The following is a 56,342-nucleotide window of genomic DNA, read 5'->3' on the forward strand; positions in this document are numbered from 1 at the left end:
TAGACCTCTTGCAAAAGTCTTAAGTCGATCCTTGTACAGCAACATTTTTGAAGATTATCAACTACTAATAAATAATTAACTCAAAGTCCCTCCCATTATTGTTTCTATCGTTTGTTTTCGGATTTATGCAAGAGGTCTATTACCATTTTTCTTTATTTGTGGCAGGTATCTTACTTCCCTATCCCTTTCTGGCAGAGTAGTTGCGGGTAAAGGCAATTAACCATCTTTGCCATTACTTTTGAAAAATGGTATTGTATTCCCCAAAAAAAATCCCCTAACTAAATCTCAGTTAGGGGGAAGTAATTAGGTTGGCTTTGGTAACGTTAGAAAACCCGATCTAGAACAACCATTCTAGAACCGCCTCATCTTTAGTGTTGGTATTGCGAGAGGGGGTTTCCCTGGTGAATTTCATGTGGATAGAACGATTTTGTTCACCATCGGCGGCTACGGCCATAATCGGATAATCGATTAAACCATCTTGAAAGGACATCTGATAGCGGAAAGTGCCATCGGGATTGAGTTTAATCGGACGACCACCGATAGTTACGGTGGCATCCGGTTCGGTGGCACCATAGACGATTAATTCTGCATCGGCAACTAACCAGAATTTGCGCGGACGTTGTAGGGTTTCCGAAGCACCCATACCGATACCAGAAGCAGTCATCCCGATACCGGAAGCGGTTAGTCCCGATACCGTGGGAACTGCCCACATACCAACCCCGGAGGGGAATACATAAGAACTGATCACTTCCGACATCGGTACGGAACCAGCGACGTGCTGCATGGAACCAAACAAGGAACCGGCCACCCGTAGGGCTTCCATATCGCCGACACTCTCGAAAATTTGGTCGTAGATGGGGCTAGTTCCCGTGCTTCCGGCGCTGCTGCCGTAGCGTTTGCTGGGGGGAACGAGTTCGTAAACAGTTTTACCCACCAGTTCTTCTTCCCAGTTAACGGTGACAAAAATATCTTCAATCCAGTCGGAAGGATAGACGGGAGGAATCCGCACTAAAGGAGAACGGGCCAAAACTAACCAACGACCATCGGCACAACGATAACCGATATCGATAACATAATCTCGATCGCTGACTGGAATCGGTAAATACCATTCCCGGGCTAATTCATCACAGAGATATTCTTGGACACTGTGGGCGCCTTGGCTATTGAGATCGATATCGGTGACATCATAAAGACGCAGGGCTAATTGTTGTCCCCCTTGACGACGCAAATCTTCTTTCGATTCGTTGGGGATATCCCAGTAAGCATAGGCCCACTGGGGATCGCGAGGTAACAGGGTAATGCGATTTTCCCCGTAGCCCCCGGGCAGATCTCCTAAACCATCATCCACCGAACCTAGGATATCTTCGATCGGGTTAGCTTGACCTAATTCAAATTTTGCTGCTTCCACTGGTTTTTCCTCTTTAATAATAGATTTAAAATTGCCGCTTACTCCCATAGCTTGGGTAATTGCCTCGATTAACTGCGTTTTCCGCATCCGACTGTAACGAGAGATGCTGTATTGACTGGCAACTCGTCGCAGTTGCCGCAAGGTCATCTCATCTAAGGGGGGGTATTCTGGAACCATGAGTTGACGCTCTCCGATTAGTTACGACGGCAAATGTTTTTGAGCATTTGCAAAAGCAGTGATCTGGGTAATCCTTCCAACTACTCATCGATTGCTTTGTGAACGAGAGATCCACTCGATGGGGATCAAGGGAATCGCTTGTTATAAATACCTATTAAACAGTAAGATTCCGATTTTGACCAAGTACATTGTCATGATTTCTTGATAAAAACGCCAAACCCTTGATCCCAAAGAGATTTTCATGTCAGGAAGTTTTGATACGCTGTGCTGCCTTGAAACTGCATAAGGAAATTTTAGTACAAATGCTCGCCGATCTCCACTGATTACTGATTACCGATTACTGATTTGTACTCCGATCCCGATCGCCTGTAATCTGATATTGAGACTTTTAGTTAAGGAGACTGAACCGCTTGGCTACCCGTGTGATTATTGTTCGTCATGGACAAAGCAGTTATAACGCACAGCAGAAAATACAAGGTCGCAGTGATGGCTCGGTTTTGACGGAAAAAGGGCATCTGGACGCGGAAAAAGTGGGAAATGCCCTCAGTCAAATCGATATCGCCGCTTTTTACTGTAGTCCTCTCCAAAGAGCCAAATCTACTGCTGAGGTGATTCAGTCTCGTTTAAATAACTCTCCCGTCATTCAACCCACTTCGCAGTTACTAGAAATCGATTTGCCTATCTGGGAAAATATGGTCAAAGAGGAGGTAAAAGCTCAATACCCGCAAGAATATCGGGATTGGCACCAAAAACCTCACGAATTTAAGATGATACTGCCCGATGGTCAAGAACATTATCCCGTTCTCTCTCTCTATCAACAAGCGCAGGATTTTTGGCGAGAAATTATTCCCCAACACGAGGGCCAAACTATCCTCATTGTTGCCCATAACGGCATTAATCGCTGTTTAATCCTCAGTGCCATCGGTATTCCGGTTTCCTTATACCATTCCCTGCAACAATCTAACTGTTGCGTTAATGTTCTCAATTTTACGGGTGATTTTGGTGATCCTGTTCAGGTGGAATCCCTCAATCAAACGGCACACCTAGGGATAGCTTTACCCCCACCACGTCCTCCTTTCCAAGGATCGAGGCTGCTGCTGGTGCGTCACGGAGAAACCCAATGGAATCGGGATAAACGTTTTCAAGGTGTGCGCGATATTCCTCTCAATGATAATGGCAAAGCTCAAGCTGAGAAAGCCGCCGAATTTCTGCGAGAAACGGCGATAAATCACGCTGTCACCAGTCCTTTGTCCCGTCCCAAGGAAACTGCCCAAATTATCCTGCAATATCACCCCGATGTCACCTTAGATACCCAAGGGGATCTGACAGAAATCTGTCACGGACTTTGGGAAGGTAAATTAGAGGAGGAAATTGAAGCGAGTTTCCCCGGGATGTTAGAAGACTGGAAAAATGCCCCGGAAACCGTGCAAATGCCGGAAGGGGAGAATTTACAGGAAGTTTGGGATCGAGCGATCGCTTGTTGGCGGCAAATCGTTAAAACCTATAGTAATAGTGATAGTCCTAAGACAATTATGGTAGTAGCTCACGATGCCATTAATAAGGTGATTCTTTGTTATTTATTGGGTTTAAAACCCGCTAATTTCTGGAATATTAAACAGGGAAATGGCGCGGTTAGTGTTATCGATTATCCCAAAGGGGTTGACTCTCAACCGGTCCTGCAAGCAATTAATATTACCTCTCATCTAGGATCGGGAATACTCGATCGCACGGCAGCTGGCGCTTTATAACAGTTATCAGTTATCAGTTATCAGTTATCAGTTATCAGTGGGTAAGTTAACAGTTATCAGATTTGAGTTTTAAGTGAGCAGTATGTGGTAAGTGTGCAGTATTAAATAGCAGTTTCTTGCCATCTTTTCACTGATTACTGATTATCAGCCAGTCAGCTGCCCTTGGCTTTCTTAATTAAGAACAGACTACCCCCAAGTATGGCGAAAGCAGTAACCATATTGGGTTCAGGAACTTTGGTAGCAAAAGAAGCATTGTCAATACTAAAACTATCGACAGCTGTTGTATTATTGGCAAAGATAACAGAACTAAATTCTGCTGTCCCGATAATACCGAGAAACCCATTCTCTCCACCAATTGTAGGATTGATAGAAATAGTTTGGTCTCCTGTGCCATCGAAATTGCCAGTAAGAGTTAACTCATCAATGCGGGAAAACTCAGCACCAAAAGCCAACACGGTAGCAGGAAACTGCCAGGTTATGGTATCAGAAGCACCCGGAAGTGTACCGGAAGCATTATCGTAAACACCAGAATTGACACTGTTGTTATTAAACGGAGGATTAGGCAGTGTGGGAGGAGCGGAATTAGTGGAAACAATCCCTGAATCTAGGGTAATTGACTGTGCCGAAGAAATAGTATTGCTAAAGGTATCGGTGGTAATCTTGTACGAGGGGTTAGCGGTAATCGCCGCTTCCCAGGCAGTCCGATTTGTATAAATGGTATAAGCACTCACAGAAGACACGCCAACCAGCAGTAGGGTTGCTGTCCCTGTGGCGAAAGCTAAAGAATTAAGGGCATTGAGCTTCACTAGGTTATTTCCTCTCATTAAAGGTGAATAAAAACCAGAGTATCAGAGCAGGTACGAAAAATCCTCTCATCTTTGTAAGGAATAATTACAACCCACCTTCCACACTTCTTAACATTCAATTGATAATTTTTACTAATACATTGCTTACAACCCTTTGCCAGTAAAGATTGTAGCTACAAGGATCGATTTTCATCAAGGTGAAGAATTGTAATTTGTTTTCTCAGAAAAAATCAATTATTGAAAATGTTCTCAATAGTAGTTTCTACAATGAAGCTTTTTCGTCAAAACATCTTGGGGAATGTAAAAATATATAAAGGCATATGAAGATGTGCGGAATGTCGGATTTAATTCCACCCACCCACTTAACTAGAAGCTAATAATTGATTCTCAATCTGTCTAACTACCGTTAGTGCTGAATAGCTGACTCCGGCAGTGCCTTCTCCCGGATGGGTGGAATCTCCCACTAACCAAAGATGGGGGATCGGAGTGCGCGTCGCTACTCCAAAAGGGCCAAAAGTGGACAATCTTTGACCAATACCGCCGACAATGCCCTGATTTCGCCCCGTAAACCGCTCAAAAGTGCGAGGTGTAGCTGATTCGATGTGAACGATGTGATCAGGACTAAGATGGAAATAATTACCGAGACGCTCGATCGCCTCTTGGGTGTATGCTGCTTTTAATTGCTGATAATTATCTTCTCCTTTTTGCCACCAAAGACTGGTATCAGTGAAGGAAGAAGCAATAATCGTCGCTTTTCCCACTGGAGCGCGGCCATCCCCTTCTTTACTCACGGAAACAAACAAAGAGTTATTTTCGCCGATTATGCCATCGTAATCGTAGAGAAATTGCAAATGGGGGGGACAATCGGGGGGAATAGCAGCGCGATCGACTCCTAAGTAAACCACAAAAGCAGCGGATGCGGGGGGAAGTTTTTCGATTCTCCGGTGATAAAGACTGGGAATGGCTTCGCGATCGATTAATTGTGGTAAATTTTGGATCGGGATATTAGCCACAATCTCATCGGCCATTTCTGAATGTATTTGGTCATTTTTTTGATTTCTGACGATAATTCCAGTGGCTTTCCCCTTTTCTGTCAGTATTTTTTCCACTGTGTGGCGCATTTGCAATTTACCGCCGTATTTTTCCAAAGCTGCTACTAGGCGATCGCTTAATACTTGCATACTACCCTGAAGGTGGGATAAACCTTGGGGAGACTGAGAAACTGCTAAAGCGGTGGCGGCATAAAGTAAAGCGGTTTCATCGGCAGTAACTTGGGAATAAAGCTTTAACTGGAGATCAAGAAAGGTTTTTAGGCGTTTATCCCTCTCTAAGCCGTATAATCGCAGAGCATCGCCCACAGTCATCAAAGTAAAGGGGAAGGTAATGGCAGTATCTACACGCAAAGCGGCGATTAATTGCCCTAAATCCCACCAGTTGCGCGGGGGTAAAACTGGATCGCGACTTTGAAAACGCCAACTTGCTTGAAAGAGTTTTTGTAATAATTGCCAAAAAGGTTCGCTGCCCGGAAATTGTTTTTGTCTTTCCTCTTGCCACTTTTGCGGATCGCGCCAGACATTAATCGGAGTGGTTTCCCCCGGCAGAAAAACGGCACAGGCAGGATCGCAGGGGACAGAATCGGGTAAATCTATCCCTAATTCGGCAAAAATGCGCTGATGAATGCCCCCTACTTCTAATCCTGCCACTTGAGTTGCCCCCACGTCAAAAGTAAAACCCCGACGGGAAAAAGTCGAGGCACAACCCCCAGGTACAAGCGCCTGATCATATACTGTGACTTGATAACCTCGACGCGCCAATAATGCCGCCGCCGTTAGTCCGCCAATCCCTGCACCAATAACGGTAATTTGCGTCATTTTCTTAATAATTAGGGTTTGCTGAAAAAGTTTGTTGGTGGGGTTAGGAGTCAGGAGACAGGAGACAGGAGACAGGAGACAGCTTTTTTCTCCCCACTTCCCCACACCCCACACCCTACACCCCACACCCTACACCCTACACCCCACACCCCACACCCCACACCCTACACCCATCTGCCAGGGACTCTTAACAGTTTACTTGCGCCCCTAGGGTGTCTAAAGCCAAAATTTTGGCACTAGAGTTAATCCCCACTTCCTCCCAAGCATTGGTCATCTCTGTGGCTGTTTTTTGGGCATTGTCGGGGTTAGTTAAAGCCAATAGGCTCGGACCTGCGCCACTAATTACCATCCCGTAAGCACCCGCGTTAATGGCGGCTTTTTTCACCTTTTCGTAACCCGGGATCAAAGATTGGCGATAGGGTTGATGCAGTTTATCCTCTAGGGCAATTCTCAGCCAATCGCCGTTACCCGTCTCCAATCCCCGCAATAATAAACCCAAGCGGGAAATATTGAAAATGGCCTCCTGACGGCTAATTTTTTCAGGTAAAACCGCCCTAGCTTTTTCCGTAGCCAGTTCAAAATCGGGAATCGCCAAGACGGGAATGAGATTTTTTTGCCAAAATACTTGACAAATAGCCCAATTTGTGCTATCCCCTGCCGATAGCTGACAGTTGCCCCGCAAAGCTGGCACCACATTATCCGGATGACCCTCCAAGGCGATCGCTAATGCTTCGATTTCCCCCATAGATAAAGGATTTCCCGCGCATTGATTGGCAGCCACTAACCCACCGACAATAGCAGTGGCAGAACTACCTAAACCTCTAGCCAGAGGAACCCCTAAACCGATCTCGATGGCGATAGGGGGCGGATTCTGTCCTATTTTTTGATAAACTTGCAAAAAAGAAGTGTAGATTAAATTATCAGCACCTTGGCTAACTTTAGCTGATTCATTTCCCTTGACACTAATGCTGACAGGGTTAGCTGTTGTTGCCGGCAGCAGGGTAAAAGTAAACTGATTATATAGGGTTAAGGCCGCTCCGAGACAATCGAAGCCGGGCCCAATATTAGCAGTGGTAGCGGGAACTGTTACCGTAAAAGTTGACATGGTTAAGCTTTTGCCTGAAGATAGCGGCGATTTACCTCCTCCCAGTTAACCACATTCCACCACTGTTTTAAATATTCAGCCCGTTGATTACGATATTTTAAGTAATAGGCGTGTTCCCAGACATCATTGCCCATAATTGGCTGTAATCCCATCATTAGGGGGCTATCTTGGTTAGCGGTGCTGATAATTTCTAGTTGTCCTGACTTATTTAAAACCAACCATGTCCAACCACTACCAAAAAGTTTAGTACCTGCTTGGTTGAAAGCATTTTTAAATTCCTCGAAACTGCCAAATTTAGCGATTATTGCCGCTCCTATTTCTCCTGTTGGTTCGCCACCGCCATCGGGGGACATAATCTGCCAAAACATCGTATGATTAAGATCGCCGCCGCCATTATTGCGGATAGTGATGCGAAGATCGGCGGGTAAAGAGTCAAGATTTTTAATTAATTCTACTACTGTTTTTTTCTGCAATTCTGGATATTTTGCCACTGCCGCGTTGAGATTATTAACGTAGGCTGCATGGTGTTTATCGTGATGAAATTGCATCGTTTCCTTATCGATATAAGGTTCTAGGGCATCATAGCTATAGGGTAGGGCAATAAGACCATAGGGACCAGTAGCAGCAAAAGCGGCACGGTTAAAACCGGCAAGAGTGGCTGTGCCAAGGGTAGCACCTAAAAGATAGATAAATTGACGGCGATCAAGAGACATATTCTCAGAGCAGATGTTCCGATTATTAATTATCCTATCGATCGGTGCCTTGGCAGAGAAAAGTTTTAATTTTTACCTGTCCGCTATAAGATGTCAAATTTTTTGAGTAATTGCTGGGGAATTTTAAAAAAATTGTTTAGTCAAATTAAGAGTTAAATTTGGAAGGTTTCTAGAGCGCGTTTTTCCTCAAGTTGGAATGGTAAACATCCCATCCCCACACTTGTCAATTTATCGTTTTTGTTTGAATTGAGAACCGATGCCCAAAAGTCCTAAACCCAATAATCCTAAAATTGCCGAAGGTTCGGGAACCGGAGTGACATTGATGTTATCAAACTGATGAAACGGAGATGCCTGAATCCATCGAACAGATACTAAATTAGTGAAGCTAGAATTAAAGGTAAAAGTTTCTAGGGTACTAAGAATTGCATCGGTAGTAAAAGCTTGGCTAACGGTACTAGAATCGGCCTTTGTTCCTGTAAAATTGACAGTCACACTATAACTACCATTGAGGCTAGTTAGTTGAATAGAATTTAAGTCAAATAAGCCTCCGCCATTTTGGGTTAATCTGGTGATTCCATTTTCCGTACCATTGAATAATGCGGTAGAACCAGCGTAACGAGGTTCCTGAGTGCCAAAAACTCCAAAGGGATTAGGAGTAGACAGGTTATCTAGGGTAAAACCGTCTTCGGTATAGGTAAAACCGACACCATTAACTATTGGGTTATTTTGTTCTAAGCTTTGAAAATCGATAATTACAGCTTGGGCGGCTTGGGAGGGAGCTAGGATGGCTAGAGTTGCCCCCGCTACCAATAAGCAATGCTTACCCCCCCCGCACTTTTGATTATTTTTGTTAATGTTTGCGACATGGAAACCTCTTCCTTAGTAAGTCTTCTCGGATTATATAATTGTATTTTTCAAAAGACTGGCAGTGCCTGCTACAAATAAGTAATGCTTACCCCCCCCCGCATTTTTGATAATTTTTGTTAATGTTTTGGCCATGGAAACCTCTTCTTTGGTAGGGTTTCTTCAATTGTATAATTGTGTTTGCCTCTCTTGGATATTGGCTGAAAAATGTTCACAATGTCACATTTTGGGCGCAAGCAGTTCGATAAACTCACTGACCACGTTGCGCCCCTACATTGCACAATAACCTCAAATACTTTTTCAGCAAGCCTTTATTACCATAAACGATAAAAACTTTTCAACAAATGCGGCGGAATTTTTAGATAATAACCAATAATAACTAATTGATTAACTAAGGTGGTTTTGCCAACTCCTAATTTTTGCCAACGTCTTGCCGAGGTAATCACCGCAGCAGAAACTATGGCTATTTTACCCCTTTTTTTTAATCTTTGTATTAATTCAAAATCTTCCATAATTGGCAACTCAGGAAAACCGCCTAAATCGGCAAAGATTGAGGCTTTTAAAAATATTCCTTGATCTCCATAGGGAAGAGAAAAGCAGCGAGAACGCCAATTAACTAATTTTTCCACTAAACGCAGAGTTTTTTCCTCTCCATCAATTTTTAATTCAAAGGCCCCCGCTACTATCCCAGATTGGGATAAAGTATTGATAATTTGTTTTTGAAATTCATGGGGAAGTAAAGTATCTCCGTGCAGAAATAACAAAATATCTCCTTTCGTTATTTTTGCTCCTAAATTCATCTGAAATGCACGACCTTTACTATAAGAAATAATTACTTTCGCTCCCAATTGTTCGGCTATTTCTCTAGTTTTATCGGTACTTCCCCCATCGACAACAATAATTTCTACTCCCGCACCTATCTGTTTTAACGTTGCTGCAATTCTTAACTCCTCATTAAGAGTCGGAATGATAACACTAAGATAATTCATCAGGTTTTGTACTAACTAAAGTCAGAGGATTTAGGGGCGACCATCGGGTAAATTTTCCTACAGATACCGAGGGATTGATTGGGATGTGTAATAACTGTTTTTCCGGTAAAAAAGTTAAACATTGCTGCCAGTTCTCCAGAGTGGCTAAAGCTGCCGTCAAAAGTCGATGCCAAATTAGGTTAAACTTCATCTTTATCAGAAACGAAACTCTGTTCTAAGATAGGTGGGACAATGCCGAATATTAAAGGAGACGATGGTGCGCTCAAAACCATCTTCAGCAATAGTAAAATTATCGCAGTGGTCGGGCATTCTGAGAAATCGAGCCGCGCCAGCTATCAGGTGGCCAAATTCCTGCAAGCGGTGGGTTATCGAGTCTATCCGGTCAATCCGATGGTCAAGCAAATTGACGGTCAAAGCTGCTATCCTTCTCTAGAGGCTATCCCCGAACCTGTGGATATTGTTAACGTTTTTCGTCATCCTGATTATTTACCTGAAATTGTCGAGTCAGCTATTGCTATTCGGGCTGCTACTCTTTGGACACAATTGAAAATTTATCACCCAGTTGCGGAAAAAAAAGCGATCGAGGCAGGTTTAAATGTGATTATGGATGCTTGTATCCAGATAGAATATCAGCGTTTATTTCCCTAAAACAAAACCCCACCATGGGTGGGGTTTCGGGTTTAATTTAGGAAATCCTAGAAGGTAAAGGTGCCGCGAAGGGTGCCAATCCACTCGTTACCAGTGCCTTTGAACTGTTCAGGTGCAGAAATCCAGATGACACCGGGGGTGATAGAAATATTGTCGGTGACTTGGTACTTGTAGAACAATTCAACGTGGTAGGGAACGATGTTAGATACTTTTAGCCCCATGTCTCGGAAGCTTAAGTGACCAATGTAGGGCTGGGCACCAGCAAACAGACCTAAGATATTTCCTTCTTTACCTAAGTCGGGGAAGGCAATACCAGCACCGTAGGTCCACACTTCCGCATCACCGAGACCGAGTAAACGCACGGTGGAGTAGGAACCGAAGGCACTCAAGCTGGCGAAACCAATATCCACTGCACCGGTTAAACCGTAGCTATTGGATACTTTGGCTCCGAAGTTGAAGAAACCGACTTCATCCTGTAGGGTTACATCTCCAGGAGGGTTGCCGTTGACGTTGAGCAGGGTGTTTAACTGAGTTTGGGAAAGGTTAGCCGCGGAAGTCCCCGTTACACCACGAGTACCACCGTTACCGAAGATGGCGGTGTCAGCACTTTGGTAAGCGTTAACGTAGGTGAAGCCGACGTTGAGGAAGTTAAAGAGGTTAGCGTTAATCTGTGCTAAAGCTGCGTAGTCCCCGTTAAAAAGACCGTTGCCTGGATTGGGGTCAGCAGGGGAAGTAGCACCACCGGCTAAGTAACCTAAAGATAGGGAAGTTGGACCGACAATGCTTTGGAGGAAGCCTAACTGTAGGCTAACACCAGCCCCAGAACCACCACCGATACGATAGATGGGGTTTTCGGAAGCGAAGGTAGATAGCGCACCATTACCACCGTCGAAGTCTTCAAAGAAGGGATTAGTGGTGGGAACGAAGTCATTCCAAATACCACCCCAAGCGGCGACGTAGGTGTTGAAGCGACCAAAATAACCTAAGTCAATCGGGGTATAGTAGGCCAACCAGTCGAGAACCACATCGCTACCGTTACCCGCAGCGGTCCAAGTTTGGAATAGGGAAGGGCTTTGCAGATTATCGAATCTGACGGAAGCGGGATCACCATTTTGCAGTGTGGTGGTGGATTTGTAATCAAATCCAAAGGGAGTGGCACTACCCGCCGCTAAACGGGTTTTCAACACGTCCTGACCGGTGAAGCTCGTGTTTAACAGCAAACGAGCGCGGTATTGCATGGCGGCCTGGGAGGCGGGGCTACCAGCACCGACCGTATCGGTGACAGCGAAGATAACTTCCCCAGCTAATTTGGTGGTGGTGGAGAATTGGTTATTTTCGAGGAAAGACACCCGACCTTCTAAGTTGTCAACTCTAGCTCCTAAAGCTGCTAACTCGGCTTGGAACTCATCCATCAAGCGCTTGAGAGCGTCTAAGTCTTCCTTGAGGACGTTGACACCATCTTGAATTAAACGTTCCATCACGTTTAAACAAGCGTTTAAACCAGCCGCAAACTCCCAACGGGTTAAAGCTCGGTCGCCCCGGAAGGTGCGATCGGGATAACCAACAATACAACCATAGCGCTCCACAAGGCTTCTTAGGGCTTCATAAGCCCAGGCAGTGGGGGAAACATCCCGCAGTTGGTTAACGCTGGTGACTTGATCGATGGTGTTGCCCTGTACGGGTGCAACTTGACCTTCGTTACCGTACTGTTCGATCTGATTGAGTAGTTCGCCAGTTCCTGCACCGTTGTCCTGAACTTGAGCGATTTCTAGATTGTTAAATTCGGTAGAAACACTGGTAGATTTGACGGGATCGAAGCTACTAGCATTAGCGGAAGCTACCAGAGTAGCCCCTAAAATCGCTGGGCTAACCAGCAATGATTTCCAGAACATTCTTAACATGATGGTTTTTTCCTCACACCTTATAGGTTGACTACACAGTTTGATGACGCATATAGCCTTACTATTCTTTTGCCATTATACACGATTTAATTGCTTAGGGAAAGATGCGATCTCATTTTTTTCCCTTGACCGGTTGACAAAGTGGCCACCCTGTCGCTCCTAACGGCACTTAAACAAAAACTAAAGTAGGTTAAAATCCTTACAGAGAGAAGACTTAAGCTCAAATAACAGCCTCATTTAGACGAGTCGGGCAAGGTTCTGTAATTTTGATAACGACGACTGAACTGAGTTGTCGTCAGGTTAATTGATGATTTCTGTAGTGGGACTCTTATAAGGAGTGATGTCTAATGGGCAAAACTTAACGCCGATAAAAACAGAGACAAGACCATGAAACAAAAAAAGATAGCCAATACACTGCGTAAAGCCTTGCTAGAAGATGGCAAGATGGAACGCGCTCTCTATGAATACGAATTAGAAGAACACATAGACTACTGGTACAAAGGCCTCAAGTCCGACCGTGATCAGTTTGTCTTTGCCATCACGGAAAACTCCGGTCACGTGGCAATGGTATTGATTACGCCAGATAAAACTATCTACGTCAATGAGGAGGCGCGAGAGAAACTCTCCGAATTCTGGACAAAAGCTTATAGGAATAATATAAATCGATTAATTCCCATGATGGCGGACAATTTGGCCAATGATATTATCTCGGTGACAGGCGTTAAAATGGTGTCCCCCAACCAGAAGCGGCGCTGGGTTAGTTTGCGCCCGTAGAGTTAAAGTGAAGAGATGACGGGAAACCCTGAAAAACTATCCGCCCTTACCAATTACTCGGCAAGGGCGGTGTAGCGGGTCATCAGAATCGACACCAGACTGCCGGAAGGAACTCCAGCTAGTCTAAATCTTGTTTAGACGTGGGGGTCTAGAGAACAGCCCCGGCGCACAGCCGGCTATTGTCGATTAGGAGACCCATGCTTTTACTACTTTCTACCATCGACATCACCTCCTGTATCCCTTAACGGATTGATTATCAAATTTGTCTGCAACTAGCTTAACGCAGCTGTTCGGAAAAAATCAAGGCCGGCAGCTAAGAATTTTTTCGGCAGGCTGAGGTTAGCCCCAAAATGTAGGTGGAGATAGGAAGCGTGCAGATTCTTACCTTGCCACCCTTCGGCATTGATAGCACCCCTGGGGAATGGTTGCAGTTGATAAATCGGTGCGTCGCTCACCCCGCTTAATTGGGAGCGATGGAATTCATGGCCGCGCACTGGTTGACCCGGTTTGAGCAGGATCGTCTCCTGTTGGGTGATGGCTTGCCGATAACCTAGGGTTAACTTCGGGGACATTATAGCAGATTGGGGGATTATTTGCAACATAGAATGGTTTTTTTGCTCAAAATCAATTATTTTGTCACATAAATACATTAATCCGCCACATTCGGCGTAGGTGGGCATTCCATCGGCGATCGCTTTTCTCACCTGGGTTAAGATAGGGGTGTTAGCCGCTAATTCTGGGGCAAAAATTTCGGGAAAACCGCCACCAAAGTACAACCCTTGCAGGTTTTCGGGCAAATTTGCCCCTTGCAAGGGACTCCAAAAGATTAATTCCGCGCCTAAATTGGCTAAAATATCGAGATTATCGGGATAATAAAAGTTAAAAGCCTTATCTCTGGCAATACCGATACGGATAGGGGGAAAAAGCTTATTTGCTCCTGGGGAATTTTTCGGGGTCTCTTGGGGAGAAATAGTGAGTAAAGGCAAGAGAATGTCCCAATTAAAGCAGTTTTGGGCAATAGAAGCCAGTTGATCTTGCAGTTCCCTGATTTCTCCTAGTTCATCCCTGGGAACTAATCCTAGATGGCGATCGGGAATTGTCAGGGAATCTTGACGACGCAGAACCCCGACAATCGGCATATTGATGGATTCTAGGGCGGTTTGCAGTAATTGCAGGTGGCGATCGCTACCAACCCGATTGAGGATAACTCCAGCTAGATGGAGATTTTTGTCTAAAGATTGATAACCGCGGACAATAGCGGCGACAGAGGTAGATAAACGACTGCAATCGATAACTAACAGCAGAGGAAGCCCTAAAATACGGGCAATATGGGCGGTACTGGCATAATCGGGAAATTGAGTATCGCTTAATTGAATACCATCAAATAGCCCCATTACCCCTTCAATCAGAGCATAATCGACATTTTGACAATGTTGGGCAAAACAGGTTTTTACATAGTCTTCGGAAGTTAAAACCGGATCTAGATTGCGACAGGGGCGACCGGTAAAATGAGTATGGAACATGGGATCGATATAATCGGGCCCGACTTTAAAAGATTGCACTCGATCACCACGACTGATTAAATAGGCCAAGATTGCCAGAGTAATCGTAGTTTTACCGACTCCGCTTCTTTCTCCTGCGATGATCATTATTAGTTGTTTTTTTTCGAGATCGAGCTAGACTTAATTAACCTGTTACACAATCAATTCTAGAGCTTGCCAACGGCTAATAGAGTCAATTTTGGCCGCTAACTGGTCCCTGTGTCAATCGACTTTTTTGATTAGCGGCGAAATCGATTTGACCACGTTTAGGATCATTGTCATCATCTCTAGACAACCAGCTATTGTTCTGACGTTCCCCAAAACCAGAGACTTCCTACCTGACAATTAAGATAACTTCTAGATTAGCGGACCAATTTTGTGTAGCTGTTAACTTTTGTAAAAAAAACATCGTCTGCATCCTATTGTACAGATAGACTAAAAATATCTAGAAAAAGCAGTTAGATCGGCAAGAGGGAAAAGGTAAAAACCCTGACTGGGAGATGAGGGGTAAATACGCAAATAATCCTGAATTACCGCTCTAGGATTGGCTTTACCGACAGCGAAAGACCAGATTAATCAGGCAAATATCGTCAAATAAACTAATCAATATAGCTTCTTAGGTGTCTGGGAGTGAAAAAAGACAGAGAACGGAGTTTTTCTAGTTTCTATAACTGCACTATCAGAGACCTAGAACTTAGCTCTAAACCGACAACTAAATTATCAGGAGAATTGGGGTTATGCCGACTCTACACACGCTGACCAATGATAGTATCTCTTGTCCCTTGTCCGATCGCATGGAGAATGTCAATTTCCACTACGAATTAGAAAATCAAATTCATCCCACCTACGGCCTCGAAAACCTAGGCATGAAAAATCTCGGTCGCGTTTATCGCAATCTTTCCGTACCGCAATTAGTCGAACAGGCGATCGAACATCATGAGGGCGTTTTAGCCGATAATGGGGCTTTAGTGGTGGAAACGGGTAAATATACCGGTCGTTCCCCCAAAGATAAATTCATTGTCAAAGAAGCCACTAGCGAAAAGGAAATCGACTGGAATCAGCATAACGCCCCGATTAGCGAGGAAAAATTCCAGCAGTTATACCGAAAAGTCCTCGCCTATGTGCAGGGAAAAGACCTATATATCTTCGATGGTTACGTCGGGTCCGATCCTAATTGTCGTTTTGGCGTGCGCGTCGTCACCGAAATCGCCTATCATAACCTCTTTGCCCATCAGTTATTCCTCCGGCCCAGTGCGGTCGAACTAGCTGCCCATGAAACTGATTTTACCGTGATTGCCCTGCCGGGGTTACAGGGAGATCCCGAGGATGACGACCTGAACAGCGAAGCCTTTATCGTCCTCAACCTGGCCAAAAAAATCGTTCTCATCGGTGGCACTCGCTACGCTGGCGAAATCAAAAAATCCGTCTTCTCGATGATGAACTACCTGATGACCAAACAAGGGGTTTTACCGATGCACGGTGCCGCTAACATGGATAAACACGGTCATACGGCCCTCTTTTTCGGTCTCTCCGGTACGGGTAAAACCACCCTTTCCGCCGATCCTAAACGCAGCCTCATCGGTGATGATGAACACGGTTGGTCAGAAGACGGCATTTTTAACTTTGAAGGCGGTTGTTATGCTAAAACCATCCGTTTAAGTGCCGAATACGAACCCCAAATCTGGGCAGCGATTCAATTTGGCACTATTCTCGAAAACGTGATCCTTTCCCCCGATAATCGCCTTCCCGACTACGATGATGGACGTTTGACCGAAAACACCCGCGCCGCCTATCCCCTGCGTTATATCCCTAATTGTGCCGTATCTGGCATGGGAACCCACCCAAAAACTATTATCTTCTTAACTGCCGATGCTTTTGGGGTACTGCCACCAATCGCCAAATTAACCACGAACCAGGCGATGTATCATTTCCTCTCCGGTTATACTAGCAAATTAGCGGGAACGGAACGGGGAATCACCGCCCCACAGGTGACTTTTTCCAGTTGTTTCGGTCAATGTTTCTTCCCTCTGTCACCCCTCGTCTATGCCCAAATGTTAGGGCAACGTTTAGAACAACACCCCGAAACCTCGGTTTATCTGATTAATACTGGTTGGTCCGGCGGTCCCTACGGAGTCGGCGATCGCATTTCGATCAAACACACCCGCGCTATGGTTTCCGCCGCTTTAAATGGCGATTTAGAGGAAGTAGTTTTCCATCCTCATCCCATCTTTCAAGTTCTCGTCCCCGAAATTGTCCCCGGAGTTCCCAAAAAAATCCTCGACCCGCGACAAGCATGGCAAGATGGCGAATCCTACGACCTACAGGCGCGAGAATTGGCCCATCGTTTCGTGGAAAATTTCCGTCAATTTACCACTGCCTCCCAAGAAATAATTGCAGCCGGTCCAATTTGGGAATAACAGCATCAAGGAATCGGTTTTAACGAAGGCAGTATTCAGTATTCAGGAGTCAGTTATCAGCTTCTGAAGGCAAGAGGCAACAGGCAAGAGGCAAAAGACAGAATCTGACAATTCTCCTACCTAAAAAGAAGGTTAGAAACTAAGCACATCAAAGCTTTTAGCTTAACCAATTAGGTCTTAGATTCGGCCCTTGTTGTCAGATGTGAGTTTTCAGTTCACTGTTTACTGTTTACTGAAAAAAGGTTCCCCACTTCCCCACTTCCCCCTCTCCAGCGCTCTCTACACCCTTCTATTGCCCATAGCTTGTCCGGCGAGATAACCAGTGGTCCAAGCGCTTTGAAAATTAAATCCCCCCGTAACTGCATCGATATCTAGTACCTCCCCGGCAAAATATAACCCCGGACAGATTTTACTTTCCATAGTTTTAAAATCCACTTCCTGAAGATTCACTCCCCCAGCGGTGACAAATTCCTCCTTAAACACCCCTTTTCCTTTGATTTGATATTCCCCTTGCTGTAATTCAATCATCAATCGATTGAGAGTATTTTTAGACAATTCGGCCCAGGGAGTTTCCGAGTTAACAGTCAAGTAACTTAATAAACTCTGCCAAAGACGCTTAGGTAACTGCTCAAAGGGACAATAATTAAAAAGTTTTCTTTTGGGATATTCACTTTTAGTTTGTAAGATAATTTCTCGCAATTTTTCAGGATGATAATCCCCCAACCAATTAATGATTAAAGGCATTCGGTAATGATGCTCGTGAAGTACCCGCGCTCCCCAAGCAGAGAGTTTTAGGATAGCAGGTCCACTGACTCCCCAATGGGTAATTAACAAAGGTCCGATTTGTTCTAATTTACTTCCCCCAAGACGAACTCGCACTTTATCCACAGTAACCCCTAACAAATCTTGCAGACGAGGATCGGCAATTTGAAAGGTAAATAAAGAAGGGACAGGAGAGACTAGAGAATGACCCAAATCTTGAGCGGTGCGATAACCAAAAGGACTACTTCCCGTAGCAATTAAAAGCTTATCTGCCCTAATTTGCTCATCTCTTTTTAATTCAATTAAAAAACTTTCCTCCTGTTTTTTTACCGATTTAACTGGTGAATTTAGCCTTAAATCAACCCCAGCAAAAGTCGCACTTTCCCGCAGACAATTAACAATAGTTTCAGAATTATCGGTGCTGGGAAACATTCGTCCATCCGCTTCTGTTTTGAGTTTTACCCCTCGCAATTCAAACCATTTAATAGTATCTTGGGGTTGAAACCGACTAAAAGCTCCCCGTAGTGCTTTGCCACCGTGAGGATAATAATTAACCAATTGGGAAACATCAAAACAATGATGGGTGACATTACAGCGTCCCCCTCCCGAAATCCGCACTTTCGCCAGAGGTTCTTTTGCCGCTTCTAGGATAGTAACGCCAGCTTTGGGGTTAGATTCTGCCGCTTTAATTGCGCCAAAAAATCCCGCTGCCCCGCCACCAATTACGACTATTTGAGTCATATAAGTAAGTGGTTATAATTAAATTGAAGATAGATTTTGTCTTTGATCCCCCCTTAATCCCCCCTTGATAAGGGGGGTGCCGATAGGCGGGGGGATATCCCTTGATAAGGGGGGTGCCGATCCCCCCTTAATCCCCCCTTGATAAGGGGGGTGCCGATAGGCGGGGGGATATCCCTTGATAAGGGGGGTGCCGATCCCCCCTTAATCCCCCCTTGATAAGGGGGGTGTCTGATAATTTTTAACGCCTACCTACTTATCAAGGAAAAAGTTAAGTTTAAACCGACAAAAATCGCTGAATGACTTCTTGACTTAATTCACTTGTGAAACCGGAAGCAACAATTCCCCCTTTCTGCATGGCGTAATATCGATCAGCTTGGCGGACAAAATGCAGGTGTTGTTCTACTAATAAAACGGCGATTCCTTTGCTGGCAACAATACGCCGCACTGCCGCTTCAATTTCGAGAATAATTGACGGTTGAATTCCCTCCGTGGGTTCATCTAAAATTAATAATTTTGGTTCCCCCACTAAGGCGCGAGCGATGGCTAATTGCTGTTGTTGTCCACCGCTTAAATCTCCTCCCATCCGCGATAACATGGTTTTTAAAACGGGAAATAAATCAAAGATTTCTTCGGGAATTGTGGCATTTTTTCTCCTTGTGGGTAAAGCTTCCAAACCGAGAATTAAATTCTCTTTTACCGTTAAACGGGGAATAATATCCCTACCCTGCGGCACATAACCCAGTCCTAATCTGGCTCTTTGATCTGAGGTTTTATTAATCAGGTTTTCTTGCTCATAATTAATTACTCCCGCTCGCGGTTTTAAGATACCCATCAAGGTTTTTAATAGGGTAGTTTTACCCACGCCATTACGTCCGATTAAACAGACCATTTCTCCCGCATTAATGTTAAGATCAACATCTCTTAAAATATGACTTTCTCCGTAGTAAACATTGAGATCAGATATGTGTAACATTGTCAACCCTTTTTAACTAATTTTAATCCTTTGACTTTTTATTCTTCCGAGGAACCTAGATAAACTTCAATAACTTTCGGATCATTTTGAATTTGCTCCATATTCCCCTCACATAGAACAGTTCCTTGGTGTAAAACCGTGACTTTGCGGGCAATTTGCCGGACAAATTCCATATCGTGTTCGATGACAATAATTGAATGACTTTCCGCTAGATTTAACAACAAATTACCCACGTTTTCCGTTTCCTCATCGGTTAATCCTGCTACGGGTTCATCTACTAGCAGTAAATCTGGTGACTGGGCCACTAATTGGCCAATTTCTAAGCGTTGTTTTTCGCCGTGGGAAAGTAAAGAAGCGGGTAAATCAGCTTTAGCAGTTAACCCGATAGTTTCCAATAAACCAATAACTTTTCTGCTATCTTCTAGCGGAGGACGACCGAAAAGAGTTGAGAAAACATTTTTATTGCGATTACTAACTAAATCGAGATTTTCTCGGACAGTTAGATTTAAATATACTCTGGGAGTTTGAAATTTGCGACCAATACCTAAACGAGCGATCGCAAATTCGGGAATTTTGCGGAGATCTCGACCTTTAAATAATACCCGTCCGATGGTGGGTTGCACTTTCCCCGTAATCACATCTAAAAAAGTGGTTTTTCCCGCACCATTGGGACCGATAATCACCCGCAATTCTCCCGTATCCATACTGAAATTAAGATTATTGAGAGCTTTAAAACCCCCAAAACTAACGGTAAGATTCTCGATTTCTAAGATTTTTCCAGTCATAATTTCTAAGAGGGAATTGGGAAGTATTTTCAGTGAACAGTCAGCAGTAATCAGTGAACTGAAAACTCACATCTGATAACTGATAACTGATAACTGATAACTGATAGCTAAGATCACTTATGCTCTAATTCTTCTCTTTCCAGTTGCACTTCTGGAGCTTCCTCAATACTAGGATAGGTAATTAAAGTTTTGCGGAAACCAAAATGAGTCAGCAAACGTTTAATTCCACCGAGAAGACCATCGGGAAGCACTGTCACCACAATTAGGAATAGGGCCCCTTGGAAAAATACCCAGACTTCCGGAAATTGTTCGCTTAAAAAAGTTTGGGCCATGCGTACTAATAAAGTACCGACAACTGCCCCCACGAGGGTAGCACGTCCCCCCACAGCCACCCAAATCACCATTTCAATGGAAAAAGCCACATCCATAGAGTTAGGGGTGATAATTCCCGTTTGCACGGTATAAAGAGCGCCGGCAACACCAGCAATCGCCCCAGAAATGGCAAAAACTAACACCTTAAACCAAGTAGGATCATAACCAGAAAAACGAACCCGCACCTCATCATCGCGAATGGCGACTAACAAGCGCCCAAATCTGCCTGTAGTTAACCAACGACAGAGGAGATAAATAGCAAGTAAACAGACAATTGTGAGTAAATAAAAGGCCACTTGAACGGCATCGGAACCCACCAGCAACCCGAAAATTGTTTGGGTATCGGTTTTTAAGCCATTAGTGCCGTTAATTAACTTTTGTTGACCGTTAAAAAAGTTAAAAAATACCAGTAAAGCCGCTTGGGTCAAAATCGAGAAATAAACCCCTTTAATGCGATTGCGGAAGATTAAATAACCCAATAATGCCGACACGATCGCTGGTACGATAATTAGGGCTAGAATTGTCAAAGGTAGGGAATAAAAAGGTTGCCAAATAAAAGGTAATTCTGTCACCCCGTAGAGAGTAAAAAATTCGGGCATTTGTCCGGGGGGTAACTGAAGATTTAGGTACATGGCCAAAGCGTAACCACCGAGGGCGAAAAAGATGCCATGACCGAGACTTAATAAACCCGTATAACCCCAGATTAAATCTATCCCCAAAGCGACAATAGCGAGGGAAAGAAATCGCCCCAATAAACGCAAGCGGAAAGCCGACAAAGCTAAGGGCAGCAACACCGCAAAGATGACCACTAAACCAACAATAACAGCGATTTCCGTGATTAACTTTTTCTTTTCCCGTTGTCGGGATTCGTTTCTAGTGATGGTTTCGGTAATCATAATCTATAACTCGGCAGTACGTCCTTTAGGAGGAAAAATTCCCGCAGGTTTGAATTGCAAGAAAGCAATAATTAAAGCAAAAATCATCACTTTTGCCATGCTAGTGGTGGAGAAAAAGGTGAAGAAATCTGTTAGGGGTTTTAGTGCTTCTACGGAACCAAAAATCAGGGCAAAAGTTCCCGAACCAATTAAATAATTAGCCACACCGATGGCCATGGCTGCGATAATAGTTCCCAGGAGATTACCCACTCCCCCCACCACCACCACCATGAAGGTATCAACAATATAATTTTGTCCCACATTTGGACCGACGGAACCCAAGAAACTAATCGCACAACCGGCAACTCCAGCTAATCCCGAACCGAGGGCAAAAGTCAAAGCATCCACTTGATTTGTCGGAATGCCTAAACAGGCACTCATCTGGCGATTTTGGGTGACGGCACGAATGCGTAAACCCCAAGAAGATTTATTTAAAAACCAATAGGTTCCTAACAAACAAAGGGCAGTTAAAATGATAATAAATAGACGGGTGTAGGGCATTTGAAACCCGGGTAAAGGTAAACCTCCCCGTAACCAAGCAGGAGCCGTGACATCGACGTTTCTGGCACTAAACCAGGGTCTAGCGAGAACCGGATTAAAAGATAAAAGATAGCCTAATAATCCAGCGATAGCTAGGGATAAAGGCAGGGTGACACCGATAGCTAAATTGCGAATTCTCTCCCAATCTAGGCGACGACTTAACAGCGTCATCGCCCCAAAAAATAACAGACAGAAAACTATTAAACTAATTACTAATAAGCCGTTGACACTTCTGACAAATTGCTGCAGAATTAAGCTGACTCCCCAAGTGGCCAGCAGCGTTTCTAGGGGTCTGCCGTAGAGGAACCTAATCACCCCCCTTTCTAATAATAATCCCGCCAATCCCGACACTAAAAAAGCGATCGGTAGGGCGAATAAAACATAAGTATCAAAGAGAGAAATACGGAAAGCTTGAAAGACATTTAAAATATAAATATCTTCAAAACCTTTAAAGATATTCTGCACCACAAAAGTAGTATAAGCCCCTAACATCATTAACTCACCGTGAGCGAGATTAATTACCCCCATCAGTCCAAAGACAATCGCTAGTCCTAAAGCGGCCAGCAATAGCACAGAACCGATGCTAATACCATTAAACAATCCTTCCAATAATGCTGACACTTTTCTTTATTCCTGTGCATTTTTAAGCTTTAAAAAGTGGGGTGAACAGTAATGCCCACCTCACTCTCGTTACTGTCCGGAAAAACTCCTAAAACTAGGATTTTTCCATTTTGAATTTACCGCCCTTGGCCGGATCCGTCCAGTCACAGGCAAAGCCCTTAGTTTCGGGGACAAATTGGTTCCAAGGTTGCGGATCCACCACTCCCGGAGTTGACCAAACGATGTCAAATAGACCATCATCTCTCACCTGACCAATGCGGACGGTTTTGGAGATATGATGATTGGGGAACATTTCCACCGGTCCTTCGGGAGCATCGAATTTTTGTCCTACGGCCGCGGCGCGAACTTTGTCGAGATCATCGGCGGTTGCCGCTTGTTCCACCGCTTGCTTCCAGAGATAGACCATGATGTAGGCCGCCTCCATCGGGTCGTTAGTGACGCGCTCCTGACCGAATTTAGCTCGAAAAGCCTCAACAAATTTTTTGTTAGCGGGGGTATCTACGGTTTGGAAATAGTTCCAACAAGCGTATTGGCCGAGGAGATATTCCTTACCAATTTGTTTAACTTCTTCCTCGGCAACACTCACCGACATGACCGGATATTTATCGGGAGTTAAACCGGCCGCTTGCAGTTGTTTAAAGAAAGCCACGTTACTGTCACCGTTGAGGGTGTTGAAAATAACGCCGCCATCGGGTAAAGCTTGCTTAATTTTGGTGATAATCGGGGTAACTTCCGTGTTACCTAGGGGTAGGTAGTCTTCGCCCACGGTTTCTCCGCCTTTCGCCTTTAACTGCTCTTTAATAATCGTGTTGGCAGTGCGGGGAAAAACGTAGTCGGAACCGACGAGGAAGAATTTTTTCCCTTTATTTTCCAGCAACCAAGTCACTGCCGGCTCGATCTGCTGGTTGGGGGCAGCACCAGTGTAGAAGATATTTCTAGAACACTCTTGACCCTCGTACTGGACGGGATACCAGAGCATATGGTTTTTGGCTTCAAACACGGGTAAAACTGCCTGACGACTGGCGGAAGTCCAACAACCGAAGACGGTCACAACTTTGTCCTGATCGATCAGTTTGGTGGCTTTTTCGGTAAAAGTTGGCCAATCGGAAGCGCCATCTTCCACCACTGCCTCGATCTGTTTACCAAGAACACCGCCGGCGGCATTGATTTCCTCGATCGCCAGTTTTTCCGCATCAACCACGCTGGTCTCACTGATGGCCATGGTGCCACTGAGGGAGTGCAGAATACCCACCTTAATCGTCTCTCCAGAAGCCGGGGCGGGACTAGCAGCTGGGCTAGGACTAGCCGTGGGGGTTTGGTTTTGGCCACCGCAAGCTTTTAACAGAATACTGGTTCCCAAAGTGGCAGAACCGTACAGGAGAAATTTACGTCGTCCTAAATTTGACATGATGATCTTGAACTAACCTCGCTGACAATATTAGCTACTTCACACGGATGTTTTTGCTGAGGAGATTTTCGGGAATCTTTCTACGAATATCTGTGTGATATTACGGCTAGGTTAGCAGATTTTTTGTAATTTTCGCTACTTTTTAGATATTTTTTGTAGTTTTCGCTACTTTTTTCCCAAAAATTAATTATTTTTCTGGAATTTACCTCAGTTTTTTAGCTATCAGGAGTCGGGAGACAGAAGACAGGAGTCGGGAGACAGGAGGCAGGAGACAGGAGATAGGGTGATAGGGTTTTGGGGTGATAGGGTGATGAGACAGCTTTCCCACTTCCCCACCTCCCCACCTCCCCACACCCCACACCCCACACCCCACACCCCACACCCCACACCCTACACCCCACACCCTGCCCCCACCGAAAAGCTTTTTGCCGCAAACCCTAATTATCAATCCGAATCTGGCCAAAGCAGCCGGACAGCAAGCAGCGCAAAACCAATGGCCGCTATCGCTTTTAATATCTTAGCGGGAAATAACTGCGCCATACTGCCGCCCGCAAGGACTCCTAAGAAACTGGTGCAGATTAAGGCGGTAATTGAGCCAAAAAAGACAGCTTTGGGTGATTTGGAACTGCCACCGAGAGCTATCGCTACTAATTGACTTTTATCGCCGATTTCTGCCAAAAAAACCGTGATAAATGTCAGTCCGAATAATTGCCAATTCATAAATTTTAGGGAGATGGGTGATGGGGAAGTGGGGAAGTGGGGTGTGGGGTGTGGGGTGTCGGAAGAATAAATAGAAATAATCTCCTGTCTCCTGTCTCCTATCTCCTGACTCCTGACTCTTGATCACTGATTGCTTAGAGAATATCGCCGATGAGTAAACCAGTGATCAAAAGGAGAAGGATAGCGACACCGATATCTAAGGTTTTCGGGGAAAGACGACGCGCAATCCAATAACCGATCAGGACACCGAGGAGACTGGTAGCGATTAAAGCGCTGGCTGCCCCGGCAAAAACCACCCAGGGGGATTGGGATTCGGCGCTGATGAGAAGGGTGGCTAATTGGGTTTTATCGCCGATTTCAGCAAAAAATATGGTTAGGAAGGTGGAACTAAACACCGTCCAAAAACTCCAAGAAGGTGGCTGATCTGGCTTTTTTTCGGTTGAGGCGATCGATTGGCTATCACTCATCGGCTAAGGAAATAATTTTCATACTTTTTTCATTTTAGCCCGACCGGTTTTCTGGCGATAGTTTCTGCTGTTGATTACGCTGTCTCCTTCCCCCAATAGTTAAAAAACCCTAGTCGATCGAGGTGGAGTTTCCATCCTAGAGTTTAATAATTATTAGACTAGGACGAGCGCAAATTGCTTGGAGGTATAGCCCCTATGGTAGAAAACAGAGATTATACTCTGATTATTGACAAAAGTGGCAGTATGTCCACTGCTGATAAACCCAGCGAGAAAACCCGTTGGCAAATTGCCCAAGAATCCACCCTCGCCTTGGCTAGAAAGTGCGAGGAATTCGATCCCGACGGCATCACTATCTATCTTTTTTCCGGACGTTTCCGACGCTATGATAATGTTACTTCCGATAAGGTGACACAAATTTATCAAGAAAATGAACCCATGGGGAGGACAGACCTGGCAGCTGTGCTTCAAGATGCCCTCAATAATTATTTTCAGCGCAAAACTGCTGGCAAAACTAAACCCAACGGAGAAACTATTCTGGTGATTACCGACGGAGAACCAGATGATCGCAAAGCGGTGATGCGTCAAATTATCGAAGCTTCTCGAAAACTCGATAGGGATGAAGAATTAGCCATTTCTCTGATTCAAGTAGGCCATGATCGACAAGCAACCGAATTTCTTAAAGCTTTAGACGATCAACTAGAATCGGCGGGGGCCAAATTCGATATCGTTGACACAATTACTATCGATGATATGGAAGATATGACCCTAGCGGAAGTTCTTCTCAATGCCGTTACCGATTAATTTCTAGCCAGTAGGGGTGATAGATCTTCACCCCTAATCAAGGAGGATTTAACTGCTAGTCAGGGCGACAAATTTATCTTTTTCTTCATCGGATAATTGATCGGATTGTCCGGTGATTTGTTTGTAGATTTTGAGATATTCCAAAGCGGATTTATACCAACTAAAATCTTGAGTCATTGCCCGTTGCTGTAGTTTTTGCCAATCCTGTTTATAACGGAAACTTTCCCAAGTCCGGATCATACAGGTAAACAGGTCTAAAGGTTCATAGCGATCAAAACTAAATCCTGTTCCTCTTTCCTGAATCGGGTCGTGGAAAGATACCGTATCGACTAAACCACCGGTGCGGCGTACCATGGGAATGCAACCGTAACGCATGGCCATTAATTGGGAAATGCCACAGGGTTCAAAACGGGAAGGCATTAACAAAGCATCGGCCCCCCCATAGATGCGACGGGAAAGGGCATCACTATAGAGAAGATGCAGGGACATTCGCCCCCGGAAACGGGAAGTCATCTCCCATAGTTGGGTTTCATAATAGCGATCGCCTGTACCTAAAATAATCAATTGTGCATCAGTATAGGTGAGAAAGCGATCTAAAATTTGCATCACTAGATCAATACCTTTTTGTTCCACCAAACGCGTCACCATCCCCATGACAAAGGCATTTCTGCTGACCTGTAGCCCCACTTCTTCTTGCAGGGCAATTTTATTAGCCAGACGTTTTTCGATGGTTTCTGGGGTAAAATTCTGCTTAAGATAAACATCTTTAGCCGGGTTATACACTTCCGTATCGATGCCATTGACAATCCCCACCAGATTGCCGGAAATATAGGACAATAATCCCTCTAAATTTTCGCCATAAATGGGGGTTTGTATTTGACGGGCATAGGTGGGAGAAACAGTCGTGACGCGATTAGCAAATTGAAGCGCCGCGGCCATGGTATTATCGCCCTGCATATACCAAGGACACCAAGTCATTTTTTCTAATGCTTCGCGCCAAGGACCCTGGTAGGCGAGATTATGGATAGTAAAAACGGTGCTAATATCGGGGTCTTGGTGCATCCAGACGGGAATCATGCCCGTATGCCAATCATGACAGTGAATAACTTGCGGTTTCCAGTAATTCCAGGCGAATTCCGCCGCACCATTGGCAAATAGGGTAAATCGCCAGGCCTCATCTTCGCCTCCGTAGATACTGCGTCCAGAGAAAGCTAGATGACCAAAGAGGTAGAGAGGAATATCCGTATCGGGTAAAACCGTTTCATAGACTGAAAAATCCTGAAACATGGCGAATCCTGACCAAATGGGTTCGGAAGGGATGTCCATTTTTTCCTGAAGAAAACCGTAGTAGGGTAGAAAAATCCGCACATCATGACCTAGCTGACGCAAGACTTTCGGTAATGCCCCAATTACGTCCCCCATTCCCCCAACTTTGGCAATTGGAGCGGCCTCGGCACCCACAAATAGAATTCGCATATTCTTCCCGCTTCACTTCACGACGACAAGAAATTTTAACAGATAAAACCCCCCTAGCAGGATTTGCAAGTAGGTTATTATCGGATTAGCCTAGATTTTTCTTTAACGAACCAGAGAGCCAACGAGGGACATAATTAGGGTTTGCGGCAAAAAGTTTTTCGGTGGGGGCAGGGTGTAGGGTGTAGGGTGTAGGGTTTTAGCGATTTTCATCTGGTCAATTACCTAATTTTCAGGGAAAAAGTACCTGAATTTTCCACCCGATCACTCCCAGAGCTGGTACTTTTTGGTTTCCAAAAAGTCTAAAAGTCTTACCCAACAAGGTTTTTAGATTTATTGAGCAAGCCCCAATTAGCTGTTTTGGGCATTATTAAGTTTTTTAGGCTTTTTTTACCGCCTTTTTATCAAATTTTAGCTGATCGGCACTGTTTCTGTCTCTGTCAAAGTTAAATCCACTCTTCCTCATCCCCTTTGTTTACTTCCCGTTCTTCGTTTTGATCCTCGGCGGGGGGCGTAATAATCCGATAATTGACATCGTACACTTGATCGGCTTTTTCCCCGCGAGTCTGCTTGGCTGTGCGGTAACTATAGGAATAAACCGAGCCGGTTTGAGAACTGTCACTTGGTGGCTTGACAAAATCAACTCTTTCCCCATCAGCTACCCTAGGCGAGAATTCTTCCCGATCCTGAATGGTGGTCGGTTTTTCGGCTTGCCCTGAGCTACGTCGAAGGGGGGGTGTATCAAAGTTCCAATCATCACCGCTATCTCTTTCCCAATCGTTACTCGGTGGAGACGGAGCAGAATCTTGAATATAGGTAGGTCGGGGAGATGGCGGTGGGACTGTAGGATTATTTCCTATACGAGGGGAGGCTTTTGGGGCAGCCAAAGGACGACCAAAACCATAGAGAAATTGCAGGGTTAAACCACTGATAATTCCCGCTAGGGTAAAAAGCAACACCCAGACCGCTAGGGGCAGTTTTACCGTCATCATACCGCCAAAAAAGACCAAAGTGATCACCCCCAGATTCTGCCAGATCAGTAATCCGCCTACAGCGATCGCAAATAAGACCATAATCCAGCCCATTTTTACCTCCCTTGACTCAGTGATCAGTAAACAGTGATCAGTAAACAGTGATCAGTAAACAGTAAACAGGTATAAAGATAAAGATAACTAACTAACTAATTAACTTAAAACTTACATCTGATAACTGATAACTGATAACTGATAACTGTTAATGTCCTTGCCAGCGATTAATGGCCACACAATCGATATCTAACTGATCGAGAGTACGAGCGATGACAAAATCGACCAAATCCTCGATCGATTGGGGATGGTGATACCATGCCGGTATTGCTGGCACAATTCTAACGCCCGCCTCGGCTAAAGTGGTTAAATTACGCAGATGAATTAAACTAAAAGGGGTTTCTCGCGGCACTAAAACCAATTTTCTGCCCTCCTTAATCTGCACATCCGCCGCTCTTTCTAGCAAATCGGAACTTAACCCCCCCGCTAATTTAGCCACTGTACTCATGCTACAGGGAATAATTACCATACCAAGGGTGCGATAGGAACCACTGGCGATCGTTGCCCCCACATCCCCCCAACGATGACAGCGTAATTTTCCCCCTTCCATCACCCCGCATTGACTGCGCCAAAATTGTTCTTGCAGCTCCGGTTCTGGCGGCATCCGAATATTATCTTCTGCTTGCCAGACAGTGTAAGCTGATTTGGAAGCCACTAGATCGATCGTGTAGTCGGCTAAAAGTAGATATTTGAGGGTACGCACGGCATAAATCAGCCCTGATGCCCCCGTAACGCCCAAAATTAGCGGTTTAGATAATTCCTTCAAGCTCTAATTCCTCGATCAATTGTAATCCTCTCGGGTCGCCCACTTTTAATAAAGCACCCCTAGCATCTTCCTTGACACCTAAATCCTCATCTTCCACCAAGGCCTCGATCAAAGCATCGATCGCCGTGGCATAAATCACATTGAAGGGCAATTCTCGGCATAATTGACCAATTGACCAGGCGCAATTACTCCGCACCGCTGCAATTAAATCTCGGCGCAATCCTTCAATTAAAGGTGGCAACACGGTGATGATATCTTCATAATTGACCTTGGCAATCTGAGCCAAACTACTGGCAGCCCATAATCGCACCGCCGAAATATCGGTTTTGAGAGCATGAACCAAAGGCTCGATCGCTCTGCGATCGCCACAGTTACCCAGGGCCCAAACTACCCCTTTTCTGACGTAACCATTCCAATCCCTGGCTAGTAAATCGATTAAAGGCTCCACGGCGCTAAGACTGGGATTTCGTCCCAAAGCATAGGCGACACTGACACGCACTAGGGGACAGACATCGTTTAACATCTCTAGTAAAGGTGCGATCGCTCTTTCGTCACGCAATTCACAAAAGGCGCGGGCCGCGATCATCCTCTCGCTGACATGAGCAGAAGTAAGCAATGAAAGCATTTCCTCGGGATCGGGGGGGATTTCCGCTGCTTGATCCGGATCGCTCCCATCGAGAGGATTATTTAAGGAGTTGCTAGAGTCTAGGATTTCATTGTCGTACATACTTGTTAGATTATCTTAATCCGTGACCGCTTACGTCAAGCCCAAAATCAAAAAGTAATTGCTGGTTGGGGAGACTTATCAGTTATCAGTTATCAGTTATCAGTGAACTGAAAATCCAAATCCGAGCGAAGATAGGCAGCCCGTATCATCACTGATAAGCTAAGACGCATTCTCACCGCCTATTCTTGCATTTACAAAACCTAGCAGACTAGAAAGTAAATACAGGGCAAATTTTATTGTTTTTCCGATGCCAAGACGCGGATTTGAACCGCGGACACGAGGATTTTCAGTCCTCTGCTCTACCAACTGAGCTATCTCGGCTTTTTTCAGTCCTTTATCAACATAGCACGCCCTCGAAATAATTGCAAGGTTTTTTTCTAAAAAGTTTTCTGCTCGACTAGATTGGCAGGGTGAGGGTAAAAGTGGTGACAGCGTTGGCACTGGTGACATCGATGGTAGCATTCAGGGGTTTAATCAGTTTGCCGACCAAAGCTAAACCTAAACCAGTACCACTGTAGCGCCAGGGATCGTGGTTAGGAATGCGATAAAAAGGGGCGAATATTTTTGATAATTCCTCTGGGACGATTTCTACCCCTGAATTACTCACACTAATTAATATTTGCTCGTCCGCACGCCTCACATTTACCCGAATTATTCCTTGTTCTGGGGTATATTTGGAAGCATTGGTCAGTAATTCCGCTATGATGCGCTCGATATGACACAGACTGGTGTTAATCTCCGGTATATCCCCATCTATATCTAAAATTAACTGCTGTTGTCGCTCGCGGGTGAGAGTGCGAAAAGGTTCCACTAATAAGGGTAGCCAAGAAAGTAAGTCGATCGCTTCGATCGCCGGGGGTTCGGTTTCCGCATCCAGATAGGTTAAAGTCAACAGATCATTAACTAACTTACTCTGACGCTGAGATTCAATGTTAAGAATTTGCAACAGTTGACCGATCGAATCCTCTGGATCGATCTCGATTCCTTGATCTTCTAGGAGACTTTCTAGGGTTTCCACCGCTAGACGAATGCTGGTAATCGGGGTTCGCAGTTCATGGGAAAGGGTTTTCAGGAATTCGCTTTTTAATCTTTCCAGTTTCTCTAATTCCCTCACTTGTGCTTGGGAAGATTCGTAAAGTCGCGCCTGGCGAATAGCGATCGCACATTCGGTGGCAATATGTTGAATCAAATTAGTTTCTAAGGAGTTAAAAATCTGATTAGCTGGTCGAATTAGCCAAAGATTGCCCAAAAAGCCCTGATCGTCAAAGATAGCACAAGCGCAACGGTTAACACGACCAATTTGCGGATTACCAAGGGGAAGACGATCAACAAATTGTAAAATTTGTTTGTGCAGCAGCGGTTGATAGATTTCGGGAAAATCGCTAATTTGACGGGTAATTCCCTGACATATAAGCTCTTGAGTGGTATATTCGTGGACAATGGTGGCTTTGCTGCGACTGGAATCATAAAGCTCAATTTGGGCCCTTTCTACGGGTAAAACCTGCACTAATTCCCTAGTGGTAGTTTGCAGAATATGATTTTCATCGAGACTATCGCGAATTTTTTCGGTAATCCGTCCGATTAATGCTTCATACTTCAAAGTCATCTGCAATTCGGCGGTTCTTTGCTGAACCTCCGATTCTAAGGCAGTATTCAAGCATTTTACCCGTTGGTGCAGTTCCGCTTGTTGAATGGCAATTCCCACTTGAATGGCTAATTGTTTGAGCAGATCGATTTCTTGGGATTGCCAAGGACGAGTTTTTTGGCAGTTTTGGGCAATTAGTAACCCCCAAAGTTGGTTATCGCAGATAATTGGCACCACCAGGTTAGCCTGTACTTGCAAAGAGGTGAGTAAGCTGCGATAACAGGGATCAAGTCCAGAATTATGGACATTTTCAATAACCTGAATTCTCCCGCGACGATAATTTTCCAGACGTTCTGGGGATAAATTAAAACAGGGATCCAGGATCCTGTTTCCTAAGACAGAATTAATCCTCGCAGTATGGGATTCCACCACAATCATGCCACTACGATCGGGGAATAAACGATAAATTAACACTCGATCGCAGTTGAGAAATTGTCGCACTTCTTTAACGGTTCTTTGCAAAATGCGATCAAGATCCAACGATTGCCGGATTCTTTCCTGCATTACCCCCAGTAGTTGTTCTCGTTCTGCTTGTAATCTTAAAGCTTCTTCGGCCTGTTTGCGTTCGGTGATATTGGTACTGGTTCCCACCAAACGATAGATGCTTCCATTGTTATCCCGTAGGGGTGTTAAAGTCGTTAGCCACCAGTAGGGTATATTTTGAAAAGGTAAATACTGTTCGTAGGAAATAGTCGTTCCGTAACGCACACAGTCACTATAATGTTGCCGCACACTACGCGCATCATCAGGGGGAAGGATTTGTTCGGGAGTTTTGCCTTTAATATCCGATGAACGCAATCCTGTCCAGCGTTCATGAACGGGGTTTGCTCCCACATAGCGAAAATCTCTATTTTCCAGCACGTCCACCACAAAAATCGACGCTTGCACGGAATTAAATATACTACGCAGAAACTGCTCGGAATCCTCCTCTTTTAGCTGTGCATCTAGCTCGATCTCGATTTCTGATGGCTGCTTTTCCATAAGAGCCTCCCCTTGTGCTAATTGGTGGATTTGGATCGATAATCACAAAATCGTTGGCTACTCCTAGGGCGATTTAACAATTTCTTTAGATTCTCGCACGAATTTTCCTATCCGCTGCCCATTTCGATATATTTCTTTGCAAAAACGAGAAAGCAACCCCAATATACTGAGATCGCTTATCAGTTATCAGTTATCAGTTATCAGTGACCAGTTATCAGTTATCAGTTATCAGGTTTAAGTTTTAAGTTAAGTAGCTAGATACAATTAATTACACATATCCAATTACTTCTTCCATGAGTGCCTATCCTCACCAAGAAGTTAATTTTGTCCTATTACTTATATGTGTTATTTTCAGCGATCACTGTTCACTGATTACTGATTACTGATCACTGAATTTAGGCTTCTTGGTTGACAAAAGGCAATAAAGCCATTAAACGGGCCCGTTTTACCGCTTCCGTTAAATCTCGCTGTTGTTTAGAAGTTAAACCGGTGATGCGTCTAGGTAGAAGTTTGCCGCGTTCGGTAATGAATTTGCGGAGGAGTTCGGTATCTTTGTAGTCAATCGGTTGACTGGGGGAGATGGGGGAGAGACGTTTACGATAGTAGCTCATAGATTTGTAAAGATTGCTTGACTTTTTAACTAAAGTGTGCTTACTTAATTTCCTTGTGGACGGTGTGCTTATTGCAGTGGGGACAGTATTTCTTGATTTCCAGTCTGCCGGTGGTATTGCGACGGTTTTTGCTGGTGGTGTAGCGAGAAACGCCGGGGGTACGCTTATCGGGATTACTGCGGCATTCCGTGCATTCTACAGTGATGATTAGGCGAACGCCTTTTTTACTAGCCATAACAACAGGGGATCGGGTAAATTTACACGCAATCGATCATTATGACATATCTAGGGCCTTTTAGGCAAGAGCGGCCGGGACACCTGCGAGGAATTGTCGGCTAAAAAGTTGAGTTTGGGATGAAATCCAGCACAAAAAAGCTAGAATAATCACAGCAGTTGGCGAGGATGAGGAAAAATGACGGTAAGATTGGGTAAACCGATTTTAGTGACGGGGATAGGCATTACCATCGCTTTCACCCTGGGGGAAACTCTCAATAGTACACTGAGCGAAATCGGTTCATGGGGTATTTTCGGTGCGATTGCTCTTGGTGCTGGTATCTGGTTTTGGCAAAAACCCAACACGAAAATCGATTTTTCCCATCCCACTCCCCTGAGTCTAGAAAAGGTTAAACAAGCGATTAGCAAAGCCGAGAAGATAATTAATTATCTGGGCAAAGAAGACCCAAATCAAGACTTAACCCCTCTCAAAACCAGTTTAACCCAATTAAATCAAGAATTTAGTCGCCAAGACCTGAAAATTGCCATTACTGGTGCTAGAAAAACTGGTAAAACTGCCCTAAAAAAACTACTAGAAAACGGCAACTTTGGGGAATCTATCGCTTTTCTGGAAACGGAACCGCTTCTAACTTTCGACTCCACCGCTAACCAGAAAAAAGCTCTGGCAGCCGACTTAGTTTTGTATCTGATCAATGGGGATTTAAACGATTCCGAATGGCAAATTCTCCAGCAATTCGATCAAATGCACCAGCGTGTTATCCTGTTACTGAATAAACAGGATCGTTTACCCGCCGAAACCAGAGAAGAAATACTCCTTTCCCTGAAACAAAGACTAAAAGAAACTATTCCCGCTCATCATATTTTAGCCATAGCCGCTGCCCCTGAACCCCTAAAAGTTCGTCAACATCAAAGCAATGGAGAAATCAAGGAATGGACGGAACCCCAAGCTATTGTTATTGATAATCTAGATAATTATCTCCGACAAATTATCGAACAAGAAAAGTCCGAATTAGTTCTGGGAACTATCTGGCGACAAGCGCTCGAATTAGTCAAGGAAACCAAACAATTACTCAATCAATCCCGACGCAAAAAGGCTTTACCTGTTATCGAACAATACCAATGGATAGCCGCTACTGCCACTTTTGCTAATCCTCTTGCGGCCCTAGATTTAGTTTTAGCGGCAGCCACTAACGCTCAAATGTTAGTGGATTTAGGGGCAATTTATCAACAAAAAATGTCCCTTGAACAAGCAAAAACAGCCATGACTACCCTGGGGAAAATGATGGTACAATTGGGCATGGTAGAGGTGACAACCCAGGCATTGGGAACGATTCTCAAGGGAAATGCGATTACTTATATTGCCGGTGGTACAGTGCAGGGAATTGGGGCAGCCTATCTAACTCGTTTAGCTGGTTTAAGTTTAGTTGAATATTTCCAAGAACAGGAAATTAACGAGCAACTGAATAATGATTGGAATTGGACGAGTTTGCAGAATAAAGTTAAACAGGTCTGGGAACAAAATCAGCGCCTAGCATTTTTACAGGATTTTGTCAAGCAAACGAGTGCTCGTTGGTCGGCATTTTCTGGTTAAAAAATGTAGTTAAGAACCGGGAAAAGGTAAATGCTGACGCAGCACATCCCAGCGCGAACAATCCCAATAATCAATATGAGAAATAATCAGATTATTGTCATCGAGAGTTAATTGGCTGCGTCCAGAAATAGCGATGCGAGGCCGCCAAGGTAAAGGGGTTGTCCAGTGCAATGTCCAACGGGTATTAATAATATTTCCCTGCTGTTCAATTGCGTGGACATCCATCTTGATAGCTTGGAACCATTGACTCATAAAACCAATCATTTCCCGATAGCGTTTAATCCCCCGAAATTGATTGAGAGGGTCTTGAAAATAAACGTTATCAGCATAAATGTCATAGGTTTGATCGAGGGGAAATCTTTGATAATCTTGCTGCAAAATAGCGATAATATCCATAAAATAAGTAATTAGTTATAATCAAATTGAAGATAGATTTTGCCTTTGATCCCCCCTGCCCCCCTTGATAAGGGGGGTGCCGATAGGCGGGGGGATCCCCCTGAATAAGAGGGGTCACTGTTAACTATTAAGTACCTAAGCAAAATTAGTTACACATATTTAACTACCTTTTGCCGTTCGGCTGAGCTCACGGCCGAAGCCTATTGCCTATTGCCTATTGCCTATTGCCTCTCCTAACCAAGAAATTAGTTTTGCACCACTACTCAAAAGATCACTCCCGTCAAACTAAAGGGACGCACTTCGGTGATTTTAACCTTAACAAATGTGCCGCGCAATTCCTCAATATTTCCCGTGAAGAAAGTTAAGCGATTGCCTCTAGTTCTTCCCATAACTTGACTAGCATCTTTAGGGTTAACGTCTTCCACTAAAATTTCCTCAATTCGGCCTAAATATCTTTGGGAACGTTCGGCGGCTTTTGTGGCCACTAAATGATTTAATCTTTGTAGGCGATCGCTTTTTACCTGCTCACTTAATTGATTATCCCAAATAGCAGCCGGAGTGCCTGGACGGGGAGAATAGGCCGCCGTATTTAATTGATCAAAACCAATCTCATCGACTAATTTTAAAGTATTCTCGAACTGTGCCTCTGTTTCTCCGGGGAATCCGACAATCGCATCGGCACTAATGGCAGCATCCGGCATTAAATTGCGAATATTAGCAATAATCTGTCGGTATTTTTCCTGAGTATAGCCCCGTTTCATGGCCTTGAGGATATCATTATCCCCCGATTGAAAAGGGATATGAAAATGTTCACAAACTTTAGGTAATTCCTGACAAGCTTTAATCAAACGTTCGGTAAAATAGCGGGGGTGACTGGTGGCAAAACGGAGACGTTCAATGCCAGCCACATCGTGAATGTAGTAGAGTAAATCGGTGAAATTGTGCAGATGTCGGCCGCTTGCCGTCACTCCGGGTAAATCCCGTCCGTAGGCATCGATATTTTGACCTAAAAGGGTGATTTCTTGATAACCCTGTTGTCCTAATTGTTCCATTTCTGCTCGAATTGCCGCAGGAGTGCGCGATTGTTCCACCCCGCGCACCCCCGGAACCACACAATAGGTACAGCGTTCATTACAACCATAGATGACGTTCACCCAAGCGGTAATATTACTATCCCGGCGCGGTTTGGTGATATCTTCCATGATGTGGATGGGTTCGGTGGCCACCACCTGGGAACCGTCAAAAACTTGTTGTAATAAGTCTCCCAAACGGTTTGCGTGTTGCGGACCGATAATTAAATCCACTTCGGGAACCCGTCTTAATAATTGTTCACCTTCCTGTTGGGCAACGCAGCCAGCGACCACTAGAGTAAGATCGGGTTGAGTTTGTTTGCGTTTAGCCTGTCTGCCGAGATAGGAATAAACCTTCTGTTCGGCATTATCGCGAATTGTACAGGTATTGTAGAGGATTAAATCGGCTTCGTTGGCATCCTCAGACCATTGAAACCCCAAATCTTCTAAAATACCCGCCATGCGTTCGGAGTCAGCTTTATTCATCTGACAACCAAAGGTGGTGATATGGTAACGACGTGGGGACTTATTCATGATGCTGGCTACAGAAACAAGAGTGCAGGTTTCTATTTTAGGCTATTTATCCTCTGACTATGGCCTGCCCCGATGGCCAAAAAGTTAGGATTGAGGATTGAGGAGATTATTTTTATTTATTCTCCCCACACCCCACACCCCACACCCCACACCCCACACCCCACTTCCCAGAAAAAGCATACTCAGCCATACAGGCAAATAAAAACGAAACTTTTGCTTTGAGGATATCTCCTGACTGGTAGGATAAAAATAAACCATAACTAGGCAGTTTAACCTCCACACCCCAGAGGCCACACCTTTAATCATCAAAGGAAAAGTATTTATATGTCTAAAAATCAAGTGTTCGACTTCTTCGCCTTAGCCGCTAAAAACGAAGAATTGGGTCAAAAAATGCGCTCAACCCAAGATCCTCAGCAATTACTAGAGATAGCTCGCTCGCAAGGCTTCGATTTCTCCCGTCCTGAATTAGAAGCGGCACTTAAATCCTTGCACGAGAGTCCCGACTTTTTCCAAAAGTTAGCTCATGCAGTGTTAGAAGTTTTCAGCCCTAACCACGATAATTATCCCTCGATCGGTGTCCAACCCTACGAAGGTGAGATCGATCGCTAGAATCAGTTATCAGTGATCAGTTACCAGTGATCAGAGGTGAGTTTTCATTTCACTGTTTACTAATCACTGAAAAAGGCTCCCCTCTCTCCCCAATTCATAGGGAGCATCCCACTAAGCATTTCGCATCTAAGTACAATTGCTTATGGCAAAATTGGGATGCTTCCAATTCATAATTCATAATTCATAATTTATAATTCCCAGAACTACCGAAAAGGCTTGCCATCTAAGCATTTTGCATCTAAGTATAATTGCTTATGGCAAAAGTGGAATGCTCCCAATTCATAATTCATAATTCATAATTTATAATTCCCACTCCCCTCACCCCACTCCCCACCCCAGCCATATATAGTATAAAAAAATTATAAAAAAGCCGAAATCAGCGAAAAATAGGCTTTTATCTGCCAATAAATCTGGCAAAGACAAGCAAGCCGCCAAGAGAGAAGTTAAAGCGAAAATCCGTTCTTAGCAAGGGTTTTCGCTTTAAATCTCCCGATAATTGCTGAGGCTGATGGGGGAAAGGAAGGAATGATTAACTTTCGTTAACCTGAAGATGAGAAATAATCATAATGTTTTATATTGTCAAAGGTGTCATAGTTTCCTATGCTTTTTTTAGGTTGATAATTTTGCCTGACTCGTCAAATTTTTACCAACCAGCCCTAGAAAATAAAATTAGTGGATGAAAACGGTCACGATCGAGATAAAATTTAGGATGGTCTTACCCCCACCTTGCCACGATCCCGACTGCCACCAAAGCTAGAGCAGGAAAAGTAACAAGGAAAGAATTTGACTGAAACAAAATTGATAACGCTAACGAGATTAATAGTTTAGTTTGGCTTGACAAGCGAGGAACAAAAAAATGCCAATTGCAGTAGGAATGATTGAAACCCTAGGATTTCCCGCCGTTGTGGAAGCGGCCGATGCCATGGTCAAAGCCGCCAGGGTGACTCTAGTGGGTTACGAAAAGATCGGTAGTGGTCGCGTCACTGTCATTGTCCGGGGAGACGTTTCAGAAGTGCAAGCTTCTGTGGCTGCCGGAGTGGAAAACGCCAACCGGGTTAACGGAGGACAAGTGCTATCTACCCATATCATCGCTCGTCCCCACGAAAACCTCGAATACGTGCTGCCCATTCGCTACACCGAAGAAGTAGAGCAATTCCGCAGCTATTAAACACCGTTAATCGGGGTCAGCATCTATAGAGTCGAAGAAAGCCAACCATTAGGAGACAAAAATATTATGTCAATTGCAGTGGGCATGGTGGAAACCTTGGGTTTCCCAGCCGTCGTCGAGGCGGCTGATGCCATGGTAAAAGCCGCCCGCGTAACCCTAGTAGGTTACGAAAAAATTGGTAGTGGTCGCGTCACCGTCATCGTCCGGGGGGACGTTTCGGAAGTACAGGCCTCCGTATCGGCGGGGACAGAAGCGGCATCTAATCGTGTTAAAGGTGGTCAAGTCCTCTCGACCCACATCATCGCCCGTCCCCACGAAAACCTCGAATACGTTCTTCCCATTCGTTATACAGAAGCCGTGGAACAGTTTCGTGAAAGTGTTAACCCACAACCTTTAAGACGAATCTAGAGCGCAACTAACTTTTAGTGTAAACAAATTCCATGCAAATTGCCAAAGTTTGCGGAACCGTCGTTAGCACCCTGAAACCGCGCAGTATGACGGGAGTGAAACTTCTGCTTTTGCAATTCATCGACGCCCAAGGGCAACTTTTGCCTAAATATGAAGTAGCGGGTGATATTGTCGGAGCGGGGATTAATGAATGGGTGCTAGTGTCCCGGGGAGGAGCCGCCCGTATCGAAGACGGACAGAACAATCGCCCCCTTGACGCGATGGTGGTGGGGATTATTGACACTATAACCGTAGAAAATCGCACCCTCTACAGCAAGAGAGACGAATTTCGTCAATCCGGTTAAACATCGATAGAACCCAAACACAGTTAATTAACAACCAGCCAGCCAAATTCAGTATGGAGGAAGACTAACTATGGTCGTCCGCACAACGGCGGCTAGTCCGAAAAAGCGGACCAAATCCCCAGAGGAAACGCGCATAGACGAGAGTGCCAAAGTCCACACCTTCTCTAACCTCAGTGGCGCTATCGAGATCGGGGCGCGAGTGGTGATCGCTCCGGGGACTTCCATCCGCGCCGATGAAGGAACCCCCTTTCACATTGGCGACGACAGCAAAATTCAGGACGGAGCAATCATCCACGGTTTAGAAAAAAGCCGTGTGGTGGGAGATGACGGCCGAGAATATTCGGTGTGGATCGGCCGGGGCAGCTGCATCACCCACATGGCACTCATTCACGGGCCTGCCTATGTGGGCGATCGCTGTTTTATCGGTTTTCGCTCCACCGTCTTTAATGCCCGCATCGGGGCCGATTGCATCGTCATGATGCACGCCCTCGTTCAAGACGTGGAAATCCCCGCCGGTAAATTCGTGCCATCCGGTTCCGTGATCACCAGCCAACAACAGGCTGATCGCTTACCCGATGTCACAGAAATCGATCGAGCCTTCACTCGTCACATTGTCGATATCGACCTCGCCCCCAGCGTCCCGGTCAAAGCCCACAGCCCAGCGACTCCTGCACCAGCAGCCGCTATAAACATCGCTAATGAGACGCTATATAGAAATTCGGTGACACCTATGAGTTTAAATACAAACATTCGAGCGCAGGTTCGCTCCCTCCTCTCCCAAGGCTACAAGATCGGCATCGAATACGCTGACAAACGCCGCTTTAAAACCAGTTCTTGGTTAAGTGCCGGCTTTATCGACGGCGGCCGCGAAGAACAGGTATCCCAATCCCTAGAAGCCTCCCTGAGAGACCTGCAAGGCGAATACGTCCGCCTGATCGGAGTCGATCCCGCCGCTAAACGGCGCATACTGGAAATGATTATCCAGCGCCCCGAAGACACCCCGGGAGAACCGGCCCGCACCACCACCGCCGTCCACGGCGGTCATGGCAACGGTAACGGTCATTCCGACCTGTCCGTACAAGTGCGTTCCCTGCTCGCCCAAGGACTGAAAATCGCCACCGAACACGCGGATAAACGCCGGTTTAAAACCAGTTCTTGGTTAACTGGACCTGCGATCGAAACCAAGAGCGAAGCGGGCATCATTCGCGATATCGAAGCGATCGTGACTGAAAATAGCGATGAGTACGTCCGCCTGATCGGGATCGACCCGCAAGCGAAAAAACGGGTCGTCGAAATGATTATTCACCGCCCCGGCGGCACCCCCGCTAGTAACGGCAGCTGCAAAGCCAGCAGCTACAGCGCCCCCGCTAGTAACGGAGCCAGTTATAGCAGCAGTGGTAGCTTAAGTGGGGAAACGATCGCTCAAATTCGTTCCCTGCTCGCCCAAGGCTACAAAATCGGCACCGAACACGCGGATAAACGCCGGTTTAAAACCAGTTCTTGGCAGAGTTGCGCCCCGATCGAAAGCAATCGCGAATCTGATGTAATTACTGCTTTGGAAGATTGTTTACGGGAACATAGCGGCGAATACGTCCGCTTACTCGGTATCGATGCTAAAGCCAAAAAACGGGTTTTAGAAACGGTGATCCAGCGTCCCGATGGTTCGGTGGCTAGCAATGGCAACGGTAAAACCGCCACCGTTGCTGAACCGAGTTTCAAAAGCTATGCTTCTGGTTCTTCTGGCGGCGGTACTGCCACTTTAACCAGTACCTTAACCGCAGAAACGATCGCTCAGATTCGTTCTTTATTGAACCAAGGTCACAAAATCGGGGCTGAACACGCGGATAAACGTCGTTTTAAAACCAGTTCTTGGCAAAGCTGCACCCCGATCGAGAGCAGTCGCGAATCCGATGTGGTGGCCGCTTTAGAAACCTGTCTGCGCGACCATCAAGGGGAATACGTTCGTCTGATCGGGATTGACTCCCAAGCGAAACGCCGTGTTCTCGAATCGATTATTCAACGCCCTTAATTTCAGGACTCGGCGATCGGTGAAGGGAGATAGGTGTTAGGTGTTGGCAGACCGGGAAAAATACCGGAAACTCTAACCCCTACCCCCTAACCCCCGCTCACTGATCACTGATCACTGAGTAACTGTCAATTATGTCCTTACCCCCCGTTCAACCTATTAGCCGCTCGGAATTCTATGTCAATGGTGATGTCACCATTCATGAGAGTGCGATCGTGGCTCCGGGGGTGATTCTCCGAGCAGCCCCCAATAGCCAAATAATTATCGGTGCGGGTGCTTGCCTGGGTATGGGAACAATTTTAACCGCCTATCAGGGTGTTATTGCTATCGGTGCGGGAGCAATTTTGGGTACAGGTGTTCTGGTCGTCGGTCGGGGTGAAATCGGTGAGAATGCCTGTATTGGGTCAACCACAACGATTTTTAATGCTTCTGTGGCAGCGATGTCGCTCGTGCCGTCCGGTTCCCTGATCGGAGATACTTCCCGTCAAATTACCATCGAGGTGTCAGCGACCCCATCGGAACCGGAAAGACCCCCTTTACCGGAACCGCAACCCGTAGTCAGTCAAGTGTCCCCAGTCCCGTCTGTGGAGGAAGTGGTCGCCGAAACCGTGGCCAGTCCTTGGGATAGCGAGGAAATGGTCGCCGAGGCCAGTCCTCCGGAAACCAGAGAACAAGCATCTACTACTAACCGACCGAATCAAGCATCGGTGGTCGGAAAGGTCTATATCAATCAGTTATTGGTCACGCTATTTCCAGAACGTCATCGTTTTAATGGCAACAATAACCATAATTCTTGAAGGGGAAAATAATCGTTCACAAGCCAAAAATCTCAACAATAATTACTGAGTAATTAGACCTAATTTATCTAGAGTTCACGGCTGTCTAACTGTCCTCTAGGTACTGGGTATAATTACTTAGAAATCCTGTTAATATTTAGCGATTGCCGACAACTTTTTGAGGTTGTAATTATTGATAATCTTCCTCAATTAAAGAGTAGTTTTAATCGCTCAAAGCCTGATGAGCAGAAGTTTCTGCGCGTCAATCAGGTAAATTTTTGTTGATTTTTTTGTGTTTTTGTAGAGATTGTCAAAGTTAGATGACGACAGATTAAAGAAACTAATCGCCTCGAGAAAAAAAAACAATCAAAATTTTAGGGATAGAGAAAAAAAATGATCAGAATAGGATAAAGTTCGTGTTAAGATGATCAGTTGAAAAAAACATTAGTGAAAATTGCTCCCTAACTTCGCTCCTAGCAGCAGGGGACAGGAGCTTAAGAAAAATCTATGTCGGTTGACGGCGAGATTTTACAGGTGCGACTAATCATGCAGTTTATGGAGGAATAATCCCAATGGTGCAAGCCAAATCCAAAGGTTTCCAGGCCGGCGTAAAAGACTACCGCCTGACCTACTACACCCCCGACTACACCCCCAAAGATACCGATCTACTAGCTTGCTTCCGGGTAACACCCCAACCCGGAGTTCCTCCTGAAGAAGCAGGTGCGGCAGTAGCGGCGGAATCTTCCACAGGTACCTGGACCACCGTTTGGACCGATAACTTAACCGACCTCGATCGCTATAAAGGTCGTTGTTATGATATCGAACCCGTACCCAACGAAGATAACCAGTTCTTCTGTTTCGTTGCCTATCCTTTAGATCTATTTGAAGAAGGTTCCGTCACCAACATCCTCACCTCGATCGTTGGTAACGTTTTCGGTTTCAAAGCTCTACGCGGTCTCCGGTTAGAAGATATCCGTTTCCCCGTCGCTTTAATCAAAACCTTCCAAGGTCCTCCCCACGGTATCACCGTTGAACGGGACAAATTAAACAAATACGGTCGCCCCCTACTCGGTTGCACCATCAAACCCAAACTCGGCCTTTCCGCTAAAAACTACGGTCGTGCCGTTTATGAATGTCTCCGCGGTGGTTTAGACTTCACCAAAGACGACGAAAATATTAACTCTCAACCCTTCATGCGTTGGCGCGATCGTTTCCTCTTTGTCCAAGAGGCGATCGTTAAATCCCAAGCAGAAACCAACGAAGTTAAAGGACATTACCTCAACGTAACTGCTCCTACCTGCGAGCAGATGATGCAACGGGCTGAATTCGCTGCCGAAATCAAAACCCCCATCATCATGCACGACTACCTCACTGGTGGTTTCACCGCTAACACCACCCTGGCGAAATTCTGCCGCGACAAAGGGTTACTGCTCCACATTCACCGGGCAATGCACGCGGTTATCGACCGTCAGAAAAATCATGGTATCCACTTCCGCGTTTTAGCTAAGTGCTTACGTCTCTCTGGTGGTGATCACCTGCACTCGGGAACCGTTGTCGGTAAACTCGAAGGTGAACGCGGGATCACGATGGGTTTTGTTGACCTGATGCGTGAAGACTATGTAGAAGAAGATCGCGCTCGTGGTATTTTCTTCACCCAAGACTACGCCTCCTTACCCGGGGTAATGCCGGTTGCTTCTGGTGGTATCCACGTTTGGCATATGCCCGCGCTGGTGGAAATCTTCGGTGACGATTCCTGCTTACAGTTCGGTGGTGGAACCCTCGGCCACCCCTGGGGTAACGCACCGGGTGCCACCGCTAACCGTGTGGCTCTGGAAGCTTGTATCCAAGCTCGTAACGAAGGACGCTCCTTGGCCCGCGAAGGTAACGACGTTATCCGGGAAGCTTGCCGTTGGAGTCCTGAACTGGCTGCCGCTTGCGAACTCTGGAAAGAAATCAAATTCGAGTTCGAGGCTATGGATACCCTCTAATACAGCCCTTCAGAAGGTTGTTAGCAGTTATCGGTGCAAAATAATGCTGGGGACTTGCCCAAAATCGGCAAGCAGTCGCTAGAATTTCAACACTGATAACTGTCTAGCCAATAACTGAAAACTGTATAAAATGTATCCGAAAAAAGTTGTTCAAGATACCGCGAAAGTCTTACAAAGTTACCTAACTTACCAAGCGGTTCGCACGATTATCGATCAATTGTCAGAAACTAATCCGACTTTGGCTATTTGGCTGAGTCACTATACTTCTAGCCATTCCATTCAGGATGGCGAGGCCTATATTGCGGGGTTAATGACTGAGAATAAAGAGTTAGTTTTGCGGATCATGACGGTAAGAGAACATTTAGCCGAACAGGTTTTAGAGTTCTTGCCAGAGATGGTAAAAACGGCAATTATTAATGACAATACCGAACATCGTCGGCAACTTTTGGAACGTCTCACCCGTACTGCTATAAGTCAACCAGAGACATCGGAATTAAATCTCGATGTTGATGATCTACCCAACCCATAAGGAATCAAGAAACCCATGAAAACTTTACCTAAAGAGAAGCGTTACGAAACTCTTTCCTACTTGCCCCCCCTCACCGATCAACAAATTGCTAAACAAATTCAATACATGATCGATCAGGGTTATATTCCTGCTGTGGAATTTGAAAAAGATCCCAAACCCGCGGATTATCATTGGACGATGTGGAAACTGCCTTTATTCTCTGTTTCTGGCCCCCAAGAAGTTCTTAATGAAGTTCGCGAGTGCCGCACCGAGTATTCTGATTGCTACATCCGCGTTATCGCTTTTGACAACATCAAACAATGTCAAACCATGAGCTTTATTGTTCATAAACCCAACGCCGGCCGCTACTAATTTGGCTGTCATCTAATTATTAACTATTGAGGGGGGTTCTTAGACCTCCCTTTTTTTCTATTTGTCTGGTAGAATTTTTAGCAAGAGTGAATCCGAGCTAGAAATAGGGGAGCATCTCACCTTTAATTGAAATGACTATATAATTACTCACTTGCATAAATGAAATGCTCCCAATATAATGGGACTGGATTCCTGTTTTTCTCATTAGCGATGGCATTTGATTATGTAGTTTTAGGCAGAAAGCTCAAGGATGCGCGAGAAAGTCTTTCAATTACTCCGCAAGAGTCGGCATTGCGTCTTCAAATAAGTTTGCAGGAATATCTAGATATTGAAGAAGGCAGGAATAGAATTACTGGCGACCAGTTGGTGTTGTTATCTGTGATGTACCGCCGTGACTTCAGGTACTTAGTTACAGGCGACTACCCATCAGCAGAGTCCCAAGTTCAAGAAATATTTCGTCGCAACGCTGCCCTTTCCAAAAGCGATCGCATTGCTATTCAGGAATTTGTTCGGCTTTGTGAGTACGAAGATTTCCTAGAAAGGGAAGTATTTCAGCGTCAGCCTACAAAAATTCCTAATTACGCACAATATCCGTTTAATCATAGCTACTTCAAAAGACAAGGTGAAGAAGCAGCTTCTTTGGAGAGAGAACGTTTGGGTTTAGGGCAACAGCCAGTAGAAAATATATTTGAGTTAATCAGAAATCAAGGCATTCATATATTCAAACGTCAATTAGAAGATAAAAATATATCCGGACTATATATTAACCATCCGGTCGCTGGTCACTGTATTCTCATCAACTATCTTGATGATTTATACCGACAAAATTTTTCTGCCGCTCATGAGTACTGTCATGCTTTATTTGACTCTTCTGAAGGGCAGGAAGTTACATACTTAAAATCTTCAAATGATCGGTCTAAACTTGAGTGGAGAGCCAATAGTTTTGCAGGCAGCTTTCTAGTTCCAAAACAAAGAATTGAGCTGGATTATTCGCCTGTAGAAAGCTACGAAGCTTGGGTTAGTCTCATTCGGCGAATTGCTGAACGATTTCGAGTCAGTTCTCAAGTGATAATTATCCGTTTATCTGATCTTACATGGCTCAATGAAGCTTTACAAGATCAACTAATACAAGAAAAACGTTTGGTCATTAAACATGACGAGAAATTTGATCCTGAGACTCCACCGACGCTATCTTCAGGTATGCAAAGTAAATCTGCACAAATTATACGTCAAGGTTTGTCTTGGCATTTCATTGATTTGTGTACAGAGGCATATAGAAGAGGAGAGATTACTCACCATAAGCTCCTAGATATGCTACTGCTACCTTTGGAAGATGGTTATCAGCTTCTAAATGAACTTCTAACGTTTTTGGAGGTCAGTAGTCAATGATGGGCGTAGTATCTATCGATACTTGTGCGATTATTCACTTCATGTACATTAATCGCTTTCATCTTCTTAAATTGCTTGGATACTCTGTGATTACTACAGTGTATGTTCAATTAGAATTTGAGCAGGGACATTCTGATAGTTTAAATTATTACAAAAAACTAATTGATTATGGTGAAATTACAACATTTCCTCTAGAGATCGAGGATTTAGTTGAGATGTCAAACGTCCCTCAATCAAAACGTGCGAGTGATGCAGAACTGTCCTGTTTTGTTGTTGCCAGACGTATCGGTGGCAAAGTGCTGACCGATGATAGAAAGGCAATAAATTATATTCGGCAATACCTTCAAATGCCGAAAGATACTATTACTCAACTGGTGGAGGTTTTGATAGAAGCTTATTTAGCAGACCATTTAGGGGATCATGAGCTTAGATCAATTCAGGAAATTCTGGAGAATAATAAGTTCAAGATTAAGTTCGACTTAGCTCGTGAGGCAGCAAAGAGAAGATGGATGATGGATGAGAAGTGTTGAACGATAGTGAGATTTCCAAGGCACTGCGTAGCAGCACGCCGCTATTACCTGGTGCTTTAATAAAATGTAACGCACCTTGTCTGTGGGGTGCTAAGTTAACATCAACATAGGAATTATAACTATTACTGGACTTATACCATTTTTCTTTATTTGCGTCACAACGAATGCAGGCTTGGCAAGCATTCGAGCGTGGATGTCTGTCATGGATTTAGAAATTTGGTATTACCCCTTGACAAAAGACCATAACCCGTGCTGTATCTGAATGGGGTTTTACTGGGTACAAATTAAGGAAACCCCAAATAAATCTAACGCCTTCGAGCCGTTGCTTTTTTATTTTTTGATTCGATTCGTCAAACTATACCGATATTTTCTAGGTGTCGATAGCCTTGAATAGAGGTTCCTTTTAGGTTCAAAAATTTATCAACTATCATAAGTAAAATAATCTCGTTTTTGGCGATTATATCAAATCTTAACTCTATTGTCTATCTTTGTGGCCTTAACCTGTTTGTGCCGTAAGTCCTTCCCTATATGAATTTTAGCTTTTATTTTAAGTTAATTATTTGCATAACAATTCTGGAATAGCCTATTTTTCCGATTTTATTGATACAAAGAGCGGGTGAAATCTAAAACTTTTTGTTGCTTTTCTTTGGGTAATTTATCGATTAAAGCTGTTAGCTTTTCTGTTAAAGATAACCAAGTTTTGTTCTGAGCTTTCCAGATGACAATAAATTGCTGCATTGGGAGAGAACAAAGGGCTATAGTTTCCCCTAGATCATTACTAAATTCAATTTCGTAACAACCATCATTGTAGTCTTCAACAATTGTCCCTTTTTCTCCCATTATTAAGTTATGTTCAGGCAAGTCAACTAATAATTCCACAAGGTCAAATAATTCTGGTTTAATCATGGTTTTTTTCTCACATATAAAGTTACTAATTTAGCTGTATCACTATCAGGCTCAACAATCCATCCAGTCCTCACTATTTCTTGTTGACCTGGTTCAATTCCTGTAATTTCTAGGTCAACTTGATAGCGTTTGCCATGTCGATCTGTACTTTGATAAACAGCTTTTGCTTCAAGGGATTTGTTAGCGATTTGTTGTAGAAGTGGCTCATAATTATCTTGAGTATATCCTAAGTGGCGTTGAAACATGATGGCTTTATTTAATCCTTTTGGATTGTCTAAATTGAGAGCATATTGGGTTAATTTTCTAGAATCTATTTTGACTTTGTTGACAATATCTTTTAATTTCATTGGAATTAAGACGATTATTAATTTTGACTTTGCCTCTAGTTTCATATTTCATAAGGGAGCATCTCACCCTTGCAATAAGTAGAAATGCTTAATGAGATCAATAAAAAAGTTAAAAAAGGCAACCATTTAGCTCTGGACTTTACCCGTACAAAAATACTAGCTATGGCTAAAAGTCTTACAGAGCCTGAGTTAAAGCCATATAATACCAATGAGCTACTGAACACAAAATCCTGAAGTCTTTACGCAGATAGGGTTTGCGGCAAAAATCTTCCAATTTGACCTTTCGACCATTATAGCTTGTTTCGGGGCAGAAAACCAGCAAAAACATGGCTACAGAGGGAATCGCTTACTCTAGAGATTAATGACATCATCTGTGATCATAAGGTTAGCGATCACCATACAGCCAACTCCACAGAATCGCTCTACTCTAGATACAGTCAACGGTACAGCCATTTTCAAGGGGAAAATGTACCCAGTAGCGTCTTTTCAATTTTTTCTGAGAAGCGACCTGCAGTAAGGGTAAGGGTTCCGCCCTAATGCCAATAAAATAGCGACCTTATTTCCCCAAGCTTAGATTATACTGTTCGGATATGCCCTGCCCTACAGTTTGAGTTTTCAAGGTTATGGGTGCTAGTTTTCGGTACTTGTTAGAGTCTATAAGCTGCGCTGGTATTGGAACTTTTAGTACAAATGCTCAAACTGCACCAGTCAAGATTTAATGGGTGAAAAGTATGTTAACATCGCTGACTCTTCGGAATTTCAAAAGCTATCAGGAGGCAACCTTGTCTCTAGCACCCATCACCTTTTTAATTGGTGCTAATGCGTCAGGTAAAAGTAATGCACTAGAAGCAATTCGCTTACTTTCGTGGTTAGCGAAAGGCAGCAGGTTAGATGACATTGAACGCAACATTCAAAGCGGGAATGCAATTGCTCGTGGACAAGCGATCGATCTTTTCGGTGCAGAAAAACAATGTTTTACCTTGGGAGTACACATTGATAACGCTCCTGACGGTTGGACTGATTTCGAGATTGAAATTGGGCTATTATCAGACCAACTTATTATAATCGGAGAAAGTGTCAGTAAAGCTAGTAAAGATCAGGAATTAACACTTTACAAAATTGATGGCGATCCTAACCCGCACACCGATGAAATTAGGGTGATGTATAACAATTTTAAGACAGGTAAAAATAAGCCTCATATACCTTGTTCTAACCGACAAGCCATTTTTTATCAATTGGAAACTCCCAGTCGGTTCCAGCAAAGTCATACTAAATCACAAAAAATTATTCCAGCAGTTACTAAAGTAATTCGAGAAACCTTGAGGAATATCGTCTTTCTTGATCCTCGTCCAGCAGTAATGCGGGATTATGCTTACGCTAAAGATGATGATATTAAAGAAGATGGCTCTAACCTTTCTAGTGTTCTTTACGCAGTTTGTCAGCAGGGAGAGACTCAAAAAAACAAGTTGCTTGACTTCATTCGTTCATTACCAGAACAGGATATTACCGATATTCGCTTTATCATTACAGACCGCAAGGATGTTATGGTGAAACTAATAGAGTCTTTTGGGAACAAAGAACATCAGATAGATGCTCCTTTGTTGTCTGATGGTACTCTGAGAGTTTTAGCGATTGCTGCAACTCTACTAAGTGTAAATCCTGGAACTTTCGTAATTATTGAAGAGATCGATAACGGTGTTCATCCCAGTCGTGCAGATAATTTAGTTAAGCAAATTCGGGAGATCGCCTTAGAAAGAAAACTGAGGGTACTGATCACCTCCCATAACCCGGCGTTACTAGATGCAGTACCCGATAGTGATATTGGAAATGTACTTTGTTGTTACCGAGATCCGCAAGCAGGAGATAGTCGTATTGTCCGATTAGCTGATTTAGAGCGTTTCCCCGAATTAATTGTGCAGGGAACTCTTGGTCAGTTGATGACTAAACAAGTATTAGATAAGTTCTTAAAGGATAAGTCCACAGCAGAACAACGTCAACAAAACGCGCTAAGTTGGTTAGAGCAATTAAAACAGGGAGAAGTAGCCTGATGGGAGCTATTTGTCTGATCGATACTTCGATCTTTTTAGAGATACTTAATGTCCCCCACAAAGCGAGTCAATCTGAGTTAATACTTCAAAAATTAGAAGAGAAAATTAAAGCTAGGGAATCTCTTTTTTTGCCAATGGCGACCATTCTGGAAACTGGCAATCATATTGCCAAGGCCAAAAAGGTAGATGGCAATCAGCGACGTATTTGTGCAGAAAAATTTGTAAATCAGGTAACACAAGCTCTTGAAGGAAAATCTCCCTTCACCCCTATTAATTTTCTAAAGAAAGAAGACCTGCAAGGATGGTTAAAAGAGTTTCCTGATGAAGCGATGCGAGGTAGGGGACTGGGAGACCTTTCTATCATTCATGATTGGCAGAAAATTTGTGATCAAAATCCAAGCCGCCGCGTCTATATATGGTCTTTGGACAAACACCTTAAAGGTTACAATCAGACACCGAAGTTATGAGTAATTGACTACGGATTTACTTCTAATAGTCGATTTGTATTTTAAAAGGTAGAGATTTAATTATTGGACTTCCCCCTTGACAGTAGAGATTTAATTATTGGACTTCCCCCTTGACAAAAGACCATAACCCGTGCTGTATCTGAATGTGCCTTTACTGGGTACAAATTAAGGAAACCCCGAATAAATCTAACGCATGATTGTTGCCGAGGAGAATTACGATTAGGGAATTTTCCCCTAAACTTCCCCCACTCACCTATAAGTAAATATTATGATAAACATGGGTACACCCAGAAAAATCAACGGCTGCATCCCTGGGTCGGGGTTGGGGAAGTGGCGAGAAAAAAGCTGGTAAAATAACTCTAGGCAACCTTAAAAAGAATTCATGAAAGCGCAAACAACAAGTAAAGATAGCCTGATCCTACGGCAAGAAGTAGTGGGAGCGCGTCGCCCTAGTAACTATTTTTGGGCTGTAATCGTCTCTATTGGCGGTCTAGGGTTTCTCCTCGCCGGTCTTTCCAGTTATTTTAAGGTCAATCTACTTCTCGTTAGCGATACCAGTGCCTTACAATTCATTCCCCAAGGGGTCGCCCTCCTCTTTTATGGCACTGCGGGGACGCTTTTAGCCATCTATCTCTGGTTATCTCTCCTCTGGAATGTCGGAGGTGGTTACAACGAGTTTAATAAGGAAACCGGCAAAGTTAAAATCTTTCGTTGGGGCTACCCCGGCAAAAATCGTCGCATTGATCTCGATTGGCCCCTGGAAGATGCGCAAGCTGTGCGGGCCGAAGTGCGAGAAGGACTCAACCCGAAACGGGAACTATTCCTACGGATTAAACAGCGTCGCGATATTCCTTTAACTCGCGTCGGTGATCCCATGTCCCTCTCGGAATTGGAAAATCAAGGAGCGGAACTCGCTCGTTTTCTGGAAATTCCTCTAGAGGGATTGTAGGCCTTTTTTCGCTCTTTTTGGCTATAAAATGATGAAGATAAGAAAATCTGGCTGGCTGTCTGTGGTTTGTGTTTTTTTAATCACAACGACCACACTTTTCGGCTGTTCTTCCCCAGAAGCTAACTCCACCCCCGATAATTCTAGTATCACCCAAACCTCTCAACCTGCCAGTTCGGGCAGTGTCAACATGGATAATTACAAACCCCGCTTAGATGGAACTGCCGTCGTCGAGATGATCATCAAAGGTAAACCGGTAACGATCGAAATTGATGGCAATGCGGCCCCAGTTACTGCCGGTAATTTTGTGGATCTGGTGGAGAGAGGTTTTTATAATGGTTTAACTTTCCATCGCGTGGTTACAGAACCGCAGCCTTTTGTCGCCCAAGGTGGTGATCCCCAAGGTCGCGGAACTGGTGGTTTTGTCGATCCAGAAACCAAGCAATCCCGTTATGTTCCCCTGGAAATTCTCCTCAAAGACGAAAAAGAGCCGATTTATGGGAAAGCAATCGGTCAACAGGCCACGGCCCGCACTCCCATCGTCGCTTTACCCCATAAACGCGGTGCGATCGCGATGGCCCGTTCTCAACAACCTAATTCCGCTTCTTCTCAGTTTTATTTTGCTCTGTCGGATATCAATTTCCTCGATGGTGATTATGCCGTTTTTGGTTATGTCACTAAGGGAATGGAAGTGATCGATACGATTAAACAAGGGGATAAAATTGACTCGGCCAAAGTTATTTCCGGTGCAGAAAATCTGAAAAAATAGCGATCGGTTAGGGTGGGTTCGCACGACGTTAACGGAGGCAGGGGGCAGGAGTCCGTTTTTGTAACGGGGATTTATGCCCCGCTCCAAAAACTTTTCGCCTTAAGGCGAGGTTTTAGACCCGATTTTTTCGATAATTTAATCTTCGCCGTCCCCCCCCCCAATCATTTAATATTCCGATAACTGATAACTGATAACTGATAACTGATAACTGATACCTGATAACTGATAACTGATAACTGATAAATGAATGTTGTGGTGACGGGAATTGGGTTGATCAGTTCTCTGGGAAATTTAAGTCAGAGTTGGCAAAGATTACTAAAGGGCAAAACTGGTATAACTAGGCAACAACCCTTTTCTGATTTACCCGCTTTACCCTTGGGTTTAATCGGTCACAAACCGGCATTTTTAGAGGATTTAACCAAAATTGCCCTGATTGCTGCCCTTGAAGACGCGAAGTTAACCCCTCCCTTAAAGGATTGTGCTGTCACTATCGGTTCTAGTCGCGGTTGTCAGGGTTTATGGGAACGGATGGCAGCGACGGGAATAGTAGAAAACTGGTTAGATAGTTTACCCGATCGCGCCTCGGTATTGACCGCTAGATTGATAGAAACCAGCGCCCCAGTCTTAGCACCGATGGCGGCCTGTGCCACGGGCATCTGGTCGATCGCTCAGGGTGTAGAATTAATTACTATGGGAGAATGCGATCGAGTTTTAGCCGGGGCGATCGAAACTCCGATCACTCCCTTAACTTTGGTGGGATTTGAACAGATGGGAGCTTTGGCGAAAACGGGCTGTTATCCTTTTGATAGAGCTAGGGAAGGCTTAGTTTTGGGGGAAGGTGGCGCGATTTTAGTCCTTGAATCGGAAGAACTGGCTTTAAGCAGAAATGCCGCCATCTACGGGCAAATTTTGGGCTATGGTTTTACCTGCGATGCCGATCATGTTAGCGCCCCGGCGGTGGATAATCGTAGCGCTACCAAAGCCATAGAACTATGTTTGCACAGAAGTCAATTAAGAAAAGATGAAATTAATTACATTCACGCCCACGGCACTAGCACGCGTTTAAACGATGAACGGGAGGCAAACCTGATCGCCAGCATTTTTGGTTCGCAAGTGGCTGTAAGCTCGACAAAAGGCGCAACAGGACACACTTTAGGGGCTTCGGGGGCATTAGGTGTGGCTTTTTGTTTAATGGCTCTGAAAAATCAGCTAATTCCCCCCTGTGTGGGTGTGCGCGAGTCGCCTTTTCAATTAAATTTAATTAGATCGGCTGTTAATTTTTCCCTGCACAATTGTCTCTGTCTTAGTTTCGGTTTCGGAGGACAAAATGCAGCCATCGCAGTGGGGAGATGGGGGAGAAGGAGAGGGGAGTGGGAATGATGAATGATGAATGATGAATTGGGGAGACGGGGAGAATAAATAAAAGCAAATCTCCTGATAACTGATAACTGATAACTGATAACTGATTATGGATACACCGAGACTACATCCAGATACGATCGAAGAAGTTAAACAAAGAATTGATATTGTGGATTTAATTTCGGAGAGAGTCGTCCTCAAAAAAAGGGGAAGGGAATACGTCGGTTTATGTCCCTTTCACGAGGAAAAATCCCCTAGTTTTACGGTTAGTCCTGCCAAACAAATGTATTACTGTTTTGGCTGTGGTGCGGGGGGAAACGGGATTAAATTCTTTATGGAGGTGGGGAAACAATCTTTTAGTGAAGTGGTTTTCGATCTTGCTAGAAGGTATCAAATCCCGATTAAAACTCTAGCAGTAGAACAGCGTCAGGAATTAGAACAGCAATTATCCCTCAAAGAACAATTATACGAGATAATGGCCGTGGCGGTGAGTTTTTATCAACACGCCCTTAGTCAACCCCAAGGGGAAAAAGCGTTAGATTATCTCAAGGTACAACGACAACTAACCCCAGAAACTATCGCAACTTTTCAACTGGGATATTCTCCAGAAGGTTGGGAAACGCTCTATCGTTATTTAGTGGAACAAAAGCGCTATCCTGTGGCTTTAGTAGAACAAGCAGGATTAATTAAAGCGCGTCAAAATGGTAGTGGTTATTACGATCAATTTCGAGATCGTTTAATGATTCCTATTTTTGATAGTCAAGGACGGGCGATCGCTTTTGGTAGTCGTAGTTTAGGTAATGAACAACCAAAGTATCTAAATTCTCCCGATACCCCTCTATTTGAAAAAGGAAAAACTCTCTTTGCTCTCGATCGAGCTAAACAGGCAATTATTCAGCAAGATTTAGCGATAGTTGTCGAGGGTTATTTTGACGCAATCGCTCTCCATGCTGCGGGTATCACTAATGTGGTTGCCTGTTTAGGAACAGCTTTAAGTCAAGAGCAAATTAAGCTACTTTTGCGCTACAGTGAAAGTAAACAAATAATCTTTAACTTCGATGCCGATCAAGCGGGAATTAAAGCGACACAAAGAGCGATCGAGGAAATTAACTCTCTAGTTTATTCAGGACAAGTTAACCTAAAAATCCTCAATCTTCCCGAGGGTAAAGATGCCGATGAATTTCTTAAATCTCGTGCTGACGGGGACCACGGATTCGACAAGCTCACCGCCCATAGTTATCGAGAATTAATCGAAAAATCTCCTTTTTGGATTGATTGGCAAATCTCGCAAATGTTGGTTAATAAAGATTTAAAACAGGGACTACATTTTCAACAAGTGTCTAGTAGTATGGTGAGTTTACTACAAAAGTTAATTGATGGCAACCAACGCACTTTTTATCTAGATTATTGTGCTGAAATTTTGGCTCAAAAAGATGCCACTCGTTTGCCTTATATTTTAAAAAATCTCTCTAAACAGGTTAATAAACCTCGGTTCGACGAAGCTCACCGTCCACAAGGAAAATCTCTGGCAATCAAGAGGAAAAGCATCCTAGATAAATCCGAAAAAAACGGCTCAGAAAAAGCCGAATGGTTACTATTACTAATCTATCTCCATTCTCCCGAATATCGGAGGCTCATTTGTGAACTTTTGGATGAAAAAGATTTAATTTTTAATCTCCCTGATTATCGTTGGTTATGGCAAGTAATTCTAGAGTTAGAAACCCAAATTACTAAACCAAGAGATTTGATGTCAGCTTTACAGAATCATTTATTGATGATAACTACAGACAAAAATCGTGATTTTAATTCTTTATTTCACTTAAATGAACATACCAGTCAGGAAATATTTCAGCCAGAAGAACAGATAAAAAATGCTATTATAGCTCTGGAAAAAATTAGTTTAATGGAATATCGTCGCTACTGTCAAGAACAATTAATTAATGCTATCGACAGCAATCAACGGGAATTTTATCAGCAGGAATTCTATCAAACTGTTAATAAATTAATCGCAATTGATCCTCTCTACCAACAAGCTTAATTCGGGTCTGCTGAAAAAGTTTTTCGGTGGGGGCAGGGTGTGGGGTGTGGGGTGTGGGGTGTGGGGTTTTACCGGTTTTGAGGTGGCCAATTACCTAATTTTTAGGGAAAAAGTCCCGGAATTTTCCCCCTGATCACTCCCATA

The 56,342-nt window shown here is 44.3% G+C and carries 52 protein-coding genes and 1 tRNA gene; 23 read left to right on the forward strand and 30 right to left on the reverse strand.

Annotated elements, in window-relative coordinates:
* Positions 1-337: 337 nt before the first annotated feature.
* Positions 338-1,585: a DUF4912 domain-containing protein gene (locus IM496_RS01135; RefSeq protein WP_287660993.1), complete on the reverse strand. Its 1,248-nt coding sequence runs from the start codon at positions 1,583-1,585 to the stop codon at positions 338-340.
* A 410-nt stretch (positions 1,586-1,995) separates the two neighbouring features.
* On the opposite strand from IM496_RS01135, the gene IM496_RS01140 reads away from it, so the two are divergent.
* On the forward strand, positions 1,996-3,333 hold the full coding sequence (locus IM496_RS01140) for a histidine phosphatase family protein (protein ID WP_287660994.1): 1,338 nt from the start codon (positions 1,996-1,998) through the stop codon (positions 3,331-3,333).
* A 152-nt stretch (positions 3,334-3,485) separates the two neighbouring features.
* Here IM496_RS01140 and IM496_RS01145 read toward each other — a convergent pair whose 3' ends face one another.
* The 7 genes from IM496_RS01145 to IM496_RS01175 form a co-directional block, all read right to left on the reverse strand.
* Positions 3,486-4,157: a PEP-CTERM sorting domain-containing protein gene (locus IM496_RS01145; protein ID WP_502861301.1), complete on the reverse strand. Its 672-nt coding sequence runs from the start codon at positions 4,155-4,157 to the stop codon at positions 3,486-3,488.
* Between the two features lie 344 nt (positions 4,158-4,501).
* Positions 4,502-6,010, reverse strand: a complete 1,509-nt coding sequence (gene crtD / locus IM496_RS01150) for a C-3',4' desaturase CrtD (protein ID WP_287660996.1) — start codon at positions 6,008-6,010, stop codon at positions 4,502-4,504.
* Positions 6,011-6,197: 187 nt separating this feature from the next.
* Complete coding sequence (gene thrB, locus IM496_RS01155) at positions 6,198-7,115, reverse strand: homoserine kinase (protein ID WP_194013534.1); 918 nt, start codon at positions 7,113-7,115, stop codon at positions 6,198-6,200.
* Between the two features lie 2 nt (positions 7,116-7,117).
* Positions 7,118-7,828: a superoxide dismutase gene (locus tag IM496_RS01160; RefSeq protein WP_194013536.1), complete on the reverse strand. Its 711-nt coding sequence runs from the start codon at positions 7,826-7,828 to the stop codon at positions 7,118-7,120.
* A gap of 228 nt (positions 7,829-8,056) precedes the next feature.
* Positions 8,057-8,638, reverse strand: coding sequence for a PEP-CTERM sorting domain-containing protein (locus IM496_RS01165; RefSeq protein ID WP_194013538.1), 582 nt, complete (start codon positions 8,636-8,638; stop codon positions 8,057-8,059).
* 368 nt (positions 8,639-9,006) lie between these two features.
* A complete protein-coding gene (locus IM496_RS01170) occupies positions 9,007-9,681 on the reverse strand; it encodes a TIGR04283 family arsenosugar biosynthesis glycosyltransferase (RefSeq protein ID WP_194013540.1) in 675 nt (224 codons plus the stop codon).
* Positions 9,668-9,871 (reverse strand): hypothetical protein, encoded by a 204-nt coding sequence (locus IM496_RS01175; RefSeq protein ID WP_104396918.1) that lies wholly within the window; start codon positions 9,869-9,871, stop codon positions 9,668-9,670. Before IM496_RS01175 ends, IM496_RS01170 begins: the two co-directional genes overlap by 14 nt.
* Before the next feature lie 41 nt (positions 9,872-9,912).
* On the opposite strand from IM496_RS01175, the gene IM496_RS01180 reads away from it, so the two are divergent.
* Complete coding sequence (locus IM496_RS01180) at positions 9,913-10,329, forward strand: CoA-binding protein (protein ID WP_194013542.1); 417 nt, start codon at positions 9,913-9,915, stop codon at positions 10,327-10,329.
* Between the two features lie 47 nt (positions 10,330-10,376).
* Here the strand turns inward: IM496_RS01180 and IM496_RS01185 are convergent, their stop codons facing one another.
* A complete protein-coding gene (locus tag IM496_RS01185; protein WP_194013544.1) occupies positions 10,377-12,230 on the reverse strand; it encodes an iron uptake porin in 1,854 nt (617 codons plus the stop codon).
* Between the two features lie 387 nt (positions 12,231-12,617).
* Between IM496_RS01185 and IM496_RS01190 the strand changes: the two genes are divergently transcribed.
* Positions 12,618-13,004, forward strand: coding sequence for a hypothetical protein (locus tag IM496_RS01190; protein ID WP_194013546.1), 387 nt, complete (start codon positions 12,618-12,620; stop codon positions 13,002-13,004).
* Between the two features lie 272 nt (positions 13,005-13,276).
* Here IM496_RS01190 and IM496_RS01195 read toward each other — a convergent pair whose 3' ends face one another.
* Positions 13,277-14,653, reverse strand: coding sequence for a cobyrinic acid a,c-diamide synthase CobB (locus IM496_RS01195; RefSeq protein WP_194013548.1), 1,377 nt, complete (start codon positions 14,651-14,653; stop codon positions 13,277-13,279).
* Between the two features lie 629 nt (positions 14,654-15,282).
* Here IM496_RS01195 and pckA point away from each other — a divergent pair.
* On the forward strand, positions 15,283-16,962 hold the full coding sequence (gene pckA / locus IM496_RS01200; protein WP_194013551.1) for a phosphoenolpyruvate carboxykinase (ATP): 1,680 nt from the start codon (positions 15,283-15,285) through the stop codon (positions 16,960-16,962).
* A 279-nt stretch (positions 16,963-17,241) separates the two neighbouring features.
* Here the strand turns inward: pckA and IM496_RS01205 are convergent, their stop codons facing one another.
* The 8 genes from IM496_RS01205 to IM496_RS01240 form a co-directional block, all read right to left on the reverse strand.
* Positions 17,242-18,465 carry a BaiN/RdsA family NAD(P)/FAD-dependent oxidoreductase gene (locus tag IM496_RS01205; protein ID WP_287660997.1) on the reverse strand — a complete coding sequence of 408 codons (1,224 nt, stop codon included), beginning with the start codon at positions 18,463-18,465 and terminating at the stop codon, positions 17,242-17,244.
* A gap of 274 nt (positions 18,466-18,739) precedes the next feature.
* Positions 18,740-19,438, reverse strand: a complete 699-nt coding sequence (urtE, locus tag IM496_RS01210; protein WP_194013554.1) for an urea ABC transporter ATP-binding subunit UrtE — start codon at positions 19,436-19,438, stop codon at positions 18,740-18,742.
* A 38-nt stretch (positions 19,439-19,476) separates the two neighbouring features.
* Positions 19,477-20,223: an urea ABC transporter ATP-binding protein UrtD gene (gene urtD, locus IM496_RS01215; protein WP_002777291.1), complete on the reverse strand. Its 747-nt coding sequence runs from the start codon at positions 20,221-20,223 to the stop codon at positions 19,477-19,479.
* 113 nt (positions 20,224-20,336) lie between these two features.
* Positions 20,337-21,491, reverse strand: coding sequence for an urea ABC transporter permease subunit UrtC (urtC, locus tag IM496_RS01220; RefSeq protein WP_287660998.1), 1,155 nt, complete (start codon positions 21,489-21,491; stop codon positions 20,337-20,339).
* Positions 21,492-21,494: 3 nt separating this feature from the next.
* Complete coding sequence (locus IM496_RS01225) at positions 21,495-22,691, reverse strand: ABC transporter permease subunit (protein WP_287660999.1); 1,197 nt, start codon at positions 22,689-22,691, stop codon at positions 21,495-21,497.
* A 94-nt stretch (positions 22,692-22,785) separates the two neighbouring features.
* Complete coding sequence (gene urtA, locus IM496_RS01230; protein WP_194013558.1) at positions 22,786-24,099, reverse strand: urea ABC transporter substrate-binding protein; 1,314 nt, start codon at positions 24,097-24,099, stop codon at positions 22,786-22,788.
* Positions 24,100-24,543: 444 nt separating this feature from the next.
* Positions 24,544-24,819, reverse strand: coding sequence for a TMEM165/GDT1 family protein (locus tag IM496_RS01235; protein ID WP_002732425.1), 276 nt, complete (start codon positions 24,817-24,819; stop codon positions 24,544-24,546).
* 134 nt (positions 24,820-24,953) lie between these two features.
* Positions 24,954-25,286, reverse strand: coding sequence for a TMEM165/GDT1 family protein (locus IM496_RS01240; protein ID WP_287661000.1), 333 nt, complete (start codon positions 25,284-25,286; stop codon positions 24,954-24,956).
* A gap of 195 nt (positions 25,287-25,481) precedes the next feature.
* Here IM496_RS01240 and IM496_RS01245 point away from each other — a divergent pair, with 195 nt between their 5' ends.
* Complete coding sequence (locus IM496_RS01245; RefSeq protein ID WP_002733700.1) at positions 25,482-26,087, forward strand: vWA domain-containing protein; 606 nt, start codon at positions 25,482-25,484, stop codon at positions 26,085-26,087.
* Positions 26,088-26,135: 48 nt separating this feature from the next.
* On the opposite strand, the gene glgA is transcribed toward IM496_RS01245, so the two are convergent.
* The 8 genes from glgA to rpmG all read right to left on the reverse strand — a co-directional run bounded on the left by glgA (position 26,136) and on the right by rpmG (position 33,610).
* Positions 26,136-27,563: a glycogen synthase GlgA gene (gene glgA / locus IM496_RS01250; RefSeq protein ID WP_287661001.1), complete on the reverse strand. Its 1,428-nt coding sequence runs from the start codon at positions 27,561-27,563 to the stop codon at positions 26,136-26,138.
* 443 nt (positions 27,564-28,006) lie between these two features.
* The gene (locus IM496_RS01255; RefSeq protein ID WP_287661002.1) at positions 28,007-28,645 is read right to left on the reverse strand and encodes a LapA family protein; all 639 of its coding nucleotides are present in this window, start codon (positions 28,643-28,645) and stop codon (positions 28,007-28,009) included.
* Between the two features lie 148 nt (positions 28,646-28,793).
* Entirely contained in the window at positions 28,794-29,411 is a 618-nt protein-coding gene (locus IM496_RS01260; RefSeq protein WP_194015402.1) for a flavin prenyltransferase UbiX, read from the reverse strand.
* Entirely contained in the window at positions 29,395-30,138 is a 744-nt protein-coding gene (locus IM496_RS01265) for a HEAT repeat domain-containing protein (protein ID WP_104398396.1), read from the reverse strand. The genes IM496_RS01260 and IM496_RS01265 overlap by 17 nt, the downstream gene beginning before the upstream one ends.
* A 248-nt stretch (positions 30,139-30,386) precedes the next feature.
* Positions 30,387-30,459 (reverse strand) — tRNA-Phe (locus IM496_RS01270).
* A 76-nt stretch (positions 30,460-30,535) separates the two neighbouring features.
* Complete coding sequence (locus IM496_RS01275) at positions 30,536-32,764, reverse strand: sensor histidine kinase (RefSeq protein ID WP_287661004.1); 2,229 nt, start codon at positions 32,762-32,764, stop codon at positions 30,536-30,538.
* Between the two features lie 395 nt (positions 32,765-33,159).
* Positions 33,160-33,375, reverse strand: a complete 216-nt coding sequence (gene rpsR / locus IM496_RS01280; protein WP_002732313.1) for a 30S ribosomal protein S18 — start codon at positions 33,373-33,375, stop codon at positions 33,160-33,162.
* A gap of 40 nt (positions 33,376-33,415) precedes the next feature.
* The gene (gene rpmG, locus IM496_RS01285; RefSeq protein WP_002734724.1) at positions 33,416-33,610 is read right to left on the reverse strand and encodes a 50S ribosomal protein L33; all 195 of its coding nucleotides are present in this window, start codon (positions 33,608-33,610) and stop codon (positions 33,416-33,418) included.
* A gap of 177 nt (positions 33,611-33,787) precedes the next feature.
* On the opposite strand from rpmG, the gene IM496_RS01290 reads away from it, so the two are divergent.
* The gene (locus tag IM496_RS01290; protein WP_287661006.1) at positions 33,788-35,200 is read left to right on the forward strand and encodes a slr1306 family protein; all 1,413 of its coding nucleotides are present in this window, start codon (positions 33,788-33,790) and stop codon (positions 35,198-35,200) included.
* Between the two features lie 9 nt (positions 35,201-35,209).
* Here IM496_RS01290 and IM496_RS01295 read toward each other — a convergent pair whose 3' ends face one another.
* Together IM496_RS01295 and miaB are read right to left on the reverse strand one after the other, a co-directional pair.
* Positions 35,210-35,596, reverse strand: coding sequence for a C6orf136 family protein (locus tag IM496_RS01295; RefSeq protein ID WP_194015396.1), 387 nt, complete (start codon positions 35,594-35,596; stop codon positions 35,210-35,212).
* Positions 35,597-35,859: 263 nt separating this feature from the next.
* The gene (gene miaB, locus IM496_RS01300; protein WP_287661007.1) at positions 35,860-37,200 is read right to left on the reverse strand and encodes a tRNA (N6-isopentenyl adenosine(37)-C2)-methylthiotransferase MiaB; all 1,341 of its coding nucleotides are present in this window, start codon (positions 37,198-37,200) and stop codon (positions 35,860-35,862) included.
* 324 nt (positions 37,201-37,524) lie between these two features.
* Between miaB and IM496_RS01305 the strand changes: the two genes are divergently transcribed.
* The 11 genes from IM496_RS01305 to IM496_RS01355 all read left to right on the forward strand — a co-directional run bounded on the left by IM496_RS01305 (position 37,525) and on the right by IM496_RS01355 (position 47,318).
* Positions 37,525-37,809 (forward strand): Nif11-like leader peptide family natural product precursor, encoded by a 285-nt coding sequence (locus IM496_RS01305; RefSeq protein WP_002741693.1) that lies wholly within the window; start codon positions 37,525-37,527, stop codon positions 37,807-37,809.
* Positions 37,810-38,665: 856 nt separating this feature from the next.
* On the forward strand, positions 38,666-38,977 hold the full coding sequence (locus IM496_RS01310; RefSeq protein ID WP_002734613.1) for a carbon dioxide-concentrating mechanism protein CcmK: 312 nt from the start codon (positions 38,666-38,668) through the stop codon (positions 38,975-38,977).
* A gap of 66 nt (positions 38,978-39,043) precedes the next feature.
* Positions 39,044-39,385 carry a carbon dioxide-concentrating mechanism protein CcmK gene (locus IM496_RS01315; protein ID WP_002733426.1) on the forward strand — a complete coding sequence of 114 codons (342 nt, stop codon included), beginning with the start codon at positions 39,044-39,046 and terminating at the stop codon, positions 39,383-39,385.
* A gap of 32 nt (positions 39,386-39,417) precedes the next feature.
* Positions 39,418-39,729 carry a beta-carboxysome shell vertex protein CcmL gene (gene ccmL / locus IM496_RS01320; protein ID WP_002741688.1) on the forward strand — a complete coding sequence of 104 codons (312 nt, stop codon included), beginning with the start codon at positions 39,418-39,420 and terminating at the stop codon, positions 39,727-39,729.
* Between the two features lie 70 nt (positions 39,730-39,799).
* A complete protein-coding gene (locus IM496_RS01325; RefSeq protein WP_287661008.1) occupies positions 39,800-41,758 on the forward strand; it encodes a RuBisCO small subunit-like domain-containing protein in 1,959 nt (652 codons plus the stop codon).
* A 131-nt stretch (positions 41,759-41,889) separates the two neighbouring features.
* Positions 41,890-42,552, forward strand: coding sequence for a beta-carboxysome scaffolding protein CcmN (gene ccmN, locus IM496_RS01330; protein ID WP_194015093.1), 663 nt, complete (start codon positions 41,890-41,892; stop codon positions 42,550-42,552).
* Positions 42,553-43,103: 551 nt separating this feature from the next.
* A complete protein-coding gene (locus IM496_RS01335) occupies positions 43,104-44,519 on the forward strand; it encodes a form I ribulose bisphosphate carboxylase large subunit (RefSeq protein ID WP_002753365.1) in 1,416 nt (471 codons plus the stop codon).
* A 130-nt stretch (positions 44,520-44,649) separates the two neighbouring features.
* Positions 44,650-45,048, forward strand: a complete 399-nt coding sequence (gene rcbX, locus IM496_RS01340) for a RuBisCO chaperone RbcX (protein WP_002777283.1) — start codon at positions 44,650-44,652, stop codon at positions 45,046-45,048.
* Positions 45,049-45,063: 15 nt separating this feature from the next.
* Positions 45,064-45,399: a ribulose bisphosphate carboxylase small subunit gene (locus IM496_RS01345; RefSeq protein WP_002741682.1), complete on the forward strand. Its 336-nt coding sequence runs from the start codon at positions 45,064-45,066 to the stop codon at positions 45,397-45,399.
* Positions 45,400-45,609: 210 nt separating this feature from the next.
* Positions 45,610-46,788, forward strand: a complete 1,179-nt coding sequence (locus IM496_RS01350) for a helix-turn-helix domain-containing protein (RefSeq protein ID WP_287661009.1) — start codon at positions 45,610-45,612, stop codon at positions 46,786-46,788.
* A complete protein-coding gene (locus IM496_RS01355) occupies positions 46,785-47,318 on the forward strand; it encodes a PIN domain-containing protein (RefSeq protein ID WP_002777280.1) in 534 nt (177 codons plus the stop codon). Before IM496_RS01350 ends, IM496_RS01355 begins: the two co-directional genes overlap by 4 nt.
* Before the next feature lie 597 nt (positions 47,319-47,915).
* Here the strand turns inward: IM496_RS01355 and IM496_RS01360 are convergent.
* Entirely contained in the window at positions 47,916-48,224 is a 309-nt protein-coding gene (locus tag IM496_RS01360; protein ID WP_002759315.1) for a DUF4926 domain-containing protein, read from the reverse strand.
* On the reverse strand, positions 48,221-48,571 hold the full coding sequence (locus IM496_RS01365) for a DUF6883 domain-containing protein (protein WP_104395420.1): 351 nt from the start codon (positions 48,569-48,571) through the stop codon (positions 48,221-48,223). Before IM496_RS01365 ends, IM496_RS01360 begins: the two co-directional genes overlap by 4 nt.
* A 731-nt stretch (positions 48,572-49,302) precedes the next feature.
* Here IM496_RS01365 and IM496_RS01370 point away from each other — a divergent pair.
* The 6 genes from IM496_RS01370 (at position 49,303) to dnaG (ending at position 56,198) form a co-directional block, all read left to right on the forward strand.
* Positions 49,303-50,619 (forward strand): AAA family ATPase, encoded by a 1,317-nt coding sequence (locus IM496_RS01370; protein WP_287661010.1) that lies wholly within the window; start codon positions 49,303-49,305, stop codon positions 50,617-50,619.
* Positions 50,619-51,086, forward strand: coding sequence for a hypothetical protein (locus tag IM496_RS01375; protein WP_353737614.1), 468 nt, complete (start codon positions 50,619-50,621; stop codon positions 51,084-51,086). Before IM496_RS01370 ends, IM496_RS01375 begins: the two co-directional genes overlap by 1 nt.
* Positions 51,087-51,468: 382 nt before the next feature.
* Entirely contained in the window at positions 51,469-52,035 is a 567-nt protein-coding gene (locus IM496_RS01380; protein ID WP_104395423.1) for a photosystem I assembly protein Ycf4, read from the forward strand.
* 28 nt (positions 52,036-52,063) lie between these two features.
* Complete coding sequence (locus IM496_RS01385; protein WP_041804228.1) at positions 52,064-52,801, forward strand: peptidylprolyl isomerase; 738 nt, start codon at positions 52,064-52,066, stop codon at positions 52,799-52,801.
* Between the two features lie 243 nt (positions 52,802-53,044).
* Positions 53,045-54,181 carry a beta-ketoacyl-ACP synthase gene (locus IM496_RS01390; protein ID WP_194015103.1) on the forward strand — a complete coding sequence of 379 codons (1,137 nt, stop codon included), beginning with the start codon at positions 53,045-53,047 and terminating at the stop codon, positions 54,179-54,181.
* Between the two features lie 88 nt (positions 54,182-54,269).
* Positions 54,270-56,198, forward strand: coding sequence for a DNA primase (gene dnaG, locus IM496_RS01395; RefSeq protein WP_287661012.1), 1,929 nt, complete (start codon positions 54,270-54,272; stop codon positions 56,196-56,198).
* Positions 56,199-56,342 lie beyond the last annotated feature (144 nt).

This window comes from Microcystis sp. M049S2 (assembly GCF_020245625.1).
Taxonomy (GTDB): Bacteria; Cyanobacteriota; Cyanobacteriia; order Cyanobacteriales; family Microcystaceae; genus Microcystis; species Microcystis ichthyoblabe_A.

What these genes read in the sequence shown, in the direction of transcription:
- thrB (WP_194013534.1), bottom strand. Translation starts at nt 7,115, where the DNA reads ATGTCAACTTTTACGGTAACAGTTCCCGCTACCACTGCTAATATTGGG.
- IM496_RS01290 (WP_287661006.1), top strand. Translation starts at nt 33,788, where the DNA reads ATGACGGTAAGATTGGGTAAACCGATTTTAGTGACGGGGATAGGCATT.
- IM496_RS01360 (WP_002759315.1), bottom strand. Translation starts at nt 48,224, where the DNA reads ATGATTAAACCAGAATTATTTGACCTTGTGGAATTATTAGTTGACTTG.
- IM496_RS01175 (WP_104396918.1), bottom strand. Translation starts at nt 9,871, where the DNA reads ATGAAGTTTAACCTAATTTGGCATCGACTTTTGACGGCAGCTTTAGCC.
- dnaG (WP_287661012.1), top strand. Translation starts at nt 54,270, where the DNA reads ATGGATACACCGAGACTACATCCAGATACGATCGAAGAAGTTAAACAA.
- IM496_RS01265 (WP_104398396.1), bottom strand. Translation starts at nt 30,138, where the DNA reads ATGTACGACAATGAAATCCTAGACTCTAGCAACTCCTTAAATAATCCT.
- crtD (WP_287660996.1), bottom strand. Translation starts at nt 6,010, where the DNA reads ATGACGCAAATTACCGTTATTGGTGCAGGGATTGGCGGACTAACGGCG.
- IM496_RS01385 (WP_041804228.1), top strand. Translation starts at nt 52,064, where the DNA reads ATGATGAAGATAAGAAAATCTGGCTGGCTGTCTGTGGTTTGTGTTTTT.
- IM496_RS01345 (WP_002741682.1), top strand. Translation starts at nt 45,064, where the DNA reads ATGAAAACTTTACCTAAAGAGAAGCGTTACGAAACTCTTTCCTACTTG.
- IM496_RS01255 (WP_287661002.1), bottom strand. Translation starts at nt 28,645, where the DNA reads ATGGGCTGGATTATGGTCTTATTTGCGATCGCTGTAGGCGGATTACTG.
- glgA (WP_287661001.1), bottom strand. Translation starts at nt 27,563, where the DNA reads ATGCGAATTCTATTTGTGGGTGCCGAGGCCGCTCCAATTGCCAAAGTT.
- IM496_RS01375 (WP_353737614.1), top strand. Translation starts at nt 50,619, where the DNA reads ATGGGAGCTATTTGTCTGATCGATACTTCGATCTTTTTAGAGATACTT.
- IM496_RS01240 (WP_287661000.1), bottom strand. Translation starts at nt 25,286, where the DNA reads ATGAGTGATAGCCAATCGATCGCCTCAACCGAAAAAAAGCCAGATCAG.
- IM496_RS01355 (WP_002777280.1), top strand. Translation starts at nt 46,785, where the DNA reads ATGATGGGCGTAGTATCTATCGATACTTGTGCGATTATTCACTTCATG.
- urtD (WP_002777291.1), bottom strand. Translation starts at nt 20,223, where the DNA reads ATGACTGGAAAAATCTTAGAAATCGAGAATCTTACCGTTAGTTTTGGG.
- IM496_RS01370 (WP_287661010.1), top strand. Translation starts at nt 49,303, where the DNA reads ATGTTAACATCGCTGACTCTTCGGAATTTCAAAAGCTATCAGGAGGCA.
- IM496_RS01325 (WP_287661008.1), top strand. Translation starts at nt 39,800, where the DNA reads ATGGTCGTCCGCACAACGGCGGCTAGTCCGAAAAAGCGGACCAAATCC.
- IM496_RS01315 (WP_002733426.1), top strand. Translation starts at nt 39,044, where the DNA reads ATGTCAATTGCAGTGGGCATGGTGGAAACCTTGGGTTTCCCAGCCGTC.
- IM496_RS01335 (WP_002753365.1), top strand. Translation starts at nt 43,104, where the DNA reads ATGGTGCAAGCCAAATCCAAAGGTTTCCAGGCCGGCGTAAAAGACTAC.
- IM496_RS01365 (WP_104395420.1), bottom strand. Translation starts at nt 48,571, where the DNA reads ATGAAATTAAAAGATATTGTCAACAAAGTCAAAATAGATTCTAGAAAA.
- rcbX (WP_002777283.1), top strand. Translation starts at nt 44,650, where the DNA reads ATGTATCCGAAAAAAGTTGTTCAAGATACCGCGAAAGTCTTACAAAGT.
- IM496_RS01350 (WP_287661009.1), top strand. Translation starts at nt 45,610, where the DNA reads ATGGCATTTGATTATGTAGTTTTAGGCAGAAAGCTCAAGGATGCGCGA.
- IM496_RS01205 (WP_287660997.1), bottom strand. Translation starts at nt 18,465, where the DNA reads ATGACTCAAATAGTCGTAATTGGTGGCGGGGCAGCGGGATTTTTTGGC.
- ccmN (WP_194015093.1), top strand. Translation starts at nt 41,890, where the DNA reads ATGTCCTTACCCCCCGTTCAACCTATTAGCCGCTCGGAATTCTATGTC.
- IM496_RS01190 (WP_194013546.1), top strand. Translation starts at nt 12,618, where the DNA reads ATGAAACAAAAAAAGATAGCCAATACACTGCGTAAAGCCTTGCTAGAA.
- rpmG (WP_002734724.1), bottom strand. Translation starts at nt 33,610, where the DNA reads ATGGCTAGTAAAAAAGGCGTTCGCCTAATCATCACTGTAGAATGCACG.
- IM496_RS01305 (WP_002741693.1), top strand. Translation starts at nt 37,525, where the DNA reads ATGTCTAAAAATCAAGTGTTCGACTTCTTCGCCTTAGCCGCTAAAAAC.
- IM496_RS01380 (WP_104395423.1), top strand. Translation starts at nt 51,469, where the DNA reads ATGAAAGCGCAAACAACAAGTAAAGATAGCCTGATCCTACGGCAAGAA.
- pckA (WP_194013551.1), top strand. Translation starts at nt 15,283, where the DNA reads ATGCCGACTCTACACACGCTGACCAATGATAGTATCTCTTGTCCCTTG.
- IM496_RS01310 (WP_002734613.1), top strand. Translation starts at nt 38,666, where the DNA reads ATGCCAATTGCAGTAGGAATGATTGAAACCCTAGGATTTCCCGCCGTT.
- IM496_RS01135 (WP_287660993.1), bottom strand. Translation starts at nt 1,585, where the DNA reads ATGGTTCCAGAATACCCCCCCTTAGATGAGATGACCTTGCGGCAACTG.
- IM496_RS01145 (WP_502861301.1), bottom strand. Translation starts at nt 4,157, where the DNA reads ATGAGAGGAAATAACCTAGTGAAGCTCAATGCCCTTAATTCTTTAGCT.
- IM496_RS01180 (WP_194013542.1), top strand. Translation starts at nt 9,913, where the DNA reads ATGCCGAATATTAAAGGAGACGATGGTGCGCTCAAAACCATCTTCAGC.
- IM496_RS01170 (WP_194013540.1), bottom strand. Translation starts at nt 9,681, where the DNA reads ATGAATTATCTTAGTGTTATCATTCCGACTCTTAATGAGGAGTTAAGA.
- IM496_RS01185 (WP_194013544.1), bottom strand. Translation starts at nt 12,230, where the DNA reads ATGTTAAGAATGTTCTGGAAATCATTGCTGGTTAGCCCAGCGATTTTA.
- IM496_RS01275 (WP_287661004.1), bottom strand. Translation starts at nt 32,764, where the DNA reads ATGGAAAAGCAGCCATCAGAAATCGAGATCGAGCTAGATGCACAGCTA.
- IM496_RS01390 (WP_194015103.1), top strand. Translation starts at nt 53,045, where the DNA reads ATGAATGTTGTGGTGACGGGAATTGGGTTGATCAGTTCTCTGGGAAAT.
- IM496_RS01295 (WP_194015396.1), bottom strand. Translation starts at nt 35,596, where the DNA reads ATGGATATTATCGCTATTTTGCAGCAAGATTATCAAAGATTTCCCCTC.
- ccmL (WP_002741688.1), top strand. Translation starts at nt 39,418, where the DNA reads ATGCAAATTGCCAAAGTTTGCGGAACCGTCGTTAGCACCCTGAAACCG.
- urtE (WP_194013554.1), bottom strand. Translation starts at nt 19,438, where the DNA reads ATGTTACACATATCTGATCTCAATGTTTACTACGGAGAAAGTCATATT.
- IM496_RS01235 (WP_002732425.1), bottom strand. Translation starts at nt 24,819, where the DNA reads ATGAATTGGCAATTATTCGGACTGACATTTATCACGGTTTTTTTGGCA.
- IM496_RS01160 (WP_194013536.1), bottom strand. Translation starts at nt 7,828, where the DNA reads ATGTCTCTTGATCGCCGTCAATTTATCTATCTTTTAGGTGCTACCCTT.
- urtC (WP_287660998.1), bottom strand. Translation starts at nt 21,491, where the DNA reads ATGATTACCGAAACCATCACTAGAAACGAATCCCGACAACGGGAAAAG.
- rpsR (WP_002732313.1), bottom strand. Translation starts at nt 33,375, where the DNA reads ATGAGCTACTATCGTAAACGTCTCTCCCCCATCTCCCCCAGTCAACCG.
- IM496_RS01245 (WP_002733700.1), top strand. Translation starts at nt 25,482, where the DNA reads ATGGTAGAAAACAGAGATTATACTCTGATTATTGACAAAAGTGGCAGT.
- IM496_RS01195 (WP_194013548.1), bottom strand. Translation starts at nt 14,653, where the DNA reads ATGATCATCGCAGGAGAAAGAAGCGGAGTCGGTAAAACTACGATTACT.
- urtA (WP_194013558.1), bottom strand. Translation starts at nt 24,099, where the DNA reads ATGTCAAATTTAGGACGACGTAAATTTCTCCTGTACGGTTCTGCCACT.
- miaB (WP_287661007.1), bottom strand. Translation starts at nt 37,200, where the DNA reads ATGAATAAGTCCCCACGTCGTTACCATATCACCACCTTTGGTTGTCAG.